At 69.4% G+C, this 44,974-nt stretch carries 40 protein-coding genes; 23 read left to right on the forward strand and 17 right to left on the reverse strand.

What is annotated here, in order from left to right:
• From ACFU5M_RS18790 to ACFU5M_RS18820, 7 genes are all read right to left on the reverse strand, one after another.
• The coding region (locus ACFU5M_RS18790) for a beta-ketoacyl synthase N-terminal-like domain-containing protein (protein WP_379050637.1) at positions 1-3,853 on the reverse strand (3,853 nt) is incomplete at its 3' end.
• 28 nt (positions 3,854-3,881) lie between these two features.
• Positions 3,882-4,487, reverse strand: coding sequence for an SGNH/GDSL hydrolase family protein (locus tag ACFU5M_RS18795; RefSeq protein WP_379050639.1), 606 nt, complete (start codon positions 4,485-4,487; stop codon positions 3,882-3,884).
• Positions 4,484-5,734, reverse strand: a complete 1,251-nt coding sequence (locus ACFU5M_RS18800; RefSeq protein WP_379050643.1) for an NAD(P)/FAD-dependent oxidoreductase — start codon at positions 5,732-5,734, stop codon at positions 4,484-4,486. The genes ACFU5M_RS18795 and ACFU5M_RS18800 overlap by 4 nt, the downstream gene beginning before the upstream one ends.
• A gap of 104 nt (positions 5,735-5,838) precedes the next feature.
• The gene (locus ACFU5M_RS18805) at positions 5,839-7,530 is read right to left on the reverse strand and encodes an AMP-dependent synthetase/ligase (RefSeq protein WP_379050646.1); all 1,692 of its coding nucleotides are present in this window, start codon (positions 7,528-7,530) and stop codon (positions 5,839-5,841) included.
• Positions 7,531-7,618: 88 nt separating this feature from the next.
• Positions 7,619-8,551: a LysR family transcriptional regulator gene (locus ACFU5M_RS18810; protein WP_379050648.1), complete on the reverse strand. Its 933-nt coding sequence runs from the start codon at positions 8,549-8,551 to the stop codon at positions 7,619-7,621.
• A 268-nt stretch (positions 8,552-8,819) separates the two neighbouring features.
• The gene (locus tag ACFU5M_RS18815) at positions 8,820-10,823 is read right to left on the reverse strand and encodes a serine/threonine-protein kinase (protein ID WP_379050650.1); all 2,004 of its coding nucleotides are present in this window, start codon (positions 10,821-10,823) and stop codon (positions 8,820-8,822) included.
• A 175-nt stretch (positions 10,824-10,998) separates the two neighbouring features.
• A complete protein-coding gene (locus ACFU5M_RS18820; RefSeq protein WP_379050653.1) occupies positions 10,999-12,291 on the reverse strand; it encodes a PucR family transcriptional regulator in 1,293 nt (430 codons plus the stop codon).
• A 65-nt stretch (positions 12,292-12,356) separates the two neighbouring features.
• Between ACFU5M_RS18820 and pruA the strand changes: the two genes are divergently transcribed.
• The 6 genes from pruA to ACFU5M_RS18850 all read left to right on the forward strand — a co-directional run bounded on the left by pruA (position 12,357) and on the right by ACFU5M_RS18850 (position 20,271).
• Positions 12,357-13,994 (forward strand): L-glutamate gamma-semialdehyde dehydrogenase, encoded by a 1,638-nt coding sequence (pruA, locus tag ACFU5M_RS18825; protein WP_379050656.1) that lies wholly within the window; start codon positions 12,357-12,359, stop codon positions 13,992-13,994.
• Complete coding sequence (locus ACFU5M_RS18830) at positions 13,994-14,953, forward strand: proline dehydrogenase family protein (protein WP_379050658.1); 960 nt, start codon at positions 13,994-13,996, stop codon at positions 14,951-14,953. The genes pruA and ACFU5M_RS18830 overlap by 1 nt, the downstream gene beginning before the upstream one ends.
• A 124-nt stretch (positions 14,954-15,077) precedes the next feature.
• A complete protein-coding gene (locus tag ACFU5M_RS18835; protein WP_379050661.1) occupies positions 15,078-16,517 on the forward strand; it encodes an amino acid permease in 1,440 nt (479 codons plus the stop codon).
• A 128-nt stretch (positions 16,518-16,645) separates the two neighbouring features.
• The gene (locus ACFU5M_RS18840; protein ID WP_379050663.1) at positions 16,646-18,055 is read left to right on the forward strand and encodes an amidase; all 1,410 of its coding nucleotides are present in this window, start codon (positions 16,646-16,648) and stop codon (positions 18,053-18,055) included.
• Between the two features lie 294 nt (positions 18,056-18,349).
• Positions 18,350-18,991 carry a GntR family transcriptional regulator gene (locus ACFU5M_RS18845; protein WP_379050666.1) on the forward strand — a complete coding sequence of 214 codons (642 nt, stop codon included), beginning with the start codon at positions 18,350-18,352 and terminating at the stop codon, positions 18,989-18,991.
• Positions 18,988-20,271, forward strand: a complete 1,284-nt coding sequence (locus ACFU5M_RS18850; protein WP_379050668.1) for an MFS transporter — start codon at positions 18,988-18,990, stop codon at positions 20,269-20,271. Before ACFU5M_RS18845 ends, ACFU5M_RS18850 begins: the two co-directional genes overlap by 4 nt.
• Here the strand turns inward: ACFU5M_RS18850 and ACFU5M_RS18855 are convergent.
• Both ACFU5M_RS18855 and ACFU5M_RS18860 read right to left on the reverse strand, forming a co-directional pair.
• Positions 20,228-20,659, reverse strand: a complete 432-nt coding sequence (locus tag ACFU5M_RS18855; RefSeq protein ID WP_040866404.1) for a nitroreductase family deazaflavin-dependent oxidoreductase — start codon at positions 20,657-20,659, stop codon at positions 20,228-20,230. The genes ACFU5M_RS18850 and ACFU5M_RS18855 overlap by 44 nt on opposite strands.
• A gap of 93 nt (positions 20,660-20,752) precedes the next feature.
• Positions 20,753-21,160, reverse strand: a complete 408-nt coding sequence (locus ACFU5M_RS18860) for a TIGR03668 family PPOX class F420-dependent oxidoreductase (RefSeq protein ID WP_379050732.1) — start codon at positions 21,158-21,160, stop codon at positions 20,753-20,755.
• Positions 21,161-21,334: 174 nt separating this feature from the next.
• Between ACFU5M_RS18860 and ACFU5M_RS18865 the strand changes: the two genes are divergently transcribed.
• The 10 genes from ACFU5M_RS18865 to ACFU5M_RS18910 all read left to right on the forward strand — a co-directional run bounded on the left by ACFU5M_RS18865 (position 21,335) and on the right by ACFU5M_RS18910 (position 29,741).
• On the forward strand, positions 21,335-21,751 hold the full coding sequence (locus ACFU5M_RS18865; RefSeq protein WP_379050671.1) for a hypothetical protein: 417 nt from the start codon (positions 21,335-21,337) through the stop codon (positions 21,749-21,751).
• A 474-nt stretch (positions 21,752-22,225) separates the two neighbouring features.
• The gene (locus tag ACFU5M_RS18870) at positions 22,226-23,647 is read left to right on the forward strand and encodes an ATP-binding protein (RefSeq protein WP_379050673.1); all 1,422 of its coding nucleotides are present in this window, start codon (positions 22,226-22,228) and stop codon (positions 23,645-23,647) included.
• Positions 23,644-24,057: a roadblock/LC7 domain-containing protein gene (locus ACFU5M_RS18875; protein ID WP_379050676.1), complete on the forward strand. Its 414-nt coding sequence runs from the start codon at positions 23,644-23,646 to the stop codon at positions 24,055-24,057. The genes ACFU5M_RS18870 and ACFU5M_RS18875 overlap by 4 nt, the downstream gene beginning before the upstream one ends.
• A complete protein-coding gene (locus ACFU5M_RS18880; RefSeq protein ID WP_379050677.1) occupies positions 24,057-24,422 on the forward strand; it encodes a DUF742 domain-containing protein in 366 nt (121 codons plus the stop codon). The genes ACFU5M_RS18875 and ACFU5M_RS18880 overlap by 1 nt, the downstream gene beginning before the upstream one ends.
• Positions 24,403-25,047 (forward strand): ATP/GTP-binding protein, encoded by a 645-nt coding sequence (locus ACFU5M_RS18885; RefSeq protein WP_379050680.1) that lies wholly within the window; start codon positions 24,403-24,405, stop codon positions 25,045-25,047. Before ACFU5M_RS18880 ends, ACFU5M_RS18885 begins: the two co-directional genes overlap by 20 nt.
• Positions 25,044-26,315: a cytochrome P450 gene (locus ACFU5M_RS18890; protein WP_379050683.1), complete on the forward strand. Its 1,272-nt coding sequence runs from the start codon at positions 25,044-25,046 to the stop codon at positions 26,313-26,315. The genes ACFU5M_RS18885 and ACFU5M_RS18890 overlap by 4 nt, the downstream gene beginning before the upstream one ends.
• Entirely contained in the window at positions 26,312-27,547 is a 1,236-nt protein-coding gene (locus tag ACFU5M_RS18895) for a cytochrome P450 (protein WP_379050686.1), read from the forward strand. The genes ACFU5M_RS18890 and ACFU5M_RS18895 overlap by 4 nt, the downstream gene beginning before the upstream one ends.
• Positions 27,548-27,574: 27 nt before the next feature.
• Positions 27,575-28,423: a helix-turn-helix transcriptional regulator gene (locus ACFU5M_RS18900; protein WP_379050689.1), complete on the forward strand. Its 849-nt coding sequence runs from the start codon at positions 27,575-27,577 to the stop codon at positions 28,421-28,423.
• 75 nt (positions 28,424-28,498) lie between these two features.
• Positions 28,499-29,269, forward strand: a complete 771-nt coding sequence (locus tag ACFU5M_RS18905; RefSeq protein WP_379050691.1) for a glucose 1-dehydrogenase — start codon at positions 28,499-28,501, stop codon at positions 29,267-29,269.
• 73 nt (positions 29,270-29,342) lie between these two features.
• Positions 29,343-29,741: an NUDIX domain-containing protein gene (locus ACFU5M_RS18910; protein WP_379050693.1), complete on the forward strand. Its 399-nt coding sequence runs from the start codon at positions 29,343-29,345 to the stop codon at positions 29,739-29,741.
• Between the two features lie 270 nt (positions 29,742-30,011).
• On the opposite strand, the gene ACFU5M_RS18915 is transcribed toward ACFU5M_RS18910, so the two are convergent.
• The 4 genes from ACFU5M_RS18915 to ACFU5M_RS18930 form a co-directional block, all read right to left on the reverse strand.
• Positions 30,012-31,280 carry a cytochrome P450 gene (locus ACFU5M_RS18915; RefSeq protein WP_379050696.1) on the reverse strand — a complete coding sequence of 423 codons (1,269 nt, stop codon included), beginning with the start codon at positions 31,278-31,280 and terminating at the stop codon, positions 30,012-30,014.
• Positions 31,281-31,344: 64 nt separating this feature from the next.
• A complete protein-coding gene (locus tag ACFU5M_RS18920; RefSeq protein WP_379050699.1) occupies positions 31,345-32,733 on the reverse strand; it encodes an FAD-dependent oxidoreductase in 1,389 nt (462 codons plus the stop codon).
• The gene (locus ACFU5M_RS18925; protein WP_379050702.1) at positions 32,730-33,953 is read right to left on the reverse strand and encodes a cytochrome P450; all 1,224 of its coding nucleotides are present in this window, start codon (positions 33,951-33,953) and stop codon (positions 32,730-32,732) included. The genes ACFU5M_RS18920 and ACFU5M_RS18925 overlap by 4 nt, the downstream gene beginning before the upstream one ends.
• Complete coding sequence (locus tag ACFU5M_RS18930) at positions 33,950-35,188, reverse strand: cytochrome P450 (protein ID WP_379050705.1); 1,239 nt, start codon at positions 35,186-35,188, stop codon at positions 33,950-33,952. The genes ACFU5M_RS18925 and ACFU5M_RS18930 overlap by 4 nt, the downstream gene beginning before the upstream one ends.
• 269 nt (positions 35,189-35,457) lie before the next feature.
• Here ACFU5M_RS18930 and ACFU5M_RS18935 point away from each other — a divergent pair, with 269 nt between their 5' ends.
• The 6 genes from ACFU5M_RS18935 to ACFU5M_RS18960 are packed head-to-tail and all read left to right on the forward strand — an operon-like array spanning position 35,458 to position 40,460.
• On the forward strand, positions 35,458-37,107 hold the full coding sequence (locus tag ACFU5M_RS18935) for an AMP-binding protein (RefSeq protein ID WP_379050735.1): 1,650 nt from the start codon (positions 35,458-35,460) through the stop codon (positions 37,105-37,107).
• Between the two features lie 23 nt (positions 37,108-37,130).
• Positions 37,131-37,919, forward strand: a complete 789-nt coding sequence (locus tag ACFU5M_RS18940) for a ferritin-like domain-containing protein (protein ID WP_379050707.1) — start codon at positions 37,131-37,133, stop codon at positions 37,917-37,919.
• A gap of 4 nt (positions 37,920-37,923) precedes the next feature.
• Positions 37,924-38,490: a PaaI family thioesterase gene (locus tag ACFU5M_RS18945; protein ID WP_379050709.1), complete on the forward strand. Its 567-nt coding sequence runs from the start codon at positions 37,924-37,926 to the stop codon at positions 38,488-38,490.
• Entirely contained in the window at positions 38,487-38,756 is a 270-nt protein-coding gene (locus ACFU5M_RS18950; RefSeq protein ID WP_379050711.1) for an acyl carrier protein, read from the forward strand. Before ACFU5M_RS18945 ends, ACFU5M_RS18950 begins: the two co-directional genes overlap by 4 nt.
• Positions 38,753-39,601 carry an SAM-dependent methyltransferase gene (locus ACFU5M_RS18955; RefSeq protein ID WP_379050714.1) on the forward strand — a complete coding sequence of 283 codons (849 nt, stop codon included), beginning with the start codon at positions 38,753-38,755 and terminating at the stop codon, positions 39,599-39,601. The genes ACFU5M_RS18950 and ACFU5M_RS18955 overlap by 4 nt, the downstream gene beginning before the upstream one ends.
• Positions 39,602-39,617: 16 nt before the next feature.
• Positions 39,618-40,460, forward strand: coding sequence for an acyl-ACP desaturase (locus tag ACFU5M_RS18960; RefSeq protein WP_379050717.1), 843 nt, complete (start codon positions 39,618-39,620; stop codon positions 40,458-40,460).
• A 60-nt stretch (positions 40,461-40,520) separates the two neighbouring features.
• Here the strand turns inward: ACFU5M_RS18960 and ACFU5M_RS18965 are convergent, their stop codons facing one another.
• The 3 genes from ACFU5M_RS18965 to ACFU5M_RS18975 all read right to left on the reverse strand — a co-directional run bounded on the left by ACFU5M_RS18965 (position 40,521) and on the right by ACFU5M_RS18975 (position 42,959).
• Entirely contained in the window at positions 40,521-40,988 is a 468-nt protein-coding gene (locus ACFU5M_RS18965) for a PaaI family thioesterase (RefSeq protein WP_379050719.1), read from the reverse strand.
• 199 nt (positions 40,989-41,187) lie between these two features.
• Positions 41,188-42,087 carry a serine hydrolase gene (locus tag ACFU5M_RS18970; protein ID WP_379050722.1) on the reverse strand — a complete coding sequence of 300 codons (900 nt, stop codon included), beginning with the start codon at positions 42,085-42,087 and terminating at the stop codon, positions 41,188-41,190.
• Positions 42,084-42,959 carry a LysR family transcriptional regulator gene (locus ACFU5M_RS18975; RefSeq protein ID WP_379050724.1) on the reverse strand — a complete coding sequence of 292 codons (876 nt, stop codon included), beginning with the start codon at positions 42,957-42,959 and terminating at the stop codon, positions 42,084-42,086. Before ACFU5M_RS18975 ends, ACFU5M_RS18970 begins: the two co-directional genes overlap by 4 nt.
• 164 nt (positions 42,960-43,123) lie before the next feature.
• Between ACFU5M_RS18975 and bla the strand changes: the two genes are divergently transcribed.
• Entirely contained in the window at positions 43,124-44,053 is a 930-nt protein-coding gene (gene bla, locus ACFU5M_RS18980) for a class A beta-lactamase (RefSeq protein WP_379050727.1), read from the forward strand.
• Positions 44,054-44,374: 321 nt separating this feature from the next.
• On the opposite strand, the gene ACFU5M_RS18985 is transcribed toward bla, so the two are convergent.
• Positions 44,375-44,974: LLM class flavin-dependent oxidoreductase (locus ACFU5M_RS18985; protein WP_379050730.1), on the reverse strand; the 600-nt coding region annotated here is incomplete at its 5' end.

Below are 44,974 nucleotides of genomic sequence, written 5' to 3' on the forward strand. Positions count from 1 at the left end.
GCACCCGCTTGATCGAATCCACCCCGAGATCGGCCTCCAGATCCATCGACGGATCCACCATCTCGACCGGATACCCCGTCTTCTCCGCGACCACCTCACGCAGCGCAAGCCGCAACTCGTCATCCGATACCGGTGCGACGCTTTCGTTCCCCGTCGCGGGCGGCCCGGCCGTGGTCTGCGCACCGGTGCCGCCGAGCAGCTCGGCGATCTGATCCAGCGTCCGCACCGTGCCCAACTGCTCCGGGCCGAGACTCGGCAACTGCGGAAAGCGTTCCTGCAGCGCGCCGATCACCTGCACCCGCTTGATCGAATCCACCCCGAGATCGGCCTCCAGATCCATCGACGGATCCACCATCTCGACCGGATACCCCGTCTTCTCCGCGACCACCGCACGCAGCGCGCTGCGCAACGCCTCGCCGGTCACCCGGCCGCTGGTCGCAGGCGCGGACGGTGCGTGACCCTCGTTCGCCGAAGCCGTGGATGGCGCGTGACCGTTGGACGCCGGAGTGGATTGTGTCGCAACGAATCCCGGTTCAGGAGCAACTCGGTGATCGTCCACGACCATGGCGGTGGCCAGCGGGCGGCGTACCGGTGCGGGCTCGATCGCCGCACGCGGAGCAGGAGCCGGACGGGCGACCTGGGTCGAGGGCCGCGCGACCGGAGCGAAGCCGCTTTCCAGCTCGACCAGCTGGGCGAGCACTTCGCTGGCCCGTGCATGGCTGTGGCTGATCGCGACGCCGTGCTCCTTGACCGCCTCGATGGCGCGCACCGTGGCGGCGTCGAGCCTGCCGTCGCCGAGCGCGCCGGCCAGGCCGCGGGCCATGTCCAGCTGACCGTCCAGGAACTGACGGTGGGTGTCCAGATGCTGTACGAGCGCGCTCTCCAGCGCGTCCGAGCCTGCGTCGCCGTACTGCGGTGTGGGGTACACGGGAGTCTCCGATGCTGCGGTGGAATCGGTGGGCACGACCCGCCGCCCGGCGGGCTGGTGATCGACCACGCTGTCGACCGGAGCGGAGGCATCCGCGAGAACGCTGAGCCGGTAGTCGTCCGCGAGCGCGGCGGCGTAGCTGTTGCGCCGGGTTTCGGGCACATACTCCGGCGCCGACATCGTCACGGTCATCGCACGAGCGGAGACCGCCGCCTCCGGCGCGGGCGCGGCGTGCCGGTTGATGCCGTGCAGGCCGAACCCGAGCACGGCCAAGCGCACCGCCGCACGGGTCAGCGCGAGATCGCTGTTGCCGATCGGGCCGGAATCGGTCGCGATGACGACCACGTCGTCGCCGAGGGTGCGCCGCACCAATGAGGTGAGCACCTGCTTCGGCCCGAACTCCACGAACACGGTGCAGCCCGCGTCACGCATCGCGGTGAGCGCGGCGACGAATTCGACCGGTTTGCCGAGCTGTTCGGTCAGCACGGCCCGGTTGGCCGCCACGTCGCCGCCGTAACGGGCCTCGGGCGTGTTGGCGAAGACCGGGGCGTCCGGCGCGCCGATGCGCACCTGGGCGACGGCGGTCGCGAACGCCGCGCTGGCATGGGCGACGTAGGGCGTGTGGAACGCACCGGACACCGGCAGCGCGCGCGTGGCCACGCCACGCTCGCCGCAGCGCGCGACGACGGACGCGATGCCCTCGACGCCACCGCCGACGACGACCTGGTCGGGCGCGTTGTGGTTGCAGATCCAGACGTCTTCGACACCGTCGAGCAGTTCCTCTGCGGTCTGCCGGGACGCGCCGAGCGCCACCATAGTGCCCGCCTCGACACCCGGCTCGGGTGTCATGGCCATGCCGCGAGCGCGAGCCAGGGCGGAGAAGTCCGCGGTGGCCAGCGCGCCCGAGGCCCACAGCGCGGTCAGCTCACCGAAGCTGTGCCCGAGGTAGGCGTCGGCGCGGAAGCCGTAGTCCGACAGCGCGGTGAACTGTCCGGCCGACAACGCGCCGATCGCCGGCTGAGCGAATTCGGTTCGGCGCAAGGCGCTTTCCTGCTGCGACGCCACGTCGTCGTCGAACGCGGGCGGCGGGAAGACCACCGACGACAATCGCACCGGCGCGCCGGCGAACGCGTCGTTGGCCGCGTCGAACGCCGCACCGACGGCGGGGTTGTTCAGCGCCGCGTCCAGTCCCATGTCGACGTACTGGCTGCCCTGCCCCGCGAACAGCGCGCCCACCTTGCGTTCCGGCAGGGCGGCGGCGCGGAAGTACACGCCCTCGGGATGCTCCCAGGCCGTGGCGTCGGGGTGACGAACCAATTCGTCCACCGCGAGCGACCGCAGGTGCACGGCGTTCTCCTCGTCGACCGAGACGAACCCGACGCGCGCGTGATCCTCCGGGATGTCGCCGTCGTCGGCCGGCGTGACGCTGCGCACCGCGTCGATCAGCCCGGCCACGTCCGGCGCGTGCCACAGGTGCGCGCGGGCCGTGCGATGCAGCACCGGATGCGCGGCGCGGTCGGCGTCCGCCTCCTCCAGCACGACGTGGAAGTTGGTGCCGCCGAACCCGAATGCCGAGGCCGCCGCCCGCCGAATCGGGCGCTGCGGGTCGCGGATCCACGGACGGGTGCGCGTGTTCACGTAGTACGGCGCGTCGGCGGCGGCGATCTCGGCGTTGGGCGCCGACACGTTGATGGTGCCGGGCAACACCTTCTGGTGCAGCGCCAGCGCCAGTTTCATCACACTCGCGGTGCCCGCGGCGCCCTTGGTGTGCCCGATCTGGGACTTCACGCTGCCGAGGGCGGCGAAGGCCCGCTCCGAAGTCGCGTCGGTCAGTAGCTCTTTCAGCGCGGTGAGTTCGGTCTTGTCCCCGACCGGAGTGCCGGTGGCGTGCGCTTCGATGAGCGCCACGTCGGCGGGTGAGATCTCGGCGTCGGCGTAGGCACGATCCAGGGCCACGCGCTGGCCGCCCGCGCGCGGGGCGTAAATGCTCTTGGCACGGCCGTCGCTGGAGGAACCCAAGCCGCGGATGACGGCGTAGATCCGGTTGCCGTCACGCCGGGCGTCCTCCAGCCTGCGCAGCGCGAGCATGGTGATGCCCTCGCCGAGCAGCGTGCCGTTGGCGTCGGCGGAGAACGGGCTGATCCGTCCGCCGGCCGACAGCGCGCCGACCTTGCTGAAGCACATATAGATGAAGATGGTGTTCTCGGTGTCCACACCGCCGGTGATCATCATGTCCGCGCGGCCGTCCTGGAGTTCGGCGATGGCGGTGCGCAGGGCGGCCAGCGAGGCCGCGCAGGCCGCGTCGACGGTGCAGTTGATGCCGCCGAGGCCGAGCCGGTTGGCCACCCGGCCCGCGGTGATGTTGGCCAGCAGGCCCGGGAAGGAATTCGCTTCCCACGGCGCGAACGCCGCGACGAACCGGTCGGCGATGGCATCGGCATCGGCGTCGGACAGACCGACCGACCGCGCCGCCTCCTTGAGCACCGGCGTGGACAGCCGCGCGGCCAACGGGTGCATCAGCGGCACCGGGCCGGTGGTCCCGAGAACGACGCCGGTGCGGCTCGCGTCGTACCAGTCGGAGTCCACCGCGCCCGCGTCGCGCAGCAAGTCCCGGGCGACGCCCAGGCTCAGCGTCTGCATGGTGCTGGTTACTTCCAACTGGTTGGGCGGCAGCCCGAATTCCAGTGGGTCGAACTCGATGTCGGGCAGGAACGCGCCCCGGCGCGAGTAGGTCTTGTCCGGCGCCGCCGGATCCGCGTCGAAGTAGTCGTCCAGGCTCCAGCGCGACGCGGGGACCTCGGTGGTGCAGTCCACGCCGTCGACGATGTTCTGCCAGTACTCTCGGTAATTGTGGGCGTTGGGCAGCAGCCCGGACATCCCGACGATGGCGATCGGGTTGCGCGCCAGGCGTCTGTCGTCGGTCACGGATCTTCCTCTCGTACCGGGTGGATGGTCAGGCGGCCACGGTGGTCGCGGTGCGCGAGGCGACGAGGTCGGCGACGCCCGCGGCGAACAGGTGGTGGCCCAGCGAACTAGGGTGCAGACCGTCGGCGGTCCACATCTCCGGCCGTTCCCATTCGGGCTGGCCGGCGATGTCCAGCAGCAGCGTGCCGGTGTCGGCGACGACGTCGGCGAGCACCGCGTTGGCGAAGGCGAACCGCTCGCGCAGCAGCGCGCGGAATCCGTCCGGTACCGGCAGCCGGGCCGGGATGTCGGGGTAGCTGGCCGTGAACACCGTCGCACCGCCCGCCCGCAGTGCGCCGAAAAGCTCCGCGAGGTTGCGATCGAACCGGTTCTCGTCGAAGTCGCTCACCAGATCGTTCACCCCGACCACGACGCCGAACAGGCCGGAGCGGCCCGAAAGGGCGACTCGCAGTTGCCGTTCCAGTACGACGGTGGTCGTCGCACCGTGCTCGCCGAGGTTGCGCACCGCCGCGGGCCGCAGGCCGAGCTGGCCGCCGAGGCGCGGCACCCAGCCGCGGTAACCGCCCCCGGCCGCGGCGTCGCCGCGGCCCTCGACGAAGCTGTCCCCCAGCGCGGTCAGCACGGGCGCGCTCATGCGGTCACTCCGTCCTTGCTGATGTGCCGCGCCGCCGTGGGGAAGTTCACCTTCTCGTACAGCGCGGCCAGCTCCTCCTCGCCGAAGTACTTGTCGGGCGGGTAGATCCCGGCGATCAGCCCGAAGAAATGCTTGGTGTAGTCGGCGTCCAGCGACGTCGCGCGGAACACCGAGTCGTAGTACGGGGTCAGCGACAGCTCGGAGATGCTCAGGGTCAATTCGTAGGTGCTGGCGCTCTGCGCGTCGCGCTCGCGCTGGTATTCGGCCAGCGCCTCGTCCATCGGGCGGGCGCCGGACAGGCCTTCGTCCACCCGGTCGGCGAGCAACTGCGCGTACTTGAACGCGTCGGTGATACCCCAGCCGGTGAACGGATCCTTGTGGTAGGCGGCGTCGCCCACGAGCGCCCAGCCGGGGCCGTAGGACCGGCGGCGGTAGTTGTCCGGGTACAGCATCGGGCGGAACTGCTCCACCCGTTTGCCCGTGTCACGCAGGCGCGCGCCGATCTCCGGGTCGATCTGATCGACGATCTCCTGCACACCGGCGTCCGGGTCGGCGCGGAACTCGCGGAACCGATCGCGCTTGCGCATGACCGCGACCAAGGCGAGATCGTCGTTGGTCGGCCAGGACGCGAACTGCTGCTCACCGAATCCGGTGCGGTGCTGCATGCCCCAGTCGACGCCCTCGTAGTAGGAGTAGTAGATGAAGCACGCCGCGGGCGAGTCTTCGTACTCCTGCGCGCCGACCGCTTTGGCCACCATCGAATTGGAGCCGTCCGCGCCCACCACCAACTTCGCGCGGAACTCCTGCTCGGCGCCGTCGCCCACCGCGCCGCGGATGCCCACCACGCGGTCCCCGTCGAAGACCAGCTCGGAGACGGTGAAGCCCTGGATCACCTCGGCACCGGAGTTGCCCGCCGCCTCGACCAGGATCTTGTCCAGCACCGTGCGGCGCGGGCAGTAGACGACGTCGATGCCGTCGGCGGCGGGATCGGCGAAGCCCTTGATGACGATGTCGGTGTAGGAGAAGTTCAGGTGCCGGATCGGCGGCACGCCGGAGGCGACGACCTCGTCCAGCAGGCCCCAGGACTTCAGGAAGCCGAGCCCGGCCTGGTGGAGGTAGTGGGTCGAGGGGGTGTCGCTGGGGAAGCTCGCGCGGTCGACGGCGAGCACCCGGTAGCCCTTCCCGGCGAGCAGCATGGCCAGCGGGGAGCCCGCCACCCGGGTTCCGACAACGATGACGTCGTACATATTCGCATCACTTTCCGGTAGTCGAATTCCGATTTCGAGTCTGTGGCCGCGACGGGTGCTCCACCACCGCGGCGGGCCCTCATTCATCGGGCGATCGGCCGCGGCTATCGAGCGGGCCGGGAAGCGGAATACAGCAGTTCGATATCCGCGGCGTACGCCTCGGCGATCGCGGCGCGGCGCAATTTCCGTGACGAAGTCGACAATCCGTCTTCGACGGTGAAATCTCCGTCCACGATCCGGAATGCCCGAATCGATTCCGCGCGCGAGACGAGAGAATTCGCGTCATCGATTGCCGACTGAACGGCCGCCGTGAGGTCGCCGGCCGGCTCGGCGGCGCGCCAGCGCCGCACCTGTGCCTGATCCACGGTGATCAGGGCGGCGACGAAATCGCGGCCGTCGCCGAGCACCATGCAGTTGGACACCAAAGGGTGCAACCGGATCCGGTCCTCGAGCGGCGTGGGCGCCACGTTCTTGCCGCCGGAGGTCACCAGGATCTCCTTCTTGCGTCCGGTGATCCGCAGAAATCCGTCCTCATCGATTTCCCCGAGGTCACCGGTGTGCAGCCAGCCCTGCGCGTCCACCGGTGACTGGTCCGCGGCCGCGCCCCAGTACCCCGGCGACACGTGCGGCCCGCCCACCAGCACCTCGCCGTCCTCCTCGGCGACGGCCACAGAGGTGCCCGGGATCGGCCTGCCGACCGTGCCGAGCCGGTTGGTCTCTGGGGCGCTCACGGTCACGGCGGTCGCGGCCTCGGTGAGGCCGTAGCAGTTCAGCAGCAGCACACCGAAACCCGCGTAGAACCCGACCGTCGAATCGTCCAGCGAGGCGCCGCCGGAGATGACGTGGCGCAGTTCGCCGCCGAACGCGGCCGCCACCGGGTGCGCCGACGGCTGCGGCGCGGCCTGCGCCCGCATCAGGTCCAGACCGCGCTGCACCGCCTCCCGTTCCTCGGCCTCGGTGAGCAGGGAGCGGCAATACTTGCGGATCTTCTCCAAGCCGTAGGGAATCATCGCGAGGAAGGTCGGCCGCACCGCAGGCAACACCGGCACCAAATCGGGAATACCGGGCAGCAAGTGAGTGCGGCTGCCGCCGAACAGGCAGGCGAACAGGATGGTCTGGCCGAAGACGTGCGACAGCGGCAGAGCAAGCACGGTGGTCCCGTCGAACATGTCACCGGTGCGACGCACCGTGTTGGACGAGGACACGAACATGTTGCGATGGGTGATCACGCATCCCTTGGCCACGCCGGTGGTGCCGCTGGTGTACACGATCATCGCCGGGTCGTCTGGCCGCACGGCGGCCGTGCGCGCGGCCAGCCCCGGATCGATCGCACCGGTGGCCCAGTCCGCGATCTGCTCGAAGGTCCAGACCTCGCCCGCGCCCGCCGCGCGCAGACGCTCGGCGTCCTCGGCGCTTTCGGCAGCGAAATACGCGCTACCACTGTCGCGGAGGATGTGCTCGATCTGGCTCGGGGACGAGGTGGGATAGACCGGCACCACCACCGCCCCGAGAGCCAGCAGCGCGCAATCCAGCAGCACCCACGCCAGATTCGTGCGACCGAGCACCGCGACGCGATCGCCCGCCGCCACGCCGCGCGCCGCCAGCGCCGAGGCCAGGGCGCGGGCGCTGCGGTCCACCTCGGCGCTGGTGAGCTGCGTTCCGTCGGCGTCGCACAGCGAAAGCCGGTCCGGATGCTCGGCGGCCGCACCGGAAATCACCGAGTACAAACTCGCCGTCTCCGGAAGATCGAAACCATTCTCGCCGACCGACACCGCGATGACAGAAATCGTGTTCACAATGTCGAATTCTGGTCGGCGTCACCGAATTACCGCGCCGATGTCATCGCGGTTCCTACCGCACGAATGTCATCACCTATCGACGTGGTCAGGCCGATACCGCGCGGGCAATATCGATTCGGGCCGGTTCCGGTGAATCGATGCAATCCAGGAAAAAGCGGACCGCCGGATTCGACTCGTCCGCACGCCACACCGCGTACAAGTCGAGCGTCGGCACCGGATCGAACAGTTTGACCGCGACCGAAGCACTGCCCGGCCCACCCATGCCCATCGACACAGCCCGCGGCAGCGAGGCGAATCCCACCAGCGGGCGCACCGAGACCATGTGCGCCGTCGCACCGGGGTCGTCGGCGGTGTGCGTCACCGCGAGGGAGATCCTGGAATCCGCGGCCGCACGGAAGATCGAGTCGTACATGGCCGGGCACTGTTCGCGGGCGAACAGCACGCAATCCTGGCCCTCCAGTTCGGCGAAGGGCACGCCGGGCCGGTCGGCCCACCGGTGCCTGCGCCCGACCACGGCGACCAGTGGCACCCGGTGCAGCAGTCGGCGGTACCGGAAATCGGTCGTGCTCGGATGGCCGTACACGAGGGCGAGGTCCAGCGACCCGTCGCCGAGCGCGGCCAACTGCGGGCCGGTGCGCTTCTCCCAAAGCGACACCACGATGTCCGGATGCCGCTCGGTCATCCTGGTGAGCGCCTCCGGCAGCACATGTCTGCTGGCCGGAAGGTTGTAGCCGATGTTGAGGGTGCCCGCCCGCCCTTCGGCGGTCGCCTTCGCGGCCTGCGCCGCGCGGTCCATCTGCGCCACGATGAGCCGGGCCTGACTCTCGAACTCCCGGCCCGCCGGGGTCAGTTTGACCTCGTGCGAGTTGCGTGCGACCAGTTGCACGCCGAGCGATTTCTCCAGCTTCTGCAGCTGGGCACTGAGACTGGGCTGCGTGAGATGCAAGCGCTGCGCTGCGCGGCCGAAATGCAGCTCTTCGGCGATTGTGATGAATGAGACCAGATGTCGGAACTCCATGCCGCCGGCTCCTTCCGCGTACCGGAAACGTTAGCGCCAGCAGGTAACCGAGGATGAACCACAGCCGGACGAACAGCGCCGAGACCGTAGCGGATGGGTGAACTGCCCCCGCAGCGGGGACAGGGTGTGCTACCCGCGCCCGTGACCATTCAGCATCCCCGAAACCCCCCTCGGCGGCAACTCGGAGAACCCCTTGCCCGCCGACGACTCGGCGCACGCCCACATCGCACGGCGACATGCGGCGAGACCGGCGCGGATGGCCGAGGCGCTAGTCGAAGTACCGGTGGAACCACGCGGTCAGATCGGCCTCGCTCTTCGGACCCTCGTCCGGGTGATCGGCGCGCAGCGCGCAGAAATGCCCGGCGATCCCGAATTTCTGGTGGATCACGAACAGGCAGCTCGGGCCGAGCGCGGGATCGGTGTTCGGATAGCAGAAGAAGCGGCCGAGGACGTTGCCGTTCTGTCGCCAGACGTCGTCGCCCGGGTCGCCGCGACCGCATACGTGCCCCGAGAACTGCGCGCGGTTCGCCTCGTACAGGTACGTCGCGGACTCCTGGTCCGGGAACCCGTAGAACTCGGCGGCCGGGAATCCCGTCTTCGTGCCGCAGGTCAGCACCGCGTTCACCGGACCAGGCGGCGGGTCGGCGTGGCGGCAGTTCGCCGGGCCGAAATCACCGGCCAGATGGTTCAGCACCGCACGATCGGCCTGCGTGAAGTAGTCCGGATCGCGGGCGAGATCGGCGGTGCGGAACAGGAAGCCGTTGCGCGCGGCCACGTAGTCGCGGTACGGCTGCTCGGCGGGCTCCCAGATGTACACCGCGGCCGCCAACGCCTGCTCGTCGGTGACCAGCAGCGCGGGCCGTGGTGCGGCGGGATCGTCCACCTTGCTCAGGAAACACGACTTGCGCCCGACTTCCGCGCCGTCGCGCAGCATCGGTCCGTCCGTCCCCGGCGGGTCTCCGGGACAGTTGCGTCCTTGCAGGCCTGCCAGCAATGCGGAGGTGTAGCCGCGTAGTTGGTCGACGGTACGGAACCGCAGGAATCGCGCCGCGGGATCGCTCGCGGCCGGATTCGCGGTGCAGAAGACGACGGCGGCGGTGGGCGGGTCGGGATCTTCGTGCACGCAGTTGGCGCGTTTGTAGCCCGAGGGACCCACCAGCGACAGCAATTCGACGTCAGGGCCGTTCGGAGCACTCGCGTCGGGAACGGCGGTGCCGGTGTTCGGCCGGGTCGCCTCCCACCCGAAGAAGCTGAGGGTGGTGGCGAGCAGGACGACGCACAGCAGGGCGAGCACGCGCAGTACGCGACGGCGGCGTGGTCGATCGCCGCGCTCGGGGCCCGGCTCCGGCGGCGCGGCCGTCGCGCCCGACCGGTCCTCCGGCGGTCCCGCACCGGTCGGCGCGTCCCCTGCCGCGGAAGCCACCTGTGTGGGGGTCTCGGCCACCGCCGCCTGGGCGGCTGCCCCGAGTGCGCCCGCCGTGCCGTACCGCGCCTGCGGGTCCTTGGCCATCCCGCGCGCGACCACCTCATCCAGCCGGTCGGGCAGCCCCGGACGGCACGAGTGCGGCCGCGGCGGCGGCTCGAACAGGTGCGCCGAGATGATCTGCGCGTCGGTGTCCTTCGGATACGGCCGCGACCCGGTCAGACACTCGTATAGCACGCAGGTCAGGGCATAGATGTCGGCGGCGGGAGTGACCACGCGGGAGTGGAACCGCTCCGGCGCCATGTAGTGGAACGATCCGATCGCCGAGCCGTCGCTGGTGAGACTCTCCCCGGTCGCCGACTGGGCGATCCCGAAATCCACCAGGTAGGCGAAGCCGTCCGGGGTGAGCAGGATGTTGTCCGGCTTGATATCCCGGTGCACCAAACCGTCGGCGTGCGCGGCGTCCAGTGCCGCGGCCACCTGCCGGACGATCGCGATCGCCCGCTCCGGTTCCAGCGGCGCGCGCTCGGTCAGCAGCGCTCGCAAGCTGTCGCCGCCGACCAGGCGCATGTCGATGTAGAGCCTGCCGTCGATCTCGCCGTAGTCGTGGATCGGGATGATGTGCGGTTCCTGCAGCCGCGCCGCCACGTGCGATTCGCGCCGGAACCGTTCCCGGAACACCGGGTCGTCGTGCAACCGCTCGGGCAGCACCTTCAGGGCGATGGTGCGGTCCTTGACGGTGTCGTATGCCTCGAACACTTCCCCCATGCCGCCACGACCGATCAGGCGATCCAGGCGATACGGCCCGAACCGCGAACCCACCTCGAGCGTCTGACGTCGCGTCGTCATCTCGTCCTCCGTGACGGGAAGCCGGAGGGTGTCCGGCGCGGACCGAGCCGAACGCCTCCCCGGGGCCGTGACCCGGGTTCCTGCGCTCAACTGTAGGCCGGGGCCGACCCTTCGGCAGGCGTATCGCGCAGCGGGCCGGTCAGCCGCGGGAAGCTCGTCGGCGCAGGTCGACGGGTCAACCCCGCTCCTCGGGCGGGCGCGGGTGGCGGTGCAGGGCGAGCTGGATCTCCAGCAGCAGGCGATCGGCCGGGTCGTCGAGGTTCATGCCGAGGATGTCCTCGACCCGCCGGAGCCGGTAGCGCAGCGTGTTCGGATGTACGCGCAGTGCCGCGGCGGCGGCGCGCACGTCGCCGTGTTCGCGCAGATATGTCTCGACACTGTCGCGCAGGCTCGCGGAATGCTTGCGGTCGTAATCGGACAGTGCGCGCAGGCGCGGATCGTGCAGTTCCGCCCGTGAACCGACCAGATCGAGCACTTCGCCGAGCAACACCGCGGTCCGCGCTTCGGCGAGGGTGGCCACCCGGCTGCCCGGCGATGCCGTGAAGGTGCGGTCCAGAACCCGATCGACCTCCGCGCGAGCGTCGGCGACCCGGCCCAGATCGGGGATTGGACAGGCGATCGCGGCCCGCAACGACACCGCGCGCTGAGCTTCGAGCTGCTCGATCAGCTGTCGTGTCCAAGCCGTCACCGCCCGCGCGGAACGGTAGCCGGGCAGCAGTACGTAGACACGGTCACCGATCGTGGCGGTCACCGAGTCACCGCGGAAAGAGCCGGCGCGCAGGCGCAGAACGCCACCCACCGCGGCCGGCTCCTGCTCGCCCGCGCTGAGCGCGAACCCGATCACCGCCGCCGGGCCGGTCGAGGGCAGGTTCAGCGCGGTCACCACCGCCGCGGCGTCGATCACCGGCCCGCTCGCACCGAACAGCCGCCGGATCAGCAGCGCTTCGGTGGTGGGCGCGTCGAGGCTGCGGGAGATCAGGCGTCCCGCGATGGCCGCCGCGCCGCGCAGGACCTCGGCCGCGTCCGGCTCGAACGGCCGATCGCCTTGCTGGAGCCAGATCGCGCCGAGGATCCGCGCCCGCGCGTCCGCGGGACGGCGGATGCCGATTACCAGCCGGCGCTTGATGTTCAGCTCGTCGTGCGCGGGCACGTCGACGACTTCGTCGGTTTCGCGCAGACGATCGAACACGCCCCAGCGCCGCAACAGGGCCAGATACTCTCGCGGCCCCTCCCGGCCGAGGATCGATCGCACCCGCAATTCGTCGGCGTTCTCGTCGGATGCCGAGTAGGCCAGCACATGCGACCGCGAGTCCTCGATCGACACCATCCCGCCCGTGTTGTCCGCGATCAGCTGCGCGAGCGCGAAGAGGTCGATCTCCGCGGCGACCTGATCACCTTGCCCGGCCACATTCCCGTCCTTCGGCCAACTCCACAACACACTCGCCTCATCTTTGTTCGGTTGGCTCATTCTCCGGGCAGTTTTCCGGTGTTGACTTCCCATTACCGAAAATTCACCTGATATCAGGAGGTCGCATGGATGCCGTGGTGACGCCGCCCCCGCCGGTCAACGAGCCGGTGGGCAGCTTCGCTGCGGGCACGGCGGAACGCGAACGCCTGCGGGTGAAGCTGGTCGAACTCACCACGGCCCCGACCGACGTGGCCCATGTCATCGATGGTGTGCACCGGCGCGGTTCGGGCGAGCGCGTCGAGGTGGTGCAGCCACACCGGCACGCCGCCGTCCTCGGCACGCTCACCACGGCCGGACCGCGCGAGGTCGGCGACGCCATCGCGGCGGCGAGCGCGGCGGCGCCGGGCTGGCGCGCGCTGCCCTTCGCCGAGCGCGCCGCGATATTCCTGCGCGCGGCGGACCTGCTGGCCGGTCCGTGGCGCGAAACCATCGCCGCCGCGACGATGTTGGGCCAGTCCAAGACGGCCTACCAGGCCGAGATCGACACCCCGTGCGAGCTCGTCGACTTCTGGCGGTTCAACGCGCACTTCGCGGGCCGGATCCTGGCCGATCAGCCGATCTCGGCGCCGGGGGTGTGGAATCGGGTGGACTACCGGCCGCTCGAGGGTTTCGTCTACGCGATCACGCCGTTCAACTTCTCCGCCATCGCGGGCAACCTGCCCACCGCACCCGCGCTGATGGGCAACACCGTCGTGTGGAAGCCGGCCCTCACCCAGTCGGTGGCGGCGTACTGGACGATGCGGCTGCTGGAGGCGGCAGGGCTGCCACCCGGCGTGATCAACATGGTGCACGGCGCGGGACCGGAGGTGTCGGAGGTGGCGCTGGCCGATCGCAGGCTCGCGGGCATCCATTTCACCGGATCCACCGCGACCTTCCGGCATCTCTGGCGTACCGTGGCGGCGAATCTCGACCGCTACGACTCCTATCCGCGCCTGGTCGGCGAGACCGGCGGCAAGGATTTCGTGGTGGCGCACAGTTCCGCCGATCCCGAGGTGCTGAGCACGGCCCTGATCCGCGGCGCGTTCGACTATCAAGGCCAGAAGTGCTCGGCAGCCTCGCGGGCGTTCCTGCCGCGATCGCTGTGGGACCGGATGGGCCGGGATTTCATCGATCGGGTGGCTACGCTCAGCTACGGCGACGTCACCGATTTCACTCATTTCGGCGGAGCGCTCATCGATCGACGCGCCTTCGCCGGGAACACCGACGCCCTGGCCCGCGCCAAGGCGACCCCCGGACTGACCATCGCCGCGGGCGGCCACGCCGACGACAGCGTCGGCTACTTCGTCGAGCCGACCGTCCTGCTCGGCGACGACCCGGCCGACGAGGCGTTCCGCACCGAGTACTTCGGCCCGATCCTGGCCGTGCACGTCTACGACGATTCGGCCCGCGGATCGTTCGAGTCCACGCTCGACCTGATCGATCGGGGTTCGCCCTACGGCTTGACCGGCGCGATCATCGCCCGGGATCGCGCGGCGATCGGCACGGCTCTAGACCGGCTGCGCTTCGCGGCGGGCAACTTCTACATCAACGACAAACCCACCGGCGCGGTCGTCGGCCAGCAGCCGTTCGGCGGGTCGCGCGCGTCCGGCACCAACGACAAGGCAGGCTCGGCACAGAACCTGCTGCGCTGGACCTCCGCTCGCACGATCAAGGAAACCTTCGTCCCCGCGACCGACCACCGCTACCCGCACCAGGAGTTGTGATGCCCTTCTCCGGACTGCTGCGGCCCGCCGTGCTGGCGGCCTCCCGTTCCCCGCGCGTAGAGCGCGCGATCACCCGCATGCCGGCCACCAAGAAGATGGTCGACCGTTTCGTCGCGGGCGAGACCGAGGGCGACGCGGTCGCCGCGTCCTCGGCGCTGCTCGGCTCCGGCCGGTTCGTGAGCATCGATTACCTCGGCGAGGACACCACCGATCTCGACCACGCCCGCGGAACCGTCGTGCACTACCTGCGGCTGCTGTCGGCGCTGGCCGACCTCCGGGCCGCGGGCGAGGCGCCGGTGCCCCGGCTGGAGGTGTCGCTCAAGCTCTCCGCGCTCGGCCAACGGCTTCCGCAGAACGGGTACGCCATCGCCCGCGAGCACGCCTACGAGATCTGCACGGCGGCGAAGGCGGCCGGGGTCTGGGTGACCGTGGACGCCGAGGACCACACCACCACCGACTCGACGCTGGCGATCGTGCGCGAATTGCGCCTGGACTTCCCCTGGCTCGGCACGGTCCTACAGGCCTATCTCAAACGCACCGAGGAAGACTGCCGGACCTTCGCAGGCCCCGGCGCGCGGATCCGGTTGTGCAAGGGCGCCTATCGCGAACCCGCGGCGGTGGCCTACCAGAGCCGCTCCGCGGTGGACGAGTCCTACCTGCGATGCCTCCGGATCCTCATGGAGGGCAAGGGCTACCCGATGATCGCCACGCACGACCCGGCGCTGATCGGCGCGGCGCTGCGCCACGTGCGCGAAAGCGGCCGGAAATCGGGCGATTTCGAGTTCCAGATGCTGCACGGCATCCGCGACGCCGAACAGCGGCGCCTGGTCGGAGCGGGCCATTCGCTGCGCGTCTACGTGCCCTACGGAGACCAGTGGTACGGCTACTTCATGCGCAGGTTGGCCGAGCGCCCGGCGAACATCGCCTTCTTCCTTCGCTCCCTCCGCCGCGACCGCTGAGCGGTAGCGCGAACTTTATTCTCTTCCGCCGACCGATCCCACCTCGCTGTGGTCGTATTGAGGTGCGCACGAGGAGCGTCCCCCTTGCCGCCTCGTCGCGTACGCAGTGGACGAAAGGACCGATATGTCCCTCGCGCGGTTACGCACCCAGATGACGCGCCGGAAGCCGCTCGGTGCGGTCGAGGAGGAAGGCGCTCCCGCGGACGAGCAACTGTCGCGGTCGCTCGGCCTGTGGCAGCTCACCGCGATCGGGGTCGGCGGCATCATCGGCGCGGGCATCTTCACCTTGGCCGGCGCGGTGGCGCATTCGGTCACCGGACCTTCGGTGTTGATCTCGTTTCTCATCGCGGGCGTGGCCAGCGCCGCCGCCGCGCTGTGTTATGCCGAGTTCGCCGGGATGGTGCCCAAGGCCGGGTCCGCCTACACCTACGGATACGTGTCGCTCGGCGAGATCGCGGGCTGGTTCATCGGCTGGGATCTGCTGCTGGAGTACGTCGCGGTCGCGGCGGTGGTGGCCATCGGCGTCTCCGGCTACTTCAAATTTTTGCTGGAACAGGTCGACATCACGCTGCCGGATTGGATGATGGGCGCGGCGGGCACCGGCGATGGCCATGTCGTCGACGTGTTCGCCATGCTGTTCTGCCTCGGCACCGCCTGGCTGCTCTCGCGCGGTATCCGCAGCGTCGGCCGGTTCGAGACCGTCGCCGTCGGCATCAAGGTCGCCCTCGTCGTGCTGATCATCGTGCTCGGCGTCTTTCATATCGACAGCTCGAACTACACCCCCTACTTCCCGTTCGGCACGGGCGCGGTGTGGACCGGCGCGGCCACCGTGTTCTTCGCCGTGTTCGGCTACGACGCGATGAGCACCGCCGCCGAGGAGTCCACCGACGGCAAGAAGCACCTGCCGAAGGCGATCATCTACTCGCTGGCCATCGCCATGGTGCTCTACGTGCTGGCCACCCTGGTGCTGACCGGCATGCAGAAATACACCGAGATCAGCCCCACCAGCGGATTCTCCACCGCATTCGAGGCGGTCGGGCAGCCGGGCGTGGCGAACATCATCGCGGTCGGCGCCATCGTCGGCATCGTCACCGTGGTGCTCACCTTCATGCTCGGGGTCACCCGGGTCTGGTTCGCCATGAGCCGCGACGGGCTGTTGCCGGAATGGTTCGCCAAGACCCATCCGGTGCGGAAGGTGCCCACCCGGGTGACCTGGATCGTCGGCATCGGATCGGCGCTGATGGCCGGGTTGCTGGACATCACCGTGGTCGCCGAGCTGACCAATATCGGCATCTTGATGGCGTTCATCGTGGTGTCCGTCGCCGTGATCGTGCTGCGGCGCACCCGCCCCGACGAGCCGCGCGAGTTCCGCCTGCCGTTCATGCCGGTCGTGCCGCTGATCGGCATCGGATTCTCGTTGTACCTCATCTGGTCGCTGCCCTGGGAGACCTGGGCACGTTTCGTGATCTGGCTGCTCGTCGGCCTGATCGTCTACTTCGCCTACTCGCGCGGCCATTCCGCGCTCGAGCGCCCCGCCGCGGTAGAAGGTTCGGCGCCTGCCTGACACGCCCATGGAACCGAACCGGGTCGCCGAGCGATATTCATTGCAGAATGGTCGTTCGACTGCATACGGTCGGGAATGTCGGCATCGGCGACGGCCGCGCGGCGCGAGCCCGGAAGGAGCGGTAGCGGATGGATCTCCAAGAGGTCGTCTCGTCGGGGGTGCTCGAACAGCGCGACCTGCTGGCACAGGGCGCGCTCACCGCGGAACAGCTGGTCGAGGCCACGCTCGACGGGATCGATGCCGCCGCCGACCTCGGTGCCTTCACCCACGTCCTGCGAGACGAGGCGAGGGCCGAGGCCGTCGAGCGGGATCGCGAACGCGCCGCAGGCGGCACGGTGGGCCCCTTGCACGGGGTGCCGGTCGCGGTGAAGGACGAGTTCGACGTCGCGGGCGTCGTGACCACCTTCGGTACCAGGGCGAACTCCACGCCCGCCGTGTCGGACGCCGAAGCGGTGCGCAGGCTGCGCGCGGCCGGGGCGATCATCGTCGGCAAGACCGCGATGCCGGAATTCGGGCAGTGGCCGTTCACCGAGTCCAGCACCTTCGGCGTGGTCCACAATCCGTGGGACCCGAGCCGCTCCGCCGGGGGTTCGAGCGGCGGATCCGCCGCCGCGGTGGCGGCCGGTCTGGTGCCGGTCGCGCTCGGCGGCGACGGCGGCGGGTCGATCCGGATCCCGGCGGCATGCTGCGGGTTGTTCGGCCTCAAGCCGCAGCGCGGGCGCGTGCCGATCGCCCCGAACGAGCACCTGTGGTGGGCGCTGGGTGTCGCGGGTCCGCTGACCCGCGGCGTGCTGGACTCCGCCGTCGTCTACGACGTCATCCGCGGCAGCACCCCCACCGACCGGTTCCGGGCGCCCGAACCGGCGACCTCGTTCGAGGCGGCGGCGCGCGGACCGGTCCGGCCGTTGCGCATCGGCTACAGCACGAAATCACCCATTCCGCTGGTCAAACTGGATGCGCAGCATGTCCGCGCCGTCCGCGACACCGCGAAACTGCTCGCCGAGCTCGGCCATACCGTGCTGGAGATCGATCCCGCCTACCCGGATTCCACGCACGCCTTCTATCCGCAGTTCTTCGGCGGGGTGCGTGCCGAATTGCCGGAGGTCGACCACCCGGAACTGCTCGAGCACCGCACCAGGCAGACACTCACGCTCGGCGCCTGGGCACGCAGGCCGGTCGTCGAATGGGCGATCCGGCGCGGCGAGGCAGTCGCGCGCAAGGCCGATCGCATTTTCACCGAGTGTGATCTGCTGTTGACTCCCACCATCGCGATCCGCCCGCCCCTGCTGGGTGTGCTCGACGGGGCGAACACGGTGCGCGCTCAGCTCGCCTCCGTTCCGATGGTCGCCTACACCGCCATCTGGAACGTCACCGGCCACCCCGCCGCCTCGGTGCCCGCCGGTGTCGGCGATGACGGGCTGCCCTTGTCGGTTCAGCTGGTCGGCCCCACGAACGGCGAGACGACGATCCTCCCGATCGCCGCGCAACTCGAGCAGGCGCGTTCGCATCCACGTCCGGTTCTCCACTCCGCCCGATAATCGGCGACATCCACTCGGCGCCGCGTAGCCCGGCACAGCCGCGACGGCCGTCCGCCGAAAGAACCTACGGCGGGCGAGGTGCGCACGCACCACCGTCTACGACCGCAGCACGCCATGGTCGGGGTCGCCGCTGCGGACGCCCGCCTGCAAGCCACATTGTCCCGGCAGCGTGACGCGCTGCGTTTGCTGTCGCGGTGCACCGAACCACCGGCCGCATCACCATGAACCCCGACGGAATAGCCGTCGCCGACCCACCCGCGAACCCGCGGCGAAACCTTCGCTAAGATACAACTTGTGTCTAAGACGTATTCATCCGCTGAGCAGGCCTATCGCGCCGTGAAGGAGCGGATCCTCTCCGGAGCGCTGGCCGGGGGCGAGCTGATCAGCGAGGGCGAGATCGCCGCCGATCTGGGCACCTCCCGCACGCCGGTGCGCGAGGCGTTCCTGCGACTGGAGACCGAGGGCTGGATGAAGCTGTACCCCAAGCGCGGCGCGCTGGTGGTGCCGATCCCGCCCGACGAGGCCGAGCATGTCGCGCATGCCAGGTACGTGGTGGAGACCGCGGCGGTGCGCAGCGCGACAGGGAACGGCACCGGCATGCTGGTGGAGGCGTTGCGTTCCTCGATCGACCGGCAGCGCGGCCTGGCCGCAGCGGGCGACCTCGACGCGTTCGCGCTGGCGGACACCGACTTCCATCGCACCTACGTCCTGGCCGGTGGCAATCCGCTGCTGTCGGGATTCTACGACTCGCTGCGCGAACGCCAGCGCCGGATGAACAGCGTCGCCCTGCGCCGCGGCCCGGTCGACATCACCCGGATCATCGAGCAGCACGAACGACTGACCGACCTGGTCGCGGCGGCGGACGTCGACGGGTTCGCCGCCGCGCTGGTCGAACATCTGTCCGGTGTGCATCAACTGGAGCTACGCGGCCGGTGACGACCACCCTCACCGTCACAGCGCCCCGCGACTCGGTCGTCTCCGGCCGGTGGCGCGGCGTCGCGGCCGCGATGTTCGCGATCGCCTGGGGCGGAAACCAATTCACGCCGTTGCTGGTGATGTACAAGAACGACGGCCTGGCGGCCACGACCGTCGATCTGCTGCTGTTCTATTACGTGCTCGGTATCGTGCCCGCGCTGCTGATCGGCGGACCGCTGTCGGATCGTCACGGCCGCCGCGCCCTGCTACGACCCGCGCCGCTGATCGCCGCGACCGGATCGCTGCTGCTCGCGTTCGGATCCGCGTCGGTACCGGCGCTGTCGGCGGGGCGGGTGCTGTGTGGCATCGCGCTCGGGCTGGCGATGGCGGTCGGCGGCAGCTGGCTCAAAGAGCTGGCGCAACCGCCCTATGGCCCGGAGCTGCCCGCGGGCACCGGCGCGCGTCGCGCCGCGATGAGCCTCACCGGCGGATTCGCGGTCGGCGCTTGCTGCGCCGGCGTGCTCGCGCAATGGGGGCCGTGGCCGAACACCCTGGCGTACCTGATCAACGTGGGGCTGTGCCTGATCGCCGCCGTGTGGGTCAGGCGTGCGCCGGAATCCGTCCCGTACCGCCGCGATCCGCGTCGGCTGCGTGATGACCTGCGGATTCCCACGGCCGGGCACCGCCGCTTCCGCATGGTGGCGATCCCGGTCGCGTTGTGGCTGTTCACTTCCGGCGCGACCGCGTACGCGGTACTGCCCGCGTTGATGGCACCGCAAGTCGGCGCGGCGCCGATCGCGTTCTCCGCCCTGCTGTGTGTCACCACGCTGGGCTGCGGATTCGCGATCCAGTCCGTCGCGCGGCGGATCGACCGGCCCGGCACCGCGCGGGCGGCCGTAGTGGCGCTGAGCTCGGTCACGCTCGGGATGACCCTCGCCGCGGTGGCTTCCGACCTGCTGACCCTGTGGGCGACCCTGGCCGCCGCCGTGGCGCTCGGTGCCGGTTACGGCATCGGTCTGGTGGCCGGGCTCCAGGAGATCGAGCGCATTGCCCGCCCCGACGATCTCGCCGGGCTGACCGCCGTGTTCTATTCGGCCAGTTACCTCGGTTTCGGCGCTCCGGCGCTGCTTTCGTTCCTGCACGACGCCTACGGCCTCGGCTATCCGGCGATGCTCGGCGCGGGCGCGTCGGCGGCGGCCGGATGTCTCGGCCTGGTGCTGCGCGACTACCGGGACCGACCGTCACCCGGCGGCGGGCTCACCCCTTCGGCGTCAGCAGGACCAGCGGAATCTCGCGCGTAGTCTTCGTCTGATAGTCGGCGTAGTTCTTCGCCGCGGAGGTGACACGGGGCCACAGCGCGGCCCGTTCCTCGGCCGTAGCCACCCGAGCCGTCATAGGCACCTTCGGACCGCTGCGCACCGATACGACGACGTCCGGATTGTCGCGCAAATTCAAGAACCACGCCGGGTGCACGGGGTCGCCGCCACGGGAGGCGACGACGACGTAGGTGTCGCCGTCGACGACCGGGGCGGTGAGCATCACCGCGTGCGGCCGACCGGATTTGCGGCCGGTAGTCGTGAGCTCGAGCGACGGCATGCCGCCGAACTCGTTGCCCAGCTTCCCGAAACTGACCTTCAGCAGGGCGCGATGCACTGTATTCATAGTCTTCAGCGCAAAATTCGGGGGCATGCGATCCTCACGATCGGCTCGACAGGTGGTCCGGCTCACCGCCTCGCACCGGGAGGCGGTGAATCGGACTTTACCCGAACCGGCACGGCCCGCTCATCGCGCGGACCATCCCGACCAGCGCCCCACATCGATGGCGATCACCGGCCCCGGCGGCGGCTGTCGTTCGTACTGCGGGTAGCGCTCGGTCAATCGGCGGATCGCCGCTTCCGCCTCGACGCCGTCCGCGATGCGGGCGTCTCCGTCGGCGCGGGCCCACCACAGCTGGGTCCAGTCGTCACCGTAGCGGTCGACCAGCACGGTGACCGCGGGATTCGCCGCGATATTCGCCAGCCGGCGCAGCGCGGTGGTCGTCTTCGGCTTCGCGTCCACGCTGGTGTAGATCACCTCGCCGGTCACGACGAATACGATCGGCACCAGATGCGGGCGCGACTGCGCCGAAATGGTTGCCAACCGTGCGACCGGACTGGTCACGAATAGTTTGCGAGCCTCCTCGGAATTCAATCGCACACCCGCCTCCTCGAGACCGTCGTCCCCGTGAATCGGGGATCGAGTCCGTTCCTTCCCCTATGCAACCGGACATTTGCCGTGAAATCACGGCGATCGACTACTCCCACGCTACGGTCGAGTGAATGTTTGACCCGTCAGAGGCAATGTCCCCAGAAGGTGGAGGCGGTCGTGGACATCGATATCACTGCCCGGCTGAACCTAGCGTTCGAGATGTGGGAGCGCGCGCACGGACGCCCGCTCGCCGACGATACGGTCGAGATGTGGGTGACCGCAGCCGGGTACGACTTGGAGCCGGGTTACCTGGCGAAAGTCCGGCGCGGGCAGCTCACCGCGCTCCCCGAACAGGCCCGCGCCGGGCTGGCCCACGTGTTCGGACTCGACCCCAACTACTTCGTCTTCGATCCCGGGCCCGATCGGGCCGACGACGCCGAAGTGATCGCGCATCTGGACAACTCGGCCCTGCGCCGCCTCGGGCAAGCCGTGAACGGCGTGTCGCTGCGCACGCTGTTGTACCTGGAGTCCGTCGCCGAAGTACTCCGCGAGGCCGACGGCCTGCCTCCGTGCGAGCAAACCGCGCAACTCTGATCGAACGACAGCGGCTCGGCTTCGGCCCCCGGCTCGGGAAGCCCGGCGGGCCGGCCACACCGCAGATTCCTCGGCGCACTCGCGCCGTACGCCACTCGCCGATGCGGCCGCCCAGCGCGCCGATGATCTAAATTTCAAATAGCACGTCGGTTATACGTCCGCCTGGATGAGCGCGGGCAGCATCGGTGAATTCCAGGCAAACGAGAATTCGGCAATTCTGCACTGACCGCACAGTCGCAACGCGCTTTTCCGCTGCCTCCAGCGCAATCCGAGCATCGGCACGGCAGCGAAATATTTGCCCTTACCGTGCGCCGCTCGGGATCCGTTCGAGTGGCGCCGCATCGCCCCTCCCGCTATGCTCGGGCCGCTATATTTCGAAAATGCTTGTCGGTCTGCGTATTTGGGGATGGGGCACGCAGCAGGGGGCAACGATGCCATTTCCCGGCGGCGAGCGCGAGTGCGGAAGTACGGAACTTGTCAGAGTTGTCGAATCCGGCGGCGAACGAGTCCGGCGAAGACCCTGTTCGCCGACCGAAACCGCCGTACGCGACATTGTCGTCCTGCATTGTCGCGACCGCGGCCGCCGTGGCGGCGGCGGTGTACTACGCACCCGCCGGATTCCGGATTCCACTCGCCGCGGGCGCCACCGCCGCGGCCATCGCCCTGTGCGCCGCCGTGACGGCGGCGGTCCACTTCCGCCGGGAAGCCCGGCACGCCGGGCGGGACGCCCACCGATCCCGTGACGTGCGCGTACTCACCGCCGCGGGCGCGCAAGCCGAGGTCACCGCCGCGACCGAGGCAGCGGCCGCATCCGAAGCACGAGCCAAGAGCAGCGAGAACCGTCGCGCGGCGGCCATGGCGGCTTTCGCGGGCGCGGCGGGCCGTATGCAGGCGATGACCACCAGCATGCTCGCGGAGCTGCGCGAGATGGAGCACCGGCACGGCGACCCCACTGTGCTCGCCGATCTGCTGCAACTGGATCACCACACCGCCCAGGCGGGCCGGCTGGCCGACAGCATCGCCGTGCTCAGCGGCGCGCGATCCGGCCGCCGATGGGCCAAACCGATTGCCATGGAATCGATTCTGCGTGGCGCGATGGGACGCGTCGCGGGTTATCAGCGGGTGCGGTTGCGCGCCATCGCCGATATCGCGATTTCCGGCCACGCCGCGGAAGGCGTCATGCACGCGCTGGCGGAGCTGCTCGACAACGCCTGCAACTTCTCCCCGCCCACCACCGAGGTGCACGTCTACGCCGCCGAGGTTCCGGCGGGCGTCATCATCACCATCGAGGACAGTGGATTGGTCATGAGCGAGTCGGCGCTGCGCCGCGCCGAGGCCGCGGTGGCGGCCACCGGGCCGGACGTGCGCGGCGGCGGAGTCGACCTGTCCTCGCTGACCGGGACCCGGCTCGGCCTCGCCGTGGTGGGCCATCTCGCGCGCAAGCACGGGCTCACCGTCTCCTACCGGCCTTCCGCCATCGGCGGCACCGCCGTGGTGGTGGTGATCCCGCGAGATCTCACCACCCGAGCCGAGCGGCCCCAGCCGTCGTCCACCATCACCGGCACGCTGCCCGTCGCACGCGAGCGCACCCGCACCACCGCGCCGCCGGATCACACGCACGCCGATCCGGAGCCCGTGCGATCCGTCCCGCGTCCCTCCACCGACCAGCACGCTCCGGCCGGCGCGGGGCCTGCGCTGCCCAAACGCCGCCGAGGCAGCACGCTGGCCGCCGTCCACCCCGACGGACTCGCGGTACCGGAGCCGGCCGCGCCGACTCCACCCGCGGCTCGCCCCGACTCGCTCGGTGCGTTCCAGCGCGCGGTGACCGGGCCCGCGACCGGCAACGCCGCCACCCCTACCCCCGCCCCTTCCGTCTCCGTGGAGAACGAACGATGACGACTTCCGAGACCGCTCAGCTGAGCTGGCTGTTGGAACAGCTGCTCACCCGCACCCCGCGTACCCGGCATGCCCTGCTGCTGTCCAGCGACGGGTTGAAGATCTGCCACACGCCCGAACTCGGCGTGGACGGGGCCGACCAGCTCGCCGCCATCGCAGCGGGCATCCAGAGCCTCTCGCACGGCGCGTCGGTGGAATTCGGCGACGGCCGGGCCGGGGTGCGCCAGTCGATGACGGAGTTCTACGGCGGCATCCTGTTCATCGTCGAAGCCGGGCTCGGCGCGCACATCGCGGTCGTCGCCGCCGAGGACGCGGACGCGGGACTGGTCGGCCACAATATGCGCGAGCTGGTGGAACAGCTCAGCGAACACCTGGCGGCCGCGCCGCGCTTCCCAGGAGCGGGCGGATAGTGACCAGGCCAGGCCGCGACGACGACCCCGATCGGCTGTACACGCTGACCGGAGGGCGCAGCAAGCCGGACTCCGACACCTTCGATCTGGTCACCCTGGTGGTCAGCGAGTGCGCACCGACACCGGGCATGCAATCCGAGCACGTGGCGATCCTCGACCTGTGCCGCGCCCCGACCGCCGTCGTGGAAATCGCCGCCCAGCTGCGGATCCCGGTCGGTATCACCACCATCCTGCTGTCGGACCTGCTGCACGCGGGCAAGATCACCGTGCGTCCGCCGCTGGCCGCTGCGCCCGGCTCGCCCTGGCATTCCCTGCCCGACACCACGACGCTCGAGAAGGTGCTCGTTGGACTTCGCAAACTCTGATCCGCGCCCGGCCCGCGCGGACGCGCCCCTGCATCGTGCGACCACGCGGGGACTGAAGATCGTCATCGTCGGCGGTTTCGGCGTGGGCAAGACGACGATGGTCCGGGCGGTCAGCGAGATCCGGCCGCTGGACACCGAGGCGATCATGACCGACGAGGGACTGGACATCGACGATCCCAGTGGCGCGCCGGGAAAGTCGACGACGACCGTCGCCTTCGACTTCGGCCGGATCACCATCGATGACGAGCACGTGCTGTACCTCTTCGGCGCACCGGGGCAGGAGCGGTTCCGGTTCCTCTGGAACCGGCTGTTCACCGGCGCGCTCGGCGCGATCGTGCTGGTCGACCCGCACCGGATCGCCGATTCCTGGTATGCCGTCGACCGACTGGAACATCAGAAGACGCCGTTCGTCGTCGCCTGCAACGACTTCGGCGCCGGACACTCTCCCGACGAGGTCCGTGACGCGCTCGACCTGGATCCGCACGTGCCGGTGATCGACTGCGACGCCCGCTCCCGCGAATCCGGCAAGGGCGTGCTAATCACCCTCGTCGAGCACCTCTACTCCTTCGCCCCGCCCCCGGCGGCCCGGCGCCCCCTGCTCCCGACTCCGGAGACCGCGTCATGACCACGCCCGCGCCGAGTTCTACCGGCAACTGCCCGGTCCACGCCGCCCCGGTCATGTTGAGCGGCCCGCGGTTCCACACCGATCCGCACCAGCTCTATCACGAGATGCGCCGTGACCACGGCCCGGTGGTCGCCGTCGAGTTGCCCGGCGGCGTTCCCGCGTGGCTGGTCATCGGTTACCGCGAATTGCACCAGGTGACCAGCGATCCCGAGTTGTTCCCGCGTGATGTCGGCCGATGGAACCAATGGCCGAACATCCCGCCGGACTGGCCGCTGCTGCCGATGGTCGGGCAGCCGATGCCGTCGATCTATTTCACCGCGGGCGCGGAGCACCGCAGGCATGTGGCGATGGTGGAGCCGGCGCTGGAGGCGGTCGACACCTTCGAATTGCGCCGCGCCTGCGAGGACTTGGCCGACCGCCTGATCGACGCGTTCTGCGGCCGGGGCGAAGCGGAACTCGTCGCGGATTTCGCCGAGCCGCTGCCGGTGCTGGCCCTGGCGCGGATCCTCGGATTCCCCGACGAGGACGGACCGCGGCTGGCGTGGACGATGAAAACTCTCGCCGACGGCGGATCCGATGCCCAGGCCGCGCACCAACAGTTCGCCGAGCACATGCAGCGCCTGCTCGCGGTCAAGAAGGGCGCGCGGGACGCCGACCTGGTGTCCTGGATGCTCGCGAACCCCGGTCCCTTCACCGACCAGGAATACGTCTTGGACCTGATGGCGATCACCGCCGCGGGGTATCTGCCCACGGCCGACTGGATCGGGAACTCGGTGCGGCTGATGCTCACCGACGACCGGTTCGCCGCCGCCCTCGGCGGCGGGCGCCACAGCGTGGGCCAGGCGATGAACGAAGTCCTGTGGGAGGACACGCCGACCCAGATCCTGGCCGGTCGCTGGGCCGCCCGCGACACCCGGTTGGGCGACAAGGTGATTCGCGCCGGCGACATGCTGCTGCTCGGCCTGGCCGCGGCCAATGCCGATCCCCACGTGCGCCAGCATGTCTCCGACGGCGCCGAGCCGGCACACACCGGCAACAGCGCGCACTTCGCGTTCAGCTACGGCGAATACCGCTGCCCCTTTCCCGCACAGGAGATCGCCGAGGTCATCGCGCGCACCGGCATCGAGGTCCTGCTCGACCGGCTGCCCGACCTCGACCTGGCGGTACCCGCCCAGAACCTGGTCCGGCGACCGTCGGCGTTCTTGCGCGGCATGACATCCCTGCCAGTCCGCTTCACACCCGTTCGCGCCGTCGGAGGTACCCCGTGAGCACCGAATGCCCACACGCAGCGACCCTTGTCATCGATCCCATGGTCGGGGACCTGGACGCAGAGACCAGCCTGCTGCGGGCCGAAGGTCCGCTCACCCGGATCGAACTGCTCGGCGTGCCCGCGTGGACGGTTACCCAGCACGCGCTCGCCAGACAGCTGCTCGTCGACACCCGGCTGGTCAAGGACATCAACGCCTGGTCGCTGTGGCAGTCCGGCGCGGTGACCAGGCAGTGGCCGCTGATCGGCATGATCGACGCGGGTCGGTCGATGTTCACCGTCGACGGGGCCGAGCACCGCAGGCTGCGGATCAAGACCACCCAGGCGTTGACCAAGCGCAGGCTCGACGCGCTGCGTCCGGCGATCGAGCGGATGACCACCGAACTGCTGGACGATCTCGCCGAGGCCGGGCGCGACGGCGCGGTGGTCGACCTCAAGACGGTGTTCGCCTACCCGCTGCCGATGCGGGTGATCAGTGAGCTGATGGGCGTGGACCGTGCCGACCATCCGATGCTGCTCTCCTGGTACAAAGCGTTCTTCTCCCTGCTCACCCCGCAGGACGAGCGGCTGCGGGTGATCGACGAGCTGGATCTCTATTTCACCGATCTGGTACGCAAGAAGACCGCCGACCCGGCCGACGACCTGACCAGCGCCTTCATCGTCGGCGGCGACGGCACCGAGCCGCTGACCGAGGAAGAGGTGGTGGGCAACCTGAAGGCACTGGTGGCCGCTGGGCACGAGACCACCATCGGCCTCATCCTCAACGCCGTGCGCGCCCTGCTGGGGCGGCCGGAACAGTTGAGCGCCATCCGCGCCGGTGACCTCACCTGGGAGGCCGCGGTGGAGGAGACCCTGCGCTGGGACAGCCCGGTGACGCATCTGCTGATGCGTTTCGCCACCGAGGACATCGCCGTGGGCGACACCGTCATCGAGAAGGGCGAGGGTGTGGTCATGTCCTACCGTGCGATCGGCCGGGATTTCGCCGTCCACGGCCCGGACGCCGACGACTTCGACACCTCCCGCGCGACCGCCAACCGCCACTTGGCTTTCGGCTACGGCCCGCACATCTGCCCCGGTGCGGCACTCGCCCGCCTGGAAGCCGGGATCGCACTGCCCGCCTTGTTCACCCGCTTCCCCGGCCTGCGCTTCGCCGTGCCGGTCGAAGAGATCCGCAACCTGCCGGTGCTCACCCAGAACGACCTCGAAGCGTTCCCCGTGTATCTCGGGAACTGATCCGAAGCGTCCGTTGTTGGCGTGGCTATGGCCAGCGAAACCTCCGCGGCACCGCATCGGCGTGCCCAGCTCCGTGACTTCCTCCGCACCCGCAGGGCCCGGCTCACGCCGCGCGACGTCGGTCTGGTGGCGGTGGGCCGGCGGCGGACGCCAGGCCTGCGGCGGGAGGAGGTCGCGATGCTCGCCGGGGTGGGCGTGTCCTGGTACACGTGGCTGGAGCAAGGACGCGGCATCACGGTGTCGGCGGAGGTCCTCGACGCGGTCGGCGCGGCACTGCGCCTGTCCGGGCCGGAGCGGTCGCATCTGTATCTGCTCGCCGGGCTCAATCCGCCGCCGCCCGGCCCGGCACGCGGCACGGAGGTCACTCCCGAGCTGCACCGGCTGCTCGACGCGTGGGGATCGCGTCCGGCGGTGCTGCGTGACCGCTACTGGAATCTGCTCGCGGTCAACGACACGGCGCGAACCGTCTTCGGGTTCACCGACGCCGACCACAACTGCCTGATCAGCTTCTTCACCAATACCAGGTACCGCGGCATGCACGTGGCATGGACCGCGATCGCGCCCGCGGTCGTGGCCGCGTTCCGCGCCGACATGGCGCACGCCCCCGACGATCCGGAGTTCGGCGCAGTGGTGGGCGAGCTCACCGCCGCGAGTACCGAGTTCGCCCGATTGTGGGCCCGCCACGACGTGGACGCCGCCGTCCAAGCCGTGAAGGCCGTGCGCCATCCCGAAGCCGGTGACCTGCTGTTCGACACGACCACCCTCGCGGTGGCCGACCATCCCGACTGGTTCTTCGTGCTCTACAACCCACGACCAGGCACCGGCACCGCGCAGCGGGTCGACCGGCTGACGCAGGTCGAACTCGCCCCGGCGTGACCGGAACCTGGTGGTGCCACACCTAGGTGAACTGGACACTGTTCGGTCGCGGGACGCTTCGGCACGCTGATTCCCATGACGCACAACATCTCCCGATTCGACGGCAAGGTCGCGCTCGTCACCGGCGGCTCCAGCGGCATGGGACTGGCCACCGCACGACGGCTGCTCGCCGAAGGCGCACAGGTGGTCATCACCGGCCGGGACCAGACCCGGCTCGACGCCGCGGTCGAGGCACTGCACGGCGACGACCGTCTGGTCGCGATCCGAGCCGACGCGGCGCGTCTCGCCGACCTCGACGCGCTCACCGCCGCCCTCCGCGACCGGCACGGCCGCCTCGATGTCGTGTTCGCCAACGCGGGGGTCGCGTCCTTCCGGCCGAACGCCGAGATCACCGAGGACGAGTTCGACCGCGTCGTGGACACGAACTTCAAAGGCGTGTTCTACACCATCCAGAAAGCCCTGCCGCTGCTGTCCCAGCACGCGGCGGTCGTCATCAACGCGTCGTGGACGCTGCACCGCGGCCTGCCCGGCGCCTCGCTGTACGCGGCCACCAAAGCGGCCGTGCACAGCCTGGCCCGCACCCTCGCGGCGGAGCTGGGCCCCAAGGGGATCCGGGTCAACTCCGTGAGCCCTGGGTACATCGAGACCCCGATGTTCCACGACAACGTCAGCCCCGACGCGCACACCGCCGTCCTGGCCGAAGTGGCGAGCCGCCGGCTGGGTACCGCCGACGACGTGGCCGACGCCGTGGCATTCCTCGCGTCCGCCGAGGCGTCCTACATCAACGGGCAGGATCTGATCATCGACGGCGGTCTCGTCGCCGCCATATCCCGCGAGCTGATCTGACCGGTTCGTGCTCGGCCGATCCGGGGCGAAATCCGGTTGGCATCCCGTTCGGGCCGCTCAGTACAGTGGGCCGGTGATTCGCACAGCCGCGCTGGCACATATCCGGGATCGCCGCCTGTTGCAGGCGCGCTCGGCCGGCAAGGATGTCTTCTACATGGCCGGAGGCAAGATCGACCCCGGTGAGACGCCCGAGGCGGCACTGCACCGCGAGGTGCGCGAAGAACTCGGTGTCGGCGTCGTCTCCTGTGACGAGTTCGGGGTGTTCCACGCCGAGGCGTATGGGCACTCCCCCGGCACCCGGCTGCACATGACCTGCTTCACCGCGGAACTCGACGGCGACCCACGGCCTACCAGCGAGATCGCCGAACTCCGCTACTTCACCGTGAGCGAGTACGCCGCCATGGACCACGTGGCGCCGGGCTCGATGCTCGTCTTCGGCAAGCTCCACGAGCTCGGCGTCGTCGACTGGTAGTCCGCCCTCTGTCACGCCGGTCGCGCGCGCCGAAATCGTGGTGGCGTGGCAGCGTGCGGCGGCACGGTGACGCGACCTCGGAGGCTGCTGGTGCATCAGTGCGTGGCCTGCGGCCGCGTCCGGGCGAATCACATCACAGGCGACGACGCGATGGCGCTGATACGAAGTCGCGTTGCGCCCGCTGTCGGATCCATGGCTGGGCAGGCGGGTGCTGCTGTCGCTGTGACCGGCACCCTCGGGCCGAGTCCTGCTCGGCCCGAGGGAACATGGTCAGACCGCGGTGAACCGGGTCGGCAGTGCTTCCAAACCGCGGATCACGACATTGGGCTTGTACGGCGGTGTGTCCGAACGCAATTCGATGTCGCGAACTTTCCGCAGCAACACCTCGAGCAGCACCTCCATCTCCAGCAGCGCCAGCGGCGCACCGAGGCAGTAGTGGATACCGAGGCTGAAGCCGAGGTGCTTCTTGGTGGGATTCATCGGATCGGCGTACCGGGCGAGGTCGATGCGATCTGGATCGGTGTAGGCCGCGTCGTCGCGGTTGGCCGAGTTGATCAGCACCACCACGCCCTCGCCCGGCTCGAAGTCGTGGCCGGCCAGCGTGATCGGGCGGGTCGCGGCGCGCGTGGTGATCTGGACCGACGGCTCCAGGCGAAGCAGTTCGTCGGGTGCCGCCGTCACCAGGTCCGGACGCTTACGCAGGGTGTCGATCGCCTCGGGGTTGCGCATCAACTGCAGCATGCCGGTGCCGATCAGGTTGGCCGTGGTCTCGTGCCCGGCCACGAACGTGGTGATGCAAGTGGCCAGCAACTCCTGCTCGGTGAGCACGTCACCCCGGTCTTCGACCTGGGACAGCGCGCTGAGCAGGTCGTCTTTCGGGTCGCGACGGCGCTCGTTCAGCAGCTGCCGGAAGTAACCCATGAATCCGCGCGAGGCCGCGCTGCGGGCTTTCAGCGACTCCTCGGGCAGCGTGTAGTCGTGATCGAAGCCGCGCGCCAGATCCTGCGACCACTGGTGAACCTGGTCGTAAGCCTCCGGTGGCACACCGATCAGCTCGCACGCGATGATCAGTGGCAGTGGGTAGGCGATCATCTCGACGAGGTCGAAATCGCCTGCCTCCAAAGCTTTGTCGATCAGTTGCTCGGTGAGCTCCAGAATCCGTGGACGCAGCCTGGTCACCATGCGCGGGGTGAAACCCTTGGTCACCAGGTTGCGCAGGCGGGTGTGGTCCGGAGGCTCCATCCACAGAAACGAGGTGGGCAGTTCTTCGGGAGCGTCCTCCGGCGACACCGTCGGATGCATCATCGCCGCCTCCTCCGCATGGCTCCACGCGGTGGTCGACAGGACGGCGGCACAGTCCTCGTAGCGGGTGAGCACGTGGTGCCCCAGCGGGGTCCGGTGCAGTCTGCCCGCCTCGCGCAACACCCGGGCCGGGCTGTAGGGATCGGGCCTGCCTTCGGGTCCGAAGAGCTGGATCAGGGCGGTCTGGACAGCGGAATCCTGTTCCGCGACAGCCGTACCCGCGGTTGACGAGTCCATGGGAAGTGGTCCCTCCTGTGCGGCAGCACCGGCGCCGGCCGATGCTGCCGGTAGTCGAAATGGGTCAGCGATCGGATGGGATACGGGAACGCGGGTCCGGCGCCGGAACGGCTCCGGGGCCGGTGCGGTGGAGGCTCGATACGTCCGCGCGGGAGCGGCCGCGCAGCAGGACTCGGCCCGCCATCAAGGGTTGCAGCAGTGCCGTTGGTGGTTCGACCAGGTTCGCCACCCGCAAGAAGGTCCGGGAGACCTGCGGGTCGACGTGCGCGGCGCGGTGGACGCGAGCGACATACGCATTGGTCAACCGCGTACGTACCGTTCGCGGTCCGGTCACGCCGGGGTGTGCGAGGTCCGCGCCCGCCGACAGCTGCCAGGCGACGTCGAGCGCCTTGTCCGCCGCCGCGTAGAACCGCGCGGGTAGATCAAGCGTGGGCCCGCCGGTGCGCAGGCACGCGCGCAGCGCCGCGGCCTGCTGGGCGGCGACCGCCATACCTTGGGCGTAGAGCGGGTTGAAGCTGCACAGCGCGTCACCGAGCAACAGGAAACCCTGCGGCGCAACGGCAGCGCGCGGGTAGCTCTTGCGCACCGGAGCGCGGAACCGGTGCGGCACCGCGTCGCCGAGCGGCTCGGACCGGGTGATCAGGTGAAGGATGTCCGGCGCGGCGAGCGTGGCGGCGAAGCGGGTGAAGCCGTCCGGATCGGTGGGCGGATGGTCCCCGAGGATTCCGGCGAGCGTGACGTGCCAGCGGTCGCCTTCCACCCGGACCGCACCACCGCCGCGGCCGTTGCCCCCGGTCGAGATGATCACCGACGCGTGCCCGTCGAGCTGGCCTTCGACGCGGCGGTAGAACCGTGAGGCGTAACCCAGGTCCACGTCCAGCTTCTGTTCGCCGGGCGGCTCGGCCCCGAGCGCGGTGAGCCACACCGAAGCTCGCGAGCCGCGTCCGGTCGCGTCGATCACGAGGTCGGTGGCGTGCGTCTCGACCCCGGAGTCACCGGACACCGACACAGCGCGCACGCCGCGCCGGTCACCGACCAGGCCGCGGGCGGTTCCCGCCACCAGTCGCACCCCGGGCAACGCCGCCGTGCGTGCACGCAACACCGATTCCAGCAAAGGGCGAGTCGCGATCAGCGACGTGAGCCCGGTGGAAGCCGGCGCGGCCCGCAGCCCACCCACATACCACCTGGTCGCGACCAGAGCCTCGGCCCGGGTCGCCCCGCGGGCGGTCATCTCGTCGGTGAACCCGGGGAACAGTTCCTCGATAATGGTGCGGCCACGATCCAGCAGCCCGTGCAGATGCCGCGCCTGCGGAACACCTTTGCGCATGCCCTCGGCGTCGAAGCCGTCGCGCTCGAACACCGTGACCCGCGCGAAGTGGTCCGCGAGCACCCGCGCCGCCAGCAGCCCGGCGATGCCCGCGCCGAGCACGACCGCGTGCCGCGTCTCGTTCACAACGTCACCGGCAGCGAGACGATGCCCCGATGGATCAAGCTCGGCCGGTACTCGATCGCGTCGGTCGCCGGTGCGAGCTTCGGAGCCCGCGCGAGCAGCGCACCGATCGCGGCCTCGGCCTCGATCCGCGCGAGCGGGGCGCCCACGCAATAGTGGATGCCCAGGCTGAAGCCGAGATGCTTTCGGGCCGGGCGGTTCCCGGCATATCGGGTGACGTCGAAGCTGTCCGCGTCCGGATACACCCGGTCGTCCCGGCTTGCCGACGCCGTCAGCACCACGACGCCGTCGCCACGGCGGAACCGGTGCTCGCCGACCACGGTGTCGGCCAGAGCGACCCGAATGGTGAACTGCGTGGGCGCGTCGTAGCGGAGCATCTCGTCGAGCGAGGGCGCGATGAGTTCGGGATTGTCCCGCAGCAGAGCGAGCTGTTCGGGGTTGCGCAGCAGCGCGAGCATGCCGCTGCCGATGAGGTTGATCGAGGTCTCCATGCCCGCCACCAGGGTGAGCAGGGCGATGCCGATCACTTCCGGTTCGGTCAGCCGGTCGCTGTCCGTGCTCGCGGCCACCAGCGCGCTCAGCAGGTCCGGCGTCGGGTTCCGCTTCTTCTGCTGGACCAGCCGGGCGAAGTAGTCCATGCATTCCATGGCCGCCGCGGTGCGCGCCGCCACCTCCGCCGGACCGAGCAGCGAGTCGGGGTCGCTGCCCCGCGCGATCGCCAGCTGCCACTCCCGGAACTTCGCGCCGTCGGCCGGGTCGGCGCCGAGCAGCCGCACCGGCACCATCGCCACTGCCAGCGGCACCGCCAAGCCGTCGAGTACGTCGAGTTCGCCACGCGCGAGGGCAGCGTTCACGATTTCCAGCACCACCTGCCCGGCGACCGGCGCCATCTCGGCCATCAACCGCGGGCTGAACGCCTTGGCGACCAGCTTGCGGTACCGCCCGTGCTCGGGTGGATCCATTCGGACGAACGAACCGGGAATCGCCGCGGTGGTGTCACGGAAAGGGCTGAGGCCCGCCGCGTAGCCGTGTCCCCAGTCGGCGCCGGTCAGGATCGCGGCGCACTCTTCGTAGCGGGTGACCAACGTGACCGGCACGTCGCCGAACGCGTACGGGAAAAGCGCGGCCGCGTCCCGCACCCGCCGGTAGGCCGGATACGGGTCGGCTCGCTCACTCGCATCGAACGCGTCGAAGCTCACGTCGGCGGGTGTTGCGGTGTTCATCGGGCCTCCATCCGGACACGCAGTTGCGACATGCCGCGCACGACCACGTTCGGCCGGTACGGCGGTTCCTCGAGCAGGGATAGGGACGCGACCCGATCGGCGATCGCCCGCAGCACCACCCGCATCTCCAGCCGGGCCAGCGGCGCGCCGAGGCAGTAGTGCAGTCCGAGCCCGAAGGACAGGTGCCGCTCGGCCTTTCGCCCCCGCGCGAATCTCGCGATATCGAACTCGGCGGCCCGCGGGAAGGCCGCCGCATCACGATTCGCCGACGCGAGCAGCACGATCACCGCCTCTCCCGGCGCGAACCTCTTTCCGGAGACGGTGATCTCGTCGTGCGCGGTGCGCGTGGTCAGATGCACCGGCGCGTCGTAGCGCAGCACCTCGTCCACCGCGGGCTCGGACAGCTCGGGGAAGCTGCGCAACCGTTCGAACTGCTCCGGGTTGCGGATGAGCGCCAGTACCCCGTTGCCGATCAGGTTGACCGTGGTCTCGTGCCCGGCGACGACGAGGATCAGCAGCGTGCCGAGCAATTCGGCGCGGGTCAGCCGGGCGCCCGCGTCGTCGGCCTGCACCAGCGCGGTGATCAAGTCGGCGCGCGGGGCGCGGCGGCGCTGTTCGACCAAGTCGCCGAAGAATGCGAGGAAGGCGTGCACGGCTGCGGTGCGCGCATTCAGTTCCTGCTCGGACAGCAGCACATCGGGATCGAGACCGCGTGCGATGGCGGTGGATATCTCCCGGACGTGCTCATGCGCCTCGGCGGGTACGCCGAGCAGCTCGCACACCATGGTCAGTGGCAGCGGATAGGCAAGCGCCTCGAGCACGTCTACGTCGCGATCGGCGAGCATCTTCGACATCAGATCCTCGACCAGCTGTTCGGCACGTTCCCGCATGCCGCCGATCGTGCGCGCGGTGAACGCCTTGCTCACCAGCCCGCGCAGGCGGGTGTGCTCGGGCGGTTCCATCCAGAGAAACGATCCGGGCAATTCGACATCGCTGTCGCCGTGTAGCAGATCCGGTTCCTCCGCGTGGCTCCAGCGCGGGTCCTGCAGGATCGCCTGCGCCTCACGGTGGCGGGTCACCAGGTGGGTGTCGTGTGGGCCGGGTACGAACGGGCCCGCCGCCCGCAGCACGTCGTAACTGCCGTAGGGGTTGTGCCGCATATGCGGAGCGATGCTCTCGACGACCGCAAGTTGGACCGGGGTCGATTCCCCGACCGCGGAATGGTCGGAACTCACCGGCGACTCCTGAATAGAAATGGACGCGGCACGGAAAAAGGCATACCATCCGCCGGATCGCTGCGGACAATTCCGGGACACGAAAGAAATTTCTCGTCCATCGTGGCGCCCGCCACCGGCCCGGCGCGGCGGCGATTACCCGTTCCTATCGGCTCATAGCCGAAATACTCGATCGCGCAGAGTGATCGGCTGATCGGCCTTGTTTATCGCCGACATCAATTCACAACGAGTTCAATGCGCCGTCATAATTCGCTGTTGTCGTGGCAGACATGAATTCCGCGGATTCGGCCCGCACACTGCACGGCCGCCTCGCCGAGATCGCCGCCGCCCACCCCGCGGTGGCCGCCACGTTCTGGTCGGTGTCGGAAACCGTGCCCTACACCGAACTGCACCGATTGTCTCTGGTCGCGGCGGCGGCGCTGGTCCGGCGCGGGGTGCGGCGCGGCGAACCGGTGGGCATCCTCAGCCCGAACGCCCCCGAGTTCCTCACCTGCCTGTTCGGCGCGACCGCGGCGGGCGCCGCCGCCACTCCCCTCCCGCTGCCCGCCGGTGCGCGGGCGGCGAGCGGTTACCCGCAGAAGCTGGCCGCCATCATCGCGGCGGCGGGCATGCGCACCGTTCTGGTGTCGCACCGCTTCGCCGACCTGGCCGCGCACCTGGGCGACACGCTCGACGTGGAATTAGTCGGCACAGCAACACTTTTCGAAACAGACACGGTGACGGAAAACCTGCCCGCCCTCGGCGGCGACGATGCGGCCGTCATCCAGTTCACCTCCGGCAGCACAGCCTTGCCCAAGGGCGTCCGCCTGACCCACCACAACGTGCTCAGCGGCCTGGCCTCGATACGCACCGGCATCGAGTTGAGCCTCGCCGATCAGGGCGGCTTCTGGCTTCCGCTGTTCCACGACATGGGCCTGTTCGGCACGCTCTCGGCGATTCTGCGCGGCATACCCGCACACGTGTGGTCGCCGATCGCGTTCGTCAAGGATCCCGCCCGCTGGCTCGCCGAATTCGCCGCCAGTGGAACGACTATCACCGCGATGCCCAATTTCGGCTACGAGGCACTGTTGGCCGCCGTGCCCGCCGACCGGGTGCGCGACTACGACCTGAGCCGCTGGCGGATCGCGTTCAACGGTTCGGAGCCGATCTCCCGGGATGTCGTCCTCGCGTTCTGTGAGCGTTTCGCGCCCGCCGGATTCCGCCCGGCGACGATGTTCGGCGTCTACGGCATGGCCGAAGCGACCCTCGCGGTCACCTTCCCGCCACTCGGCCGCGAACCCGTCTTCGAGTGGGTGGATCGCGCCGTGTTGTCGGATAGAGCGACAGCGCAACAGGTCTCACCAGAGGCACCGGGCGCTCGGCCGGTCGCGGGAGTGGGCGCGCCGGTACAGCGGCTGCGGCTGCGCGTCGTCGGCCCGGACGGTCGCCACGACCTGCCCGACGGCGAAGTCGGCGAAATTCTCATCCGAGGCGACTCGGTCACCGGCGGATACCTCACCGCTGACCCGTCGCACGTGGCCGAGCTGTTCGCCGACGGCTGGCTGCGCACCGGCGACCTCGGATACCGGCGGGACGGCGAGCTCTTCGTCACCGGCCGATGCAAGGACATGATCACGGTGCGCGGCGTGAACTACTACGCCCAGGACGTCGAGGCGACCGTGCGCGATCTCGACGGTGTGTACAAGGGCCGGTGCACGGCGGCGATCGACCCGGACGGCGCGGACGTGATCGCACTGATCGTCGAATCCGAGCGCACCGGAGCCGATGCCGAGGCGCTGCTCGAGGCCCTCCGCGCCCGCGTCTGCGCCGAACTCGGCTTGGCCGCGGTCCAGGTCCACCTGGTCGCACCGCGCAGCATCCCTCGTACCAGCAGCGGCAAGCTCCAGCGGCTCGCCGCCCGCGATCTCATCCGCCGGTAATCCCGACCGAACTGGAGTCCTTCGTGCACAGCTATGACGTCTTCCGCCACTACGAGCGCCTGCATTGGAAACTGGCCGACCTCGATCTCGACGCCGTCGACAGGTCTCTGGTCCGTCCCGAGTACATCACCCTGGCCAAGAGCGCGACGATGGGCGAGTCCAACGTCATCGCCGCGGTGCACGGATTCATGAACGAGTTCGTCGACGACTACGACTTCTCCACGTTCGCGGTGGTGTGGGGATACCAGGAAGTGCAGCACCACTACGCGTTCCGGTCCTGGCTCGGCGCGCTCGGCGAGAGCGTGGACGACAAGGCCGTCGACTCGATGCGCGAGCCGTACGCGCCGGGCACCACCCCCTCGGCGACCCTGGCCACCAACATCATCTCCGAACTCACCGTCAACCACATCTACCGTGCGGTGGCGAACTGGGTCGAGGAGCCCGTGCTGAAAACATTGCTGCTCGACGCGAGTCGCGACGAGGCGGGCCACGCGCGCGAGTTCATCCACTACGCCACCGAGCGGTTGCGGCGGCGTCCGCAGGAGCTGCCCTCGGTGCTGGAGACCCTCTATGTGTACAGCTCCGAGGCCAAGATCAAGCACCCGGTCAGCACGTTCAAAGCAGGCATCAGCGAGCTCGGTGACCACGAGACCATCGACACCGGATTCGACCTGTTCCTCGAGCAGGTCGCCGCCGAGGGCGAGCTGGATGTGCTGCACGACAAGGTCCGCCGCACCTTCGGCAACATGACCGGACTGGATCTGTCCAGCAATGCCAAGGTCCGCCGGGCCCTGGCCGACGCGATCGCCTAGCGCCATGGACCGCGACAACGCCTTCGAGGACACCGTGCACAGTGGGGTCGACACCGTCCGAGTGCCCTGGTCGGTCATCCCGGACTACCACTGCTTCGGCTGCTCCCCGCACAATCCGACCGGCTTGCGCCTGCGTTTCACCCCGCATCCGGACGGGCTGCAGGCCCGATTCCGGCTCGGGCGGGAGTTCGAGTCATACCCGGGGGTCGTGCACGGTGGTTTGATTGGCGTGATCTGCGACGAGGTGATGGGCAACCTCATCGTCCTGGCTCGCCACCACCCGGCGTTCACCGTCACACAGCGCACCCGGTTTTTCACCCCGCTGCTCGTGGACCACGATTACCGCTGTATCGCAACCCTGTCCGGCGCCGCGGACGACCGCCCGATCCAGGCGGCCGCGGAGATCCGTGACGCCGACGACCTCGTGTGCGCCGGCTCCACCGCGGCCTACCAGCCGTTCGCGCTCGACGACGTGCGCCATCAGCTCATCCTCGGCGACGACGAGGTCGCCGCGCTGTCCCACGCCCTGTCCACCGGCACCGCCCTCGCACCGAATGGAGTCCGATCATGACGACCACCACCCACACCGCCGACGACATCCTGCGCACGGTCACCGGCATCGCCGCCGCCGAGACCGGCATCCCGGAGGCCGAACTGCGCCCCGAGCTGGACCTGCGCGGCATGGCGGGCGTCGATTCGGTGCGCGTGCTGCGCATGGTCGCCAAGATCGAACGCGCCTACGACATCGAGCTCGAGGACCGGGACGTGTTCGGTCTTTCCACGTTGAACGACGTCGTCACGGTGGTCGGCAAGACGCTGCGCGAGGCGGCGGCGTGACCTCCACCGACCAGACGGTCACCGCCGACACCAACCAGCACTACGACCTCGACCCCGACATCTTCGGCCAGTTCCTCGATCCGCTGCGCAAATACAGCTCCGCGCTCTACGAATCCGAGTCCGACACCCTCGAGCAGGCGCAGCGGCGCAAGCTGCGGTTCGTCGCCGACCGGCTCGGCGTCACCGGCGGCGAACGCCTGCTGGACGTGGGCTGCGGCTGGGGCTCGCTGATCCTGTTCATGGCGGCCGAATTCGGCTGTGAGACGGTGGGTATCAGCCCGGCGCCGCGCCAGCACGAGTACATCGCCGAGCAGGCGCGCGCTCGCGGGGTCGCGGATCGGGTGCACACCCGGGTGGGCCATTTCGAGCGACTGGACCTGCCGCCGCGCGGTTTCGACGCCGTGACGCTGCTCGGCTCGATCGTGCACATGCCCGATCTCGGCGCGATCTTCCGCCGCGCTCGCGCGGTGCTGCGGCGCGGCGGCACGCTGTATGTGTCGGAGAGCTGCTTCCGCAACGCGTCCGCGCGCACGGCGTTCGACGCCAAGGACGGCACCGAGTTCGTGCGCGAGGACATCTTCGGATGGGGTGATCTGCGTCCGCTCTCGGAGCTGGTGGCCGCCGCCGAGGACGCGGGGTTCTCCATCATCGCGGTGGACGATCTCACCGAGCACTACCGCCGCACCATCGAGGAGTGGATCGCCAACGTCGACGCCGCCGCCGAACGTATCGATGCGCACGGGCCCGGTTTGGCCGCGAAACTGCGGCACTACCTGGAGATCGCGAACGCCGGATGGGGATACACCACCAAGCATTACGCGCTGACCTGCCGTAACGCCCGCTGAGCCGCAGGAGCAACGAATGAACATCGAATCGGCGCTGATCCCCGTCGACGAGGTGGTCGCGGCCGTCGACGGGTTCCTGGCGGCGTCGCCTGCCACGCGGGCCTGGGACGTGGAGACCGCCTTCGACTGGTCGCGGGCCGACGCGGGCCGGCTCACCGAGGGTCAGCGGTCGGCGGTCCAGTTCGTCACCCTCATCGAGGACCACCTGCCCGGCTACTTCGACGTCTACCATCGCTACTTCCCGGTGGACGACACCGTGGGCCGGGCGGCGTTCGTCCACAACCGCGAGCTCTACCACTTCACCGTCCGCTGGGCACTGGAGGAGGACACCCACGCCCGCGCGCTGAGCCGCTACCAGGAGGCTTCCGGGATGGCCGAACGTGGCGCGCTGCGTACGGAACTGGCGATCGAAGGGCAGAAACCCTTCGACCTGCCCTACCGGCACCCGGTGCAGTTCTTCGCCTACGCGCTGGTGCAGGAGAAGGCGACGCAGATGTACTACCAGCACCTGCGCGAGGTGGTGGACGACCCGGTGCTCGGAGCTGTGCTGGCGCGGCTGTCGCGCGACGAGGCGCGGCATTTCAGTTTCATGGCCGACGTGGTCGGCCGCTACCTGCGGGTGCAGGGCGACGCGTCCGTCGAACCGATCCGCGAGGTGATCGCCATTTTCCGTATGCCTCTGGCCGACACCATGCGGGGGTACTGGCGATGGGCGTTGAAGATCGCCGACGTCGCCTCCTACGACCACACCGAGGCCTACGAGCACTTGGTGAAGGTGATCGACCGCGCGGTGGACGCCCGCAGCGATCGCCTCGACGAGTTGGTGCGCTTCATCGACGAGTGCCGATCGCTCGCCTGAACTCGAAAGCCGGAAGGCCCGGTTCCCGAGCATGTTCGGGAACCGGGCCGTCCGCCGTGCTCAGTGCTCGGGCTGCAACACCAGGATCGTGGTCGAACCGTGCGCGATCAGCTTGCCGTCCGCGTCGGTGATCCGGCCCTCCGCCGTGGCGGTGCGCCGTCCGACGTGCACCGCGCTGGCTTCGCAGATCAGCCGTGAGCCGTCCAGCGTGACCGAACGGATGAAGTTCACCTTCAGCTCCAGCGTCGTATAGGCCACGCCGTCACCGAGTTTCGTGAAGACGGCGCTACCCATCGCGGTATCCATCAAGGTGGCCAGCACACCGCCGTGCACGGTGAACATCGCGTTGATGGTGGCCGGGTTCGGGTCGAGGTAGTACCGGGTGTAGCCGTCGCCCGCGGTCTCCAGTCGAATCCCCAGAGACGCGCCGACGCCGAGATTTTCGCGAAGACCCCGCTCGAAGACCGTGGTCAGTTCGGTGACACGGGACGCCACGGTCCCGTGGGCGTGAGTGTCGATGCTGGTCATGGCTTTTCCTCCCTGGCGAACGTTGCCCAGCCATTCGACCAGCACCCGATGAACGCCACCCGGCCGCACAGCGTCGAATCACCGGTTTCGATCGGTTGATAGGACACCTTTTCGTAGCGAATCCGCGCGGCCGGCCGGATGACCCAGCCGCTGTACCCGGCGGGAGAATTCGGAAAGACGTGTGCGCGGAGTCGTGACATCACCCTTGCGGTAAGGGAAGGCGGAGTTCGGTGACGGCGATGCGGGCGGTCTCGGCGATGGCGGCGTCGACAACGGGCAGGTGCGGGTCCGCGCGGGCCGCCCGGGTGAATATCGCGACCGCTACGGGGTGCTCGCCGGGAAATTCGACGACCGCTACCTCGTTGCGGATGACCCCGATGGTTCCGGTTTTGCCTGCGACCGACACACTGCGGTAGGGGAATCCGGCGGTGACGCGGTGCGGCCAGACTTGGTGACGCATGACGGTGCGAACGAATTCGGTCCGCTCGTCGGACAGCACCGCGCCGCTCCACAGTGCGCGCAGGAGACGGGTCATCTCCTCCGGTGTCGTCGCGCTCGTGTACGACGGGTCGTACGCCGACACCGACCATGCGTCGTCGTTCTCGGCGAGCACGGCGAACGCCTCGGCGGTGGTGTGGGTGTCGGTGTCGCGGACGAGGCTGCGGTGCAGGTCGGCGGTGCCGCCTATGATCCGGGTGCGGGTGAGACCCAGATCGTCCAGCAGGCCCTCCACCGCACCGAGGCCCGTCGCGCCGAGCAGAACATCGGCCGCGGCGTTGTCGGAGACGGTCATCATCGACGTCGCGAGGTCGCGCAGGCTCATGGTCACCGGGTCGCGCATGACGGCGATGCCGGTGGGCCCCGGCGTGCAATCGGACGGTGTCACCGTCAGCCGGGTAGCAGGATTGATGCGCCCCGCGTCGACGAGGCGGCAGAACGCGACGAACAGCGGCAATTTGTACACCGACGCGAGCACCACCCGTTCGTCGCCGCCCACGGAGATCTCGGTCGCGGAGCCGTCGCACCGGCGGGCGTGCAGCCAACCGCTGCATCCCGCGTCGGCGAACACGGCGCGGATCCTGTCCTCGGCGGTGCTCATCGCAGCCGCTCCCGATACAGCACCCGGTCGACGGCATCGGCATGGGCGTCAGCACCCGGACGGTAGACGACTCGGACTCGCAGAGCGAGTGCCTGCGGCGCGATGCGCAACCAGGTCACGCCGGGCGTGGAGGACGGAGGCATGGCGGTGAACCCGAAGCTCGTTCCGGCCGCCACCGCCGCGAACACGCTCCGATCGTCGGGCGCGGGCACGGTCGGTGCGTCCAGGCCCCGCTCGCGCAACAGATCCACGAAGGTGTCGAAGGCAGGAGGGTTGGTGGCGCGCGGTGGGCAGGCGAAACTCAGTCCGGCGAGCATGGGGAAGGTGGGGCGTTCGGCGCCGGCGCTGCGATGATCCGACGGCACCACGAGCCACCGCGGGATTCTGACGACCGGGCGGACCTCGACACCGTCGACCAGCGCGGGATGCTCGACCACGGCGACGTCGCACATTCCCGAGCGCACGTCGGCGACCAGGTCGACGCTGGCGCCGACCGTCGTGGACACCGCGGTATCCGGGACTACCGCCGAGCGCAGCGCGCCCACACACGCCGTGACCACCCGGTCGGGCAACGCCGTAGTAGCGCCCCAATGCACGGCACCGTGGGCACTCGCGATGCGTTGTGCCTCGGCGAGCAGGCGCTCGGCGTCGTCCACGAGCAGCCGAGCGCGCGGGAGCAGCTGCGAACCGGCCGACGTGAGCACGGCCCCCTGCCGGGTGCGGTGGATGAGGTCGACGCCGAGATGCCGTTCGAGCCGGCGAAGTCCTTGCGACAGCGGTGGCTGGGTCATGTCCAGCGCGGCCGCCGCCCTGCCGAAGTGTCCTTCCTCCGCGATGGAGACGAAGAACCGAAGGTGGCGGATCAGGTCCATGCGGTCATTGAACCAGCGGTTTCGCCGGCATCGGTTCCGCTGTCCCACCGGGCCCTCCGACCGGCGCCGAACCGCGGGCGAACCTGCGACGATATCCAAGTCGACTCGCCCACGCCGGGGCCGGATATTGGCGTCGGCGGCGGCGTCGATGATGTGGTGCGGCGGTGAATCTTTTCGACTTTGCTCACCGTGCCCCGCTCGGTCGTCGCCGACTCCTCGCTGCTGTGGCGGTGTCCGCGCTGTCCCTCGCCACCGCCGCGTGCGGGTCCGGCGCCGATGCGCCGGCTGCCTCGAACACCACACCCGCGGCCACAGTTCCGTCGTTCGCCGAGATGGAGACGACACACTCCGCACGGCTGGGTGTGTACGCGATCGACACCGGCACCGGCCGCACCGTTGTCCATCGAGACGGGGAGAGATTCCCGATCGCCTCCACGTTCAAAGGTCTCGCGTGCGGGGCCCTTCTGCGCGACCATCCTCTGGCAACGGGTTACTTCGATCAGGTGATCCACTATTCCCGGTCCGAACTCGTCGCCAACTCGCCGGTGACCGAGAAGCACGTCGACACCGGCATGACCGTCGCCGAGCTGTGCGATGCCACGATCACCCTGTCCGACAACACCGCGGGCAACCAGCTGCTGAAGCTCCTCGGCGGCCCGGAAGGCTTCACCGCGTTCCTGCGGTCCATCGGCGACACCGCATCCCGCCTGGACCGCTGGGAGCCCGAGTTGAACACCGCCATTCCCGGCGACGAGCGGGACACCACCACAGCCGCCGCCCTCGCCACCGACTACCGCAACCTCGTCCTCGGCGACATTCTCGCCGAACCCGAGCGAGCGCGATTGAAGTCGTGGCTGGTCGCCGCCAAGACGGGGGACGCACGCATTCGTGCCGCGATACCCGCCGGCTGGACCGTCGGCGACAAGACCGGCAGCCCTGCTTACGGCGGCGCGCTCGACGTCGCGATCGCTTGGCCGCCCGGGCGCGCCCCGCTCGTCATCGCCGTGCTGTCGACGAAACTCGAGCAGAACGCCGAAGCCGACAACCCTCTGGTCGCCGAGGCGGCCCGCGCCGCGGTCGGTGCGCTCGGGTAGACGAACTGGCCGGTCGGCGGCGACCCGGCGGTGCCGTGGTCCGCCCACTCAACCCGTACCGACGTCACCGACCACTTCCGGGCGATAGCCGCCTTTCGGTTCGCTGCGGGTCTGCGGCCCTTCGAGCTGGAACCCGGCCGGCTCCCACCCCGGGCCGGATTATTCCGATGATCCGAAAGTTAAGGCGCACAACATGACCGGCGTTCGATCCGTATTCGCCGGATGCGTCTTGCCGGACATGCGCGTCATGTCCAAGCAGATCATGATCGACTGCCTCGGCCGGTACGAGGCCCCGGGAATGGACCGATCACCGACGATCGCTCAATTCTCCATCCCTGCCCTGACTGCGGCCAGCGCCTGCCAGGCGATCTCGGGGTGCTCGGTCTCGGCCGGGTCGCCGACGAACGGGTCGAGCACGACGGTGTGCGCGCCGAGTAGGCGGAGCTCGGCGAGGTCGGCGAGGATCTGGTCGATCGATCCTTCGCCGGCGTGGCGGGTCTCGTCCGGCAGCGGCTCACGGGTGCACCGGAGCATGATCCGCGGCACGAAGCCCGGGACCGGTCGGCCTTGCTCGTCGGCGGTCCGCCGGAGTCGCTCCACGGCGTCGCGCATCCACGGCATCGACTGACGCAGGGGGTGCCAGGCTGCGCCGTACCGGATCGCGCGGCGCTGGGCGGCATCGGTGAGGCCGCCGACCCAGATCGGAATGTCGCAGGCGCCGTAATCGTCGGTGTTCTGCCAAGCGGTGGTGAGGACGTCCAGCAGCTCGTCGGTCTGCTTGCCACGGCGGCGGAAGTCGAGCCCGAGGGCATCGAACTCCTGCTGGGCCCAGCCGACCCCGACGCCCAGCACGAACCGCCCCCTGCTGAGCTGGTGCAGGTTCGCCGCCATCCGGGCGACCAGCAGTGGATGCCGGTACGG

Origin of the sequence: Nocardia sp. NPDC057455 (assembly GCF_042802775.1) — a bacterium.
GTDB lineage: Bacteria > Actinomycetota > Actinomycetes > Mycobacteriales > Mycobacteriaceae > Nocardia.

What these genes read in the sequence shown, in the direction of transcription:
- ACFU5M_RS18810 (WP_379050648.1), bottom strand. Translation starts at nt 8,551, where the DNA reads ATGGAGTTCCGACATCTGGTCTCATTCATCACAATCGCCGAAGAGCTG.
- ACFU5M_RS18875 (WP_379050676.1), top strand. Translation starts at nt 23,644, where the DNA reads ATGACGACTTCCGAGACCGCTCAGCTGAGCTGGCTGTTGGAACAGCTG.
- ACFU5M_RS18945 (WP_379050709.1), top strand. Translation starts at nt 37,924, where the DNA reads ATGGACCGCGACAACGCCTTCGAGGACACCGTGCACAGTGGGGTCGAC.
- ACFU5M_RS18800 (WP_379050643.1), bottom strand. Translation starts at nt 5,734, where the DNA reads ATGTACGACGTCATCGTTGTCGGAACCCGGGTGGCGGGCTCCCCGCTG.
- ACFU5M_RS18820 (WP_379050653.1), bottom strand. Translation starts at nt 12,291, where the DNA reads ATGAGCCAACCGAACAAAGATGAGGCGAGTGTGTTGTGGAGTTGGCCG.
- ACFU5M_RS18925 (WP_379050702.1), bottom strand. Translation starts at nt 33,953, where the DNA reads ATGAACACCGCAACACCCGCCGACGTGAGCTTCGACGCGTTCGATGCG.
- ACFU5M_RS18830 (WP_379050658.1), top strand. Translation starts at nt 13,994, where the DNA reads ATGCCCTTCTCCGGACTGCTGCGGCCCGCCGTGCTGGCGGCCTCCCGT.
- ACFU5M_RS18915 (WP_379050696.1), bottom strand. Translation starts at nt 31,280, where the DNA reads ATGGACTCGTCAACCGCGGGTACGGCTGTCGCGGAACAGGATTCCGCT.
- ACFU5M_RS18855 (WP_040866404.1), bottom strand. Translation starts at nt 20,659, where the DNA reads ATGCCCCCGAATTTTGCGCTGAAGACTATGAATACAGTGCATCGCGCC.
- ACFU5M_RS18815 (WP_379050650.1), bottom strand. Translation starts at nt 10,823, where the DNA reads ATGACGACGCGACGTCAGACGCTCGAGGTGGGTTCGCGGTTCGGGCCG.
- ACFU5M_RS18975 (WP_379050724.1), bottom strand. Translation starts at nt 42,959, where the DNA reads ATGGACCTGATCCGCCACCTTCGGTTCTTCGTCTCCATCGCGGAGGAA.
- ACFU5M_RS18965 (WP_379050719.1), bottom strand. Translation starts at nt 40,988, where the DNA reads ATGACCAGCATCGACACTCACGCCCACGGGACCGTGGCGTCCCGTGTC.
- pruA (WP_379050656.1), top strand. Translation starts at nt 12,357, where the DNA reads ATGGATGCCGTGGTGACGCCGCCCCCGCCGGTCAACGAGCCGGTGGGC.
- ACFU5M_RS18950 (WP_379050711.1), top strand. Translation starts at nt 38,487, where the DNA reads ATGACGACCACCACCCACACCGCCGACGACATCCTGCGCACGGTCACC.
- ACFU5M_RS18840 (WP_379050663.1), top strand. Translation starts at nt 16,646, where the DNA reads ATGGATCTCCAAGAGGTCGTCTCGTCGGGGGTGCTCGAACAGCGCGAC.
- ACFU5M_RS18905 (WP_379050691.1), top strand. Translation starts at nt 28,499, where the DNA reads ATGACGCACAACATCTCCCGATTCGACGGCAAGGTCGCGCTCGTCACC.
- ACFU5M_RS18890 (WP_379050683.1), top strand. Translation starts at nt 25,044, where the DNA reads ATGACCACGCCCGCGCCGAGTTCTACCGGCAACTGCCCGGTCCACGCC.
- ACFU5M_RS18970 (WP_379050722.1), bottom strand. Translation starts at nt 42,087, where the DNA reads ATGAGCACCGCCGAGGACAGGATCCGCGCCGTGTTCGCCGACGCGGGA.
- ACFU5M_RS18960 (WP_379050717.1), top strand. Translation starts at nt 39,618, where the DNA reads ATGAACATCGAATCGGCGCTGATCCCCGTCGACGAGGTGGTCGCGGCC.
- ACFU5M_RS18900 (WP_379050689.1), top strand. Translation starts at nt 27,575, where the DNA reads ATGGCCAGCGAAACCTCCGCGGCACCGCATCGGCGTGCCCAGCTCCGT.
- ACFU5M_RS18935 (WP_379050735.1), top strand. Translation starts at nt 35,458, where the DNA reads ATGAATTCCGCGGATTCGGCCCGCACACTGCACGGCCGCCTCGCCGAG.
- ACFU5M_RS18835 (WP_379050661.1), top strand. Translation starts at nt 15,078, where the DNA reads ATGTCCCTCGCGCGGTTACGCACCCAGATGACGCGCCGGAAGCCGCTC.
- ACFU5M_RS18795 (WP_379050639.1), bottom strand. Translation starts at nt 4,487, where the DNA reads ATGAGCGCGCCCGTGCTGACCGCGCTGGGGGACAGCTTCGTCGAGGGC.